This is a genomic window from Halobellus sp. MBLA0158 (assembly GCF_041477585.1).
In the GTDB taxonomy this organism is placed as follows: domain Archaea; phylum Halobacteriota; class Halobacteria; order Halobacteriales; family Haloferacaceae; genus Haloquadratum; species Haloquadratum rubicundus.
Genome location: NZ_JBGNYA010000001.1, coordinates 555807 through 612165 on the forward strand (window position 1 = coordinate 555807; position 56359 = coordinate 612165).

The 56359-nt window shown below is 68.9% G+C and carries 52 protein-coding genes, 2 tRNA genes and 1 other RNA gene (1 of these 55 running past the window's edge); 26 read left to right on the forward strand and 29 right to left on the reverse strand.

Annotated elements, in window-relative coordinates; translation table 11 throughout:
• The first annotated feature begins 238 nt into the window (after positions 1 to 238).
• The 3 genes from OS889_RS02820 to OS889_RS02830 all read left to right on the forward strand — a co-directional run bounded on the left by OS889_RS02820 (position 239) and on the right by OS889_RS02830 (position 4381).
• Positions 239 to 1789 (forward strand): high affinity choline transporter 1, encoded by a 1551-nt coding sequence (locus OS889_RS02820; protein WP_372387085.1) that lies wholly within the window; start codon positions 239 to 241, stop codon positions 1787 to 1789.
• Between the two features lie 161 nt (positions 1790 to 1950).
• Positions 1951 to 2997: an AbrB/MazE/SpoVT family DNA-binding domain-containing protein gene (locus tag OS889_RS02825; protein WP_372387087.1), complete on the forward strand. Its 1047-nt coding sequence runs from the start codon at positions 1951 to 1953 to the stop codon at positions 2995 to 2997.
• Positions 2998 to 3268: 271 nt separating this feature from the next.
• The gene (locus OS889_RS02830; RefSeq protein ID WP_372387089.1) at positions 3269 to 4381 is read left to right on the forward strand and encodes an agmatinase family protein; all 1113 of its coding nucleotides are present in this window, start codon (positions 3269 to 3271) and stop codon (positions 4379 to 4381) included.
• A gap of 57 nt (positions 4382 to 4438) precedes the next feature.
• Here the strand turns inward: OS889_RS02830 and OS889_RS02835 are convergent, their stop codons facing one another.
• From OS889_RS02835 to rnpB, 4 genes are all read right to left on the reverse strand, one after another.
• A complete protein-coding gene (locus tag OS889_RS02835; RefSeq protein WP_372387091.1) occupies positions 4439 to 5671 on the reverse strand; it encodes an MBL fold metallo-hydrolase in 1233 nt (410 codons plus the stop codon).
• Between the two features lie 52 nt (positions 5672 to 5723).
• Positions 5724 to 6053, reverse strand: coding sequence for a WNWW family protein (locus tag OS889_RS02840; RefSeq protein WP_504923071.1), 330 nt, complete (start codon positions 6051 to 6053; stop codon positions 5724 to 5726).
• Between the two features lie 50 nt (positions 6054 to 6103).
• Positions 6104 to 7225 (reverse strand): matrixin, encoded by a 1122-nt coding sequence (locus OS889_RS02845; RefSeq protein WP_372387092.1) that lies wholly within the window; start codon positions 7223 to 7225, stop codon positions 6104 to 6106.
• 113 nt (positions 7226 to 7338) lie between these two features.
• Positions 7339 to 7721: RNase P RNA component (gene rnpB / locus OS889_RS02850), an RNA gene on the reverse strand.
• Positions 7722 to 7927: 206 nt separating this feature from the next.
• On the opposite strand from rnpB, the gene OS889_RS02855 reads away from it, so the two are divergent.
• Entirely contained in the window at positions 7928 to 8530 is a 603-nt protein-coding gene (locus tag OS889_RS02855; RefSeq protein ID WP_372387094.1) for a TIGR00296 family protein, read from the forward strand.
• A gap of 168 nt (positions 8531 to 8698) precedes the next feature.
• Here the strand turns inward: OS889_RS02855 and OS889_RS02860 are convergent, their stop codons facing one another.
• The 3 genes from OS889_RS02860 to OS889_RS02870 form a co-directional block, all read right to left on the reverse strand.
• On the reverse strand, positions 8699 to 9334 hold the full coding sequence (locus OS889_RS02860) for a histidine phosphatase family protein (RefSeq protein ID WP_372387096.1): 636 nt from the start codon (positions 9332 to 9334) through the stop codon (positions 8699 to 8701).
• A 105-nt stretch (positions 9335 to 9439) separates the two neighbouring features.
• Positions 9440 to 10594, reverse strand: a complete 1155-nt coding sequence (locus tag OS889_RS02865; protein WP_372387098.1) for a nicotinate phosphoribosyltransferase — start codon at positions 10592 to 10594, stop codon at positions 9440 to 9442.
• 97 nt (positions 10595 to 10691) lie between these two features.
• Positions 10692 to 12152 (reverse strand): Hvo_1808 family surface protein, encoded by a 1461-nt coding sequence (locus OS889_RS02870; protein WP_372387100.1) that lies wholly within the window; start codon positions 12150 to 12152, stop codon positions 10692 to 10694.
• Positions 12153 to 12264: 112 nt separating this feature from the next.
• Between OS889_RS02870 and OS889_RS02875 the strand changes: the two genes are divergently transcribed.
• Complete coding sequence (locus tag OS889_RS02875; protein ID WP_372387101.1) at positions 12265 to 12843, forward strand: cysteine hydrolase family protein; 579 nt, start codon at positions 12265 to 12267, stop codon at positions 12841 to 12843.
• 15 nt (positions 12844 to 12858) lie between these two features.
• Here OS889_RS02875 and OS889_RS02880 read toward each other — a convergent pair whose 3' ends face one another.
• Complete coding sequence (locus OS889_RS02880) at positions 12859 to 13800, reverse strand: DUF8155 domain-containing protein (RefSeq protein ID WP_372387103.1); 942 nt, start codon at positions 13798 to 13800, stop codon at positions 12859 to 12861.
• Between the two features lie 131 nt (positions 13801 to 13931).
• On the opposite strand from OS889_RS02880, the gene OS889_RS02885 reads away from it, so the two are divergent.
• Positions 13932 to 14696: a lipoate--protein ligase family protein gene (locus OS889_RS02885; protein ID WP_372387105.1), complete on the forward strand. Its 765-nt coding sequence runs from the start codon at positions 13932 to 13934 to the stop codon at positions 14694 to 14696.
• 24 nt (positions 14697 to 14720) lie between these two features.
• Positions 14721 to 16019, forward strand: a complete 1299-nt coding sequence (locus OS889_RS02890; protein WP_372387106.1) for a dihydroorotase — start codon at positions 14721 to 14723, stop codon at positions 16017 to 16019.
• A 206-nt stretch (positions 16020 to 16225) separates the two neighbouring features.
• Here the strand turns inward: OS889_RS02890 and OS889_RS02895 are convergent, their stop codons facing one another.
• Positions 16226 to 16996 carry a carbon-nitrogen family hydrolase gene (locus OS889_RS02895; RefSeq protein WP_372387108.1) on the reverse strand — a complete coding sequence of 257 codons (771 nt, stop codon included), beginning with the start codon at positions 16994 to 16996 and terminating at the stop codon, positions 16226 to 16228.
• Positions 16997 to 17127: 131 nt separating this feature from the next.
• Between OS889_RS02895 and OS889_RS02900 the strand changes: the two genes are divergently transcribed.
• Positions 17128 to 18552: an FAD-dependent oxidoreductase gene (locus OS889_RS02900; protein ID WP_372387109.1), complete on the forward strand. Its 1425-nt coding sequence runs from the start codon at positions 17128 to 17130 to the stop codon at positions 18550 to 18552.
• A 416-nt stretch (positions 18553 to 18968) separates the two neighbouring features.
• On the opposite strand, the gene OS889_RS02905 is transcribed toward OS889_RS02900, so the two are convergent.
• A tRNA-Lys gene (locus OS889_RS02905) sits at positions 18969 to 19042 on the reverse strand.
• A 196-nt stretch (positions 19043 to 19238) separates the two neighbouring features.
• On the opposite strand from OS889_RS02905, the gene OS889_RS02910 reads away from it, so the two are divergent.
• Positions 19239 to 21467 carry a PAS domain S-box protein gene (locus OS889_RS02910; RefSeq protein WP_372387111.1) on the forward strand — a complete coding sequence of 743 codons (2229 nt, stop codon included), beginning with the start codon at positions 19239 to 19241 and terminating at the stop codon, positions 21465 to 21467.
• A gap of 17 nt (positions 21468 to 21484) precedes the next feature.
• On the opposite strand, the gene OS889_RS02915 is transcribed toward OS889_RS02910, so the two are convergent.
• From OS889_RS02915 to OS889_RS02925, 3 genes are all read right to left on the reverse strand, one after another.
• On the reverse strand, positions 21485 to 22171 hold the full coding sequence (locus tag OS889_RS02915; RefSeq protein WP_372387113.1) for a DUF7119 family protein: 687 nt from the start codon (positions 22169 to 22171) through the stop codon (positions 21485 to 21487).
• Between the two features lie 153 nt (positions 22172 to 22324).
• Entirely contained in the window at positions 22325 to 22471 is a 147-nt protein-coding gene (locus tag OS889_RS02920) for a DUF8595 family protein (RefSeq protein ID WP_372387114.1), read from the reverse strand.
• On the reverse strand, positions 22468 to 22602 hold the full coding sequence (locus OS889_RS02925) for a hypothetical protein (protein WP_372387116.1): 135 nt from the start codon (positions 22600 to 22602) through the stop codon (positions 22468 to 22470). The genes OS889_RS02920 and OS889_RS02925 overlap by 4 nt, the downstream gene beginning before the upstream one ends.
• A gap of 218 nt (positions 22603 to 22820) precedes the next feature.
• On the opposite strand from OS889_RS02925, the gene OS889_RS02930 reads away from it, so the two are divergent.
• The 3 genes from OS889_RS02930 (at position 22821) to OS889_RS02940 (ending at position 25410) form a co-directional block, all read left to right on the forward strand.
• Complete coding sequence (locus OS889_RS02930; RefSeq protein ID WP_372387118.1) at positions 22821 to 23132, forward strand: DUF8134 family protein; 312 nt, start codon at positions 22821 to 22823, stop codon at positions 23130 to 23132.
• 98 nt (positions 23133 to 23230) lie between these two features.
• Positions 23231 to 24979 carry a nitrite/sulfite reductase gene (locus OS889_RS02935; RefSeq protein ID WP_372387120.1) on the forward strand — a complete coding sequence of 583 codons (1749 nt, stop codon included), beginning with the start codon at positions 23231 to 23233 and terminating at the stop codon, positions 24977 to 24979.
• A 125-nt stretch (positions 24980 to 25104) separates the two neighbouring features.
• Complete coding sequence (locus OS889_RS02940) at positions 25105 to 25410, forward strand: DUF6360 family protein (RefSeq protein ID WP_372387122.1); 306 nt, start codon at positions 25105 to 25107, stop codon at positions 25408 to 25410.
• Positions 25411 to 25437: 27 nt separating this feature from the next.
• On the opposite strand, the gene OS889_RS02945 is transcribed toward OS889_RS02940, so the two are convergent.
• Complete coding sequence (locus OS889_RS02945; protein WP_372387124.1) at positions 25438 to 27273, reverse strand: SLC13 family permease; 1836 nt, start codon at positions 27271 to 27273, stop codon at positions 25438 to 25440.
• 114 nt (positions 27274 to 27387) lie between these two features.
• On the opposite strand from OS889_RS02945, the gene OS889_RS02950 reads away from it, so the two are divergent.
• The gene (locus OS889_RS02950) at positions 27388 to 28107 is read left to right on the forward strand and encodes a DUF4396 domain-containing protein (protein WP_372387126.1); all 720 of its coding nucleotides are present in this window, start codon (positions 27388 to 27390) and stop codon (positions 28105 to 28107) included.
• A gap of 130 nt (positions 28108 to 28237) precedes the next feature.
• Positions 28238 to 28666 (forward strand): SHOCT domain-containing protein, encoded by a 429-nt coding sequence (locus tag OS889_RS02955; RefSeq protein WP_372387128.1) that lies wholly within the window; start codon positions 28238 to 28240, stop codon positions 28664 to 28666.
• Positions 28667 to 28703: 37 nt separating this feature from the next.
• On the opposite strand, the gene OS889_RS02960 is transcribed toward OS889_RS02955, so the two are convergent.
• Positions 28704 to 28904, reverse strand: coding sequence for a heavy-metal-associated domain-containing protein (locus OS889_RS02960; protein ID WP_372387129.1), 201 nt, complete (start codon positions 28902 to 28904; stop codon positions 28704 to 28706).
• A gap of 129 nt (positions 28905 to 29033) precedes the next feature.
• Here OS889_RS02960 and OS889_RS02965 point away from each other — a divergent pair, with 129 nt between their 5' ends.
• The 3 genes from OS889_RS02965 to OS889_RS02975 all read left to right on the forward strand — a co-directional run bounded on the left by OS889_RS02965 (position 29034) and on the right by OS889_RS02975 (position 33397).
• Positions 29034 to 29627 (forward strand): AsnC family transcriptional regulator, encoded by a 594-nt coding sequence (locus OS889_RS02965; protein WP_372387131.1) that lies wholly within the window; start codon positions 29034 to 29036, stop codon positions 29625 to 29627.
• Between the two features lie 92 nt (positions 29628 to 29719).
• Positions 29720 to 32413: a heavy metal translocating P-type ATPase gene (locus tag OS889_RS02970; protein WP_372387133.1), complete on the forward strand. Its 2694-nt coding sequence runs from the start codon at positions 29720 to 29722 to the stop codon at positions 32411 to 32413.
• 78 nt (positions 32414 to 32491) lie between these two features.
• Positions 32492 to 33397: an acyltransferase gene (locus OS889_RS02975; RefSeq protein ID WP_372387135.1), complete on the forward strand. Its 906-nt coding sequence runs from the start codon at positions 32492 to 32494 to the stop codon at positions 33395 to 33397.
• A 24-nt stretch (positions 33398 to 33421) separates the two neighbouring features.
• Here OS889_RS02975 and OS889_RS02980 read toward each other — a convergent pair whose 3' ends face one another.
• The 3 genes from OS889_RS02980 to OS889_RS02990 form a co-directional block, all read right to left on the reverse strand.
• Positions 33422 to 34570 (reverse strand): ATP-binding protein, encoded by a 1149-nt coding sequence (locus OS889_RS02980; protein WP_372387136.1) that lies wholly within the window; start codon positions 34568 to 34570, stop codon positions 33422 to 33424.
• A gap of 365 nt (positions 34571 to 34935) precedes the next feature.
• Positions 34936 to 35006: transfer RNA gene (locus tag OS889_RS02985), tRNA-Gly, on the reverse strand.
• 58 nt (positions 35007 to 35064) lie between these two features.
• Positions 35065 to 35628 (reverse strand): response regulator, encoded by a 564-nt coding sequence (locus OS889_RS02990; RefSeq protein ID WP_372387137.1) that lies wholly within the window; start codon positions 35626 to 35628, stop codon positions 35065 to 35067.
• 155 nt (positions 35629 to 35783) lie between these two features.
• Here OS889_RS02990 and OS889_RS02995 point away from each other — a divergent pair, with 155 nt between their 5' ends.
• On the forward strand, positions 35784 to 36647 hold the full coding sequence (locus tag OS889_RS02995) for a DUF7504 family protein (protein ID WP_372387139.1): 864 nt from the start codon (positions 35784 to 35786) through the stop codon (positions 36645 to 36647).
• Between the two features lie 33 nt (positions 36648 to 36680).
• On the opposite strand, the gene OS889_RS03000 is transcribed toward OS889_RS02995, so the two are convergent.
• Positions 36681 to 38261, reverse strand: a complete 1581-nt coding sequence (locus OS889_RS03000; RefSeq protein WP_372387141.1) for a hypothetical protein — start codon at positions 38259 to 38261, stop codon at positions 36681 to 36683.
• 126 nt (positions 38262 to 38387) lie between these two features.
• Here OS889_RS03000 and OS889_RS03005 point away from each other — a divergent pair, with 126 nt between their 5' ends.
• Complete coding sequence (locus tag OS889_RS03005) at positions 38388 to 39410, forward strand: DUF5305 domain-containing protein (RefSeq protein ID WP_372387143.1); 1023 nt, start codon at positions 38388 to 38390, stop codon at positions 39408 to 39410.
• 49 nt (positions 39411 to 39459) lie between these two features.
• Here the strand turns inward: OS889_RS03005 and OS889_RS03010 are convergent, their stop codons facing one another.
• Both OS889_RS03010 and OS889_RS03015 read right to left on the reverse strand, forming a co-directional pair.
• Entirely contained in the window at positions 39460 to 40608 is a 1149-nt protein-coding gene (locus tag OS889_RS03010; RefSeq protein WP_372387145.1) for a signal peptidase I, read from the reverse strand.
• Between the two features lie 54 nt (positions 40609 to 40662).
• Complete coding sequence (locus tag OS889_RS03015; protein WP_372387147.1) at positions 40663 to 41019, reverse strand: response regulator; 357 nt, start codon at positions 41017 to 41019, stop codon at positions 40663 to 40665.
• A gap of 340 nt (positions 41020 to 41359) precedes the next feature.
• Between OS889_RS03015 and OS889_RS03020 the strand changes: the two genes are divergently transcribed.
• The 4 genes from OS889_RS03020 (at position 41360) to OS889_RS03035 (ending at position 44133) form a co-directional block, all read left to right on the forward strand.
• Complete coding sequence (locus OS889_RS03020; RefSeq protein ID WP_372387148.1) at positions 41360 to 41980, forward strand: hypothetical protein; 621 nt, start codon at positions 41360 to 41362, stop codon at positions 41978 to 41980.
• Positions 41981 to 42020: 40 nt separating this feature from the next.
• Positions 42021 to 42773 carry a hypothetical protein gene (locus OS889_RS03025; RefSeq protein ID WP_372387149.1) on the forward strand — a complete coding sequence of 251 codons (753 nt, stop codon included), beginning with the start codon at positions 42021 to 42023 and terminating at the stop codon, positions 42771 to 42773.
• 61 nt (positions 42774 to 42834) lie between these two features.
• A complete protein-coding gene (locus OS889_RS03030; protein ID WP_372387151.1) occupies positions 42835 to 43452 on the forward strand; it encodes a hypothetical protein in 618 nt (205 codons plus the stop codon).
• A gap of 87 nt (positions 43453 to 43539) precedes the next feature.
• Positions 43540 to 44133 (forward strand): DUF7344 domain-containing protein, encoded by a 594-nt coding sequence (locus OS889_RS03035; RefSeq protein WP_372387153.1) that lies wholly within the window; start codon positions 43540 to 43542, stop codon positions 44131 to 44133.
• A 46-nt stretch (positions 44134 to 44179) separates the two neighbouring features.
• On the opposite strand, the gene OS889_RS03040 is transcribed toward OS889_RS03035, so the two are convergent.
• The 3 genes from OS889_RS03040 to OS889_RS03050 form a co-directional block, all read right to left on the reverse strand.
• Entirely contained in the window at positions 44180 to 45748 is a 1569-nt protein-coding gene (locus OS889_RS03040) for a DUF4097 family beta strand repeat-containing protein (protein ID WP_372387155.1), read from the reverse strand.
• A 90-nt stretch (positions 45749 to 45838) separates the two neighbouring features.
• Entirely contained in the window at positions 45839 to 46636 is a 798-nt protein-coding gene (gene panB, locus OS889_RS03045) for a 3-methyl-2-oxobutanoate hydroxymethyltransferase (protein WP_372387157.1), read from the reverse strand.
• A 33-nt stretch (positions 46637 to 46669) separates the two neighbouring features.
• Positions 46670 to 47647, reverse strand: a complete 978-nt coding sequence (locus OS889_RS03050) for a ketopantoate reductase family protein (RefSeq protein WP_372387158.1) — start codon at positions 47645 to 47647, stop codon at positions 46670 to 46672.
• A 139-nt stretch (positions 47648 to 47786) separates the two neighbouring features.
• Between OS889_RS03050 and OS889_RS03055 the strand changes: the two genes are divergently transcribed.
• Positions 47787 to 48620, forward strand: coding sequence for an NAD+ synthase (locus tag OS889_RS03055; RefSeq protein WP_372387160.1), 834 nt, complete (start codon positions 47787 to 47789; stop codon positions 48618 to 48620).
• A gap of 82 nt (positions 48621 to 48702) precedes the next feature.
• The gene (locus OS889_RS03060; RefSeq protein WP_372387161.1) at positions 48703 to 48948 is read left to right on the forward strand and encodes a DUF7533 family protein; all 246 of its coding nucleotides are present in this window, start codon (positions 48703 to 48705) and stop codon (positions 48946 to 48948) included.
• A 13-nt stretch (positions 48949 to 48961) separates the two neighbouring features.
• Here OS889_RS03060 and OS889_RS03065 read toward each other — a convergent pair whose 3' ends face one another.
• From OS889_RS03065 to OS889_RS03085, 5 genes are all read right to left on the reverse strand, one after another.
• On the reverse strand, positions 48962 to 50155 hold the full coding sequence (locus tag OS889_RS03065; RefSeq protein ID WP_372387163.1) for a M24 family metallopeptidase: 1194 nt from the start codon (positions 50153 to 50155) through the stop codon (positions 48962 to 48964).
• 9 nt (positions 50156 to 50164) lie between these two features.
• Positions 50165 to 52021, reverse strand: coding sequence for a UvrD-helicase domain-containing protein (locus tag OS889_RS03070; RefSeq protein ID WP_372387165.1), 1857 nt, complete (start codon positions 52019 to 52021; stop codon positions 50165 to 50167).
• A gap of 87 nt (positions 52022 to 52108) precedes the next feature.
• On the reverse strand, positions 52109 to 52291 hold the full coding sequence (locus tag OS889_RS03075) for an HVO_0416 family zinc finger protein (protein WP_372387167.1): 183 nt from the start codon (positions 52289 to 52291) through the stop codon (positions 52109 to 52111).
• A 168-nt stretch (positions 52292 to 52459) separates the two neighbouring features.
• Positions 52460 to 54019: a carboxypeptidase M32 gene (locus OS889_RS03080; RefSeq protein ID WP_372387169.1), complete on the reverse strand. Its 1560-nt coding sequence runs from the start codon at positions 54017 to 54019 to the stop codon at positions 52460 to 52462.
• A gap of 96 nt (positions 54020 to 54115) precedes the next feature.
• Entirely contained in the window at positions 54116 to 55249 is a 1134-nt protein-coding gene (locus OS889_RS03085; protein WP_372387171.1) for a M20 family metallopeptidase, read from the reverse strand.
• A 121-nt stretch (positions 55250 to 55370) separates the two neighbouring features.
• On the opposite strand from OS889_RS03085, the gene OS889_RS03090 reads away from it, so the two are divergent.
• Positions 55371 to 56359, forward strand: partial view of a zinc-dependent alcohol dehydrogenase family protein gene (locus OS889_RS03090; RefSeq protein WP_372387173.1) — the 5' portion only. Its footprint extends 28 nt past the window's final position; only the first 989 of its 1017 coding nucleotides appear in the window; it begins with the start codon at positions 55371 to 55373; its stop codon lies off the right edge, out of view.

A 56359-nucleotide genomic window follows, 5' to 3' on the forward strand; every position in this document is an offset into this window, starting at 1 on the left:
TCTCGTCTTACAATCCCGCCGAAACGGCCGTACATATTGTATAAACACGTACCCGCAGAATGGTACAGTTTGTACGTGCAAGGCTTCCTTACGACTAACTATACAAATACAGGAAAGATCTTTTTAATCATCTTCAAGCTTCCACTGATGACGGTAATATGAGCGCAAACGACTGCAAATCGATCGAAATAACGAACAATACGAAACCTACTGGCGCGTCGGTTCGGGGGGTGTGCCAGTGAGCGTCATCGTCTACGGGCTGGCGGCGATCATCGTCCTGATGATGGTCATCGGGCTCTACGTCGCCCGGAAGGTCAAGGGCGACAGCATCAACTACATCGTCGCCGGTCGGGGGCTCATCCTTCCGTTGGCCGCCGCGACGCTTATGGCGCAATCGCTGGACTCGAACGCCACACTCGGGAACACGGACCTCGTCGCGGCCGCCGGCTTCTGGGCCGGCGCGGCGCTGCCGGTCGGCCTGGCGCTGTGTCTCACCCTCACCGGGCTCTTCTTCGCCAAGCCGATGAACCGGATGAACCTCACGACGCTCCCGGACTTCTTCCGCCGGAAGTACGGCCGGTCGTCCGAGATCGTCGCCAGCCTGATTATGTCCGTCGCGTACGCGTTCCTCCTCGCGGGGAACCTCGTCGCCGGCGGCTATCTCTTCCAGATCTTCGTCGGCACGAGCTTCGAGCTCGGCGTGTTCATCATCGCGGGGCTCGTGCTCGCGTACACCGTCGCCGGCGGGCTGTTCGCCGTGGCCTACACCGACGTGTTGCAGGCGCTCGTCGCCTTCGTCGGGTCGATGGCGCTCATCGTCTTCGTCGCGACCCAGTACGGCATCACCATCCCGAGCGGGATGGGGCCCACGAACCTCGGGCAGCTCACCGACCCGAGCCAGGGCGCCTACATCAACCTCGCGACCATCGTCGCGCTCGGCCTGGGCGACATCGTCGCCATCGACTTCATGGAGCGGGTGTTCGCGGCCGACAGCCCCGAGACCGCACAGAAGGCCTGCTTCGTCGGGGCCGCGGGCACGCTGATCATCGGCATCCCGTTCTCGATGGTGGCGCTATCGGCGAACTCCATCCTGGCGGCGCTGGGCGTCCAGTCCGGTAGCCAAGCGGTGCTGTACACGCTGCTGCAGAACGCGGTCCCGCCGTGGCTGGCGGCGCTCGTCCTCGCGGGCATCGTCGCCGCCTCCTTCTCGACGAGCGACGGGGCCATCCTCGGCACCTCGGCGGTCATCGCCCGGAACGTCGGCGACATCCGCGTGAACGAGCAACCGAGCAACGCGGTCGCGGCCGACGGCGGCACCGAGGAGGGCTTCTTCGGCACCGAGAGCGACAAACTGCTCACGGTCACCCGCCTGATGTCCGTCCCGATCACGCTGCTCGGCATCTTCTTCGCCATCCAGGTATCGGCCACCGGGATGCTGCTGGTGCTCGCGTTCGACATTATGCTGGCGGGCGCGTTCGTCCCGCTTCTGTTCGGCCTCTACTGGTCGGAGATGGCGAACACGCCCGCCGCGCTCGCCTCGATGCTCGCGGGGTCGGCGACGCGCCTGCTGCTGTTCGTGCTCGTGCCGACGACCTACGCCTACGAGAACACGCTCCTGTACATCCCCAACGACATCTTCACCTCGGCCTTCGACGGCCTGCCGACGTTCATCGCCGCGGGCGTGAGCCTCGTCGTCTTCGTCGCCGTCGCCTACGCGACGCGCAACACCCACGACGCGCGCACGCTCTCGATCCACGAGCAGGGGCAGGGCCAGTACGCCGACGACTGACGCAAATATTTCCACGTTCGTATTCATTTTGCGACCGTCAGAAAATATTCGAACATATCAAAGAGCATTTATCGCTACTCCGTAAATCATAGGCCGAAATAAATGCGAACATCTGGGTCTCGATCTCGGACATACCGCGAGCGCCGTCGGGAGGATCCGCCGTGAGCTCGGACGACCTCAGGATGAAGCGGAAGATCCAGAAACTGGGATCTTCCACGCTCGCGGTGACGCTCCCGGCGGAGTGGGCGCGCGAGCAGGGCCTCGAAAAGGGCGACGAACTCGTCGTCCAGCGCGACGAGAGCAGCGGGTCGCTGCTTGTGGTCCCGGACACGCCCGCCGAGACGGAGGCGACGGCGACGATCGACGTCGCGTCGCTCGACCCGGAGTCCGTCCGACGGGCCATCCTCGCGCAGTACGTCCTCGGCCGGCAGCTCATCGAGGTCGAGAGCGACGGGCCGATCGGGCCGCCGATCTTCGAGGCCATCACCGAGACCGAGCGCCGGCTGATGGGCCTGGGCGTCGTCGAGGAGGGGATCGACACGGTCGCGATCCGCTGTTCGGTCGACCCCGGCGACTTCGAGCTCCCGACGCTGATGGACCGGCTGTGGCGCACGGAGGCGACGATGCGGTCGGAGGCCGTCGAGGCGCTCCTCTCGTCGGACACCGACCTCGCAGAGCGAGCCATCGGCCGCCAGCGCCAGGTCGAGAAGCTGTTCTACCTCTTTCTCCGCCTGGTGTTCACGACCTACCGCAACCCCCGCCTCAACGAGTCGGTCGGCCTGGAGACCGGCTTCCCCCTGATCGGCTACCGGTCCGTCGCCCAGGACGTCGTGCTGATGGCGGGCGCGGCCCGCGACCTGGCCGACGACGTCATCGATGCCGGCGGCGTCGCCCTCGACGCGGAGACCCAGGAGCTGCTGACGGAGGTCGCGACCGCGCTCGAAGACGCCGCGACCGCGACCCGCCAGGCGGTCACGAACCCGACGACGACCGCGACGAGCGAGGGCCGCGAGGCGCTCGCGACGTTCGCGTCACACGCCGACCGAGCCCAGGAACACCTCGAATCGGCCCGGCCCGAACCCCTGCTCGCGCTCCAGCGAATCCTGCTCGCGCTCCGCCGGAGCGCCGACCACGCCGAAGACAGCCTCGACGTGGCGACGCACTTCGCCTTCCACTCGACCGGCGCCGTCGAGACGAACGGCGTCTGAGCGCCGGTAGGCGGCCGTCCCTCGGTTCTCTTCTCCATCCCCCAGCACCGTCGCCTTCCACTTGTGACGCGGGCCTTCCCTTACCTTCGACACCTCCTCGCGAATATAAGGTCTCAAAGGTCACATCGAGAGTACATACCCGCACAAGCCTGTGTGAGGTGCTTGGATATATTCCAAGAAACGCTTTTCTAAGTAAACGAACCACGCTTATTTGTCGTGAATTAGCCGACGTACGTTCGGCTATTTCGGCGACTACGACCGATCCACTACAATGACAGAGGACAGATCCGGCCGCGACATCTACGGCGAAGCGTACGAGGAAGCGAACGAACCCATCTTCAGCGGCATCCCGACGTTCCTGAAGCTCCCCCAGGTCGACCGCGACAGCCTGGCGGACGAGGACGTCGACATCGGCATCCTGGGCGCGCCGCTGGACACGGCCACGACGATCCGGCCGGGCACCCGCTACGGCCCCCGCGCGGTCCGCGCGGCGTCGACGGTGCCCTCGCCGCCGTACCAGCACTTCAACATCGAGACCGGCGTCGACCCCTTCGACACCTTCAGCGTCGCCGACACCGGCGACGCGGCGGTCTCGCCCGGCGACACGCGCCAGAGCCAGCTCAACATCGAGGACGCCGTCTACGAGATCTCCGAACAGGCGACGCCGATCGTCATCGGCGGCGACCACTCCATCTCCTATCCCGACATCAAGGGCTGGGCGGAGGCCAACGGCTACGACGACATCGGCCTGATCCACTTCGACTGCCACGCCGACACCGGCGACGAGGGCCTCACCGGCTTCGAGTACGACCACGGCGCCTGGGTCAAGCGCGTCTACGACGACGACCTGATGGCCGGCGAGAACTACACGCTCATCGGCCCGCGCGGCTTCTGGCCCGGCCCCGACACCTACGAGGAGATGCGCGAGGCCGGAATGAAGTGGTACACCGCGATGGAGGTCGGCAATATGGACCTCGACGACATCGTCGCCGACGCCGTCGAGCGCGCGACCGACGGCACAGACGCCGTCTGGGTCTCCTTCGACGTCGACGTGATGGAGCCCGCCTACGCGCCCGGCACCGGCGAGCCCGAACCGGGCGGCCTCATCCCGCGCGAGGCGATCTATATGGTCCGCGAGGTCGTCAAGGCGCTCGATCCCGACGACTTCGGCTTCGACGTCGTCGAGGTCTCGCCCGCCTACGACGCCAGCGACACCAACTCCTACAACGGCGGCATCACGAGCGGCTTCGCCAACCGCCTCATCATCGAGGTGATGGGAAGTATGGCCCTCGCGGAGAAGGGCCTCGACGAGGGCTCGCCGATCAAGCCGAAGGAGCCTCTCGGACCGAGCGGGAGCGCCGCGACGCCCGCCGACGACGACTGACCGCCGACTGCGGCAGCGACTCGCCGCTCCGGAACCCACCGACCCGTTTCGCGCCGCTCAGAGCTCCACCGTCTCGCCGACCGCCGGCGCCGACGCCCGGTATCCCTCCCCGTTCAGTTCCTCGGCGAAGGCCTCACAGCGATCGCCGTGATTGACGAAGACCGGCACGTCGCGGTACTCGGAGAGCAGTTCCAAGAGGCCCTCGCGGTCGGCGTGCGCGGAGAAGTCGTACCACTCCACCTGGGCGCTGATCGGCATCACCCGCCCGTCGATCTCGGCGCGGCCCCGCTCTAGGAGGTCGCGTCCGGGCGTCCCCTCGACCTGGTAGCCCGTCAGCGCGATCTTGTTCGTCGGGTTCGCCCTGATCGCCGGGACGTAGGTCATCGCCGGCCCGCCCGAGAGCATCCCGCTCGTGGTCACGATCACGGTGTTCTGGTCGGCGATGCGCTTCCGCTGGCCGTCGCGTCCGTCGACGAACCGGGCGTTCGACTTCGCGCGCCGGAGCGCGTCGGCGTCCCGGACGAACTCGGGGTGTCGCCGCAGCATCTCGGTCACGCCCTTGCCCATCCCGTCGACGTAGCAGTCGATGTCGTTGGCCTCGCAGACGAGCAGTATCTCCTGGGTCCGGCCGATGGCGAACGCCGGGACGACGACGGTGCCGCCCTCCCAGACGGTCGTCCGGAGGCTCTCTGCGAACCGCCGTTCGATCGCTGCGCGGGCCTCGTGTTCGACGTCCGAGTACGTGCTCTCACAGATCACGGCGTCCGCCTCGGGGCGGGCGGTCGACGCCGACACGAGCCGCTGGTCGTCGGTGTGGAAGTCGGCGGTGTACAGCAGGCGCGCGTCGCCGTCGTCGACGAGCACGTGGGCGCTCCCGGGGATGTGGCCCGCGTCGAACAGCGTCACCTCGTGGCCCGCGGCCTCGAAGGACTCCCCGTAGCCGTGGGTCTCCGAGACCTGCGTGACGCGCCGGAGCTCCTCCTCGGTGAACGGGCAGTCGTAGGTCCCGCCGTGGAGCCTGAGCGTGTCGCGGGCGAGCGTCAGCGCGAGCTCCCGGGTGGGCGGCGTCCAGTGGATCGGCGGTCGGCGGTCGCCGGACAACAGCGAGGGGATCGCGCCGACGTGATCGAGGTGGCCGTGGGAGGCGACGACCGCCTCCGGCTCGGGCGTCTCGACGGGGAACTGCGGCGGATTCCCGGTCAGGGTTCCGTAGTCCAAGAGCAGCGAGTCGTTCACGAGGATGGCGCTCCGGCCCACCTCGCGGGCGCCGCCGAGAAACCGAACGTCCATCGCGTCCCGCTACCGACTCCGTCCGCTTGGGTCCGTCGCTTTCGCGTCAGTTCTATTCCTCGTTCGGCACCGCCCGGACCTCGAACTCGCGGTAGCCGCCGTAGGCGGTGTCGAGCGCGCCCAGCCACCAGTTCCAGCGGTCGGCCACGCTGGAGTCCTCGGGCGCGTCGTCGAGGTTGCGGACGATGGCCTCGATCGTGAGCGGTTCGCCCCGGTCCTCGGCGACGACGCCCGCGTCCGCGAGGTCGCGGGCCTGTCTGGCGACGACGCGGTACTCCGCGTCGGTGCCGTCGAAGGCGTCTTCGAGCGCTTCCGCCAGTTCGTCGGCCTCGAAGCGGGCCATCTCCAGCGTCGGGGTCTCGGAGTCGCCGTTTTCGGTCATAGCTCGGCCTACGTGATCGACAGAAAAGAATCCGCCGACGCGCGTCCCGATCAGGTCCACCACTCGCTCCGGCGCTCGTCGTAGTCGGCGTCCCGGAACGGCGGCGGCTTGTCCGCGTCCTCCTCGGCGCCGAAGCCGTACGCCAGCCAGTAGCCCGTGTGCCACGCCACGGCGTCGGTGTCGAGGTCGACGAGCGAGACCCGGAGCTGCGAGTAGGTCTCGATCGCGCCGTCGCCGTCGGGGTCCCAGCCTCGGGTCTCCCCGCAGGACGCCGCGCCCGACCCGCACGGCGAGGTCCCGGCCGATCGGACGACGATCTCGGCGTCGCTGGCGTTGTCGACGCGCGTGAAGGTGATGTTGGTCGGCATTCCCGGCGCGTCGTCCTCGTAGTACTCCAGCGCGTGGCGGACCTGCTCGCGGGCGCCCGCGGGGTCGGACGCGTTCGCGACGTCGACGTAAACGGTGAAGTCGGCGTCGTCCCACGGGAAGGCGCGCTCTGTCGCGTTCGGCCGTTCCTCGGTGTAGAGCACCGACCGACTGGCCATGATCTCCTGCGGCGCGTCGTCGTGCCGGAGCCCGAGGGTGTGACCGAGTTCGTGCTCGATGATCCGCACCGTGGAGTCGTCCGAGAAGCCGGTGCGGACGTAGACGGTCTCGGGCCGCGTGATCTGCCGGCGGTCCTCGATCAGCGGCGCACAGCCGGCGGCGTCGTCGGCGCCCTCACAGACCGGGACCGTGTCGACGAATTCGACGATCAGGTCCGGGTTCGACGCGTCCGGCCGGACCGCGTAGTCGACGGGGAATCCGGCGAAGCGCTCGGCGCTGGCCTCCCAGTAGGCGGTTGCCTCCTCGACCAGCGGCGTCCACTCCCGGCCGGTGCCCGCGGTGTCGCGGACCGAGACCACGATCGGCTCGTCGCCCCACGGACTCCGCCGGTCGGCGACGGCCGTCGGCGTCGCGGTCGGCGTCCCCGAGGGCGTCGTCGCCGTCGGCTCGGCGGTCCTCGCGGTCGATCCGGTCGTCGTCGGGGACGCTCCGACGGTCGTCGTCGTTGCGGGCTCGCTCTCTGGCTCCGTCGCCGGCAACTCCGCGACCGGGCTCGCACAGCCCGCGAGCACGACGAGGAGCGCGAGGCCCGCCGCGACCGCGACCCCGGACGACCGGTTCGGCATACGCTCGGAGAGGGCCGTCGCGGCAAAGAAGGTTCGGTACCGACCGACGGAAGCGGGGTGGGGTGCCGAAACCGACGCCCCTATCGCCGGCGCCGCCGCTCTCGGGCGTGAGCGGCTGAGAGGAGTAAGCCCCCTTCTGTTCGGCTCGGCATTCGGCTGAGCGTCAGCGCCCTGTCCGGACTACCTTGTCGGCGCTGACTTGCACCGGTGAGGATTCGCCGTTCCATCCGTTCTCGGCCGTCTGCGGCCTCGCGGCCGCGGGCCCTCCGCGGGTCAGCTCCCCTTCCTTGCGGTCGGGTTCGCGCGTTCGCGTCTCCGCGAACGCCGCCGACGGCGAGGCCGTCGACGCGCGTCATCGGTCGGGCCGAGGGGTCTCGTTTCTGTTCCAGAGCCAGCCGTCTCCGACTCCGGGCTTGCGCCCGGTCACCCGTCCGGACGGTGGGGGGACTTTCCTCATCGGTCCGGTCGGACCGACGGGGGCCGAGCTCTCTCTGCCGATCGGATCTTGGGCGGAGATCCGGATAAGCCGTTCGGTCCCCCGGTTTCGTCGGTCGAACGCGTCGGCGGCGGGACGCGAGAAAATGAACTCGGTCGTCAGTAAGTCCGGGCATCGATCCAAACCCCGCCGAACCGACGCTCACAGCCGTATACGTCCGAGATAGAAGGGAAGCGTTCAAGTCGGGCGAGCGCCTCCACAACTGTATGTCCGAGGCGCAGACCGTTCGTCTCTCCTACGACGACGGGGCGAGGGCGGTCGAGCTAGCGCGTGAATCGGTCGAATCGTACGTTCTCCACGGACAGCGCGAACAGCCGGGCAGTATGCGGGACGCCTTCTACGCCCGCACCGGCGCGTTCGTCCGCATCCGGTCCACGCGCGGCCGCGGTCGCCTCCGGGGATGTGCCGGCGCGTACCGCGGCAACGACCAACTGGGCCACGCGATCGTCGACGCCGCGATCCAGGCCGCCTCCGGCGACTCCTGCGGCTCGGAGATCGAACAGCCCGAACTGTCGAACCTCACCATCTCCGTCTGCGTCGTCTGCGACTACACCCAGACCGACCGACCGCTCGACGACGTCGACCTGGGGACACACGGCGTCGTCGTAGACAAGGACGGCAACCACGGCTGGCTCTATCCGACGATCCCGATCGAGAACGGCTGGAACGAAGAACAGTTCCTCACCCACGCCTGCCGGAAGGCGGGCCTCTCCCCGCTCGCCTGGCAGGACGACGACACCACGGTCACGCTTTTCGACGGTCAGGTCTTCCGCGAGCGCGCCGACGGCGGCAGCGTCGAAGAACTGTAAGCGACGGCGCCGACGCCAGCGACGCTGACTCTGACGGCCGACACGCGACCCTCGACAGCCGAGTAGAGACGACCGTCCGCCGGATCGCGGCGTCGATACGACTACCACCGGGCCCCCGTCCGCCGGATCGCGGCGTCGATACGACTACCACCGGGCCCCCGGCCGCCGCTACAGGTGCGACGTGTCGCCGGAGAAGTCGAGCCGCCACTCGCCCGCCTCCGTCCCCTCCTCACCGCCGACCTGTTCGACCCGCGTGAGCCCGCACAGCGGCGCGTCGACGCCGTCCGTCGAGCCGACGAGCCCGTCGACCACGCCGCCGATGGTGAGGCCGTGGCCGACCACGAGGACGGTCCCCGGCTCGTCGGCGACGATCCGACGGACCGTCTCCCCGACCCGCGCCGTCGCCGCCGCGCCCGTCTCCGGGAACGTCGGCCGGACGTACGGCTCGCGGTCGGCCCGGATCGTGTCGAACCGCGCGGTCAGTTCGTCGACGGGGAGCGTCTCCGGCTCGGCGTCGAACCACTCCGGGTTCCGGTGTTCGCCGAGTCCCGGTTCGAGCCGTCCCTCCCGTCTGATCTCCCGGCAGATCTCGTCTGCGGTCTCGACCGTCCGCAGAAACGGCGAGGCGTAGACGGCGTCGAACGGCGGCCCCGACTCCGCGAGCCGGCGGCCGACGCGCCAGGCCGCCCAGCGCCCCAGTTCCGTCAGCGGCGGGTCGTGGAGCCGCTCGGCGTGCGCTTCCCAGTCGGGGTCGACGGTGTCCTGCCGTTCGCCGTGCCTGACCGCCCAGACGACGTCCGCCATACGCGCACTACGCGGTCGCGACGCATAGCTTCCGCGCCGGGGCGGATCGCTGTCAGCGGCGGGGCGGTGGGTCGACGGATCGGCGTTCGAGACGGGAATGGGCCGCTACTCCGCGCCGTACGCACACAGGTCCGCGTCCCGCGCCGCCCGCTCGGCCGCCGCGTCGATGTCGAACGCGACGTCCTCGACGACCTCGCCGTCGCGGAGCAGCGGCTGGAGGAGCACCTCGCCGTCGTCGGGGCCGTCGCGGTCGCGCAGGCCGACGTGGTGGCCGCCGTCGGCCGTCCGGTAGACCTCCTTCGCGCCGGTGAGCTTGCCGCGTTTGGCCGCCGGCTCGCCGTCGACCTCGACGATGTCGAGCGCGAAGTCGACGGGGTCGGCGTTGGAGACGTAGCCGCCGACGCCGAAGCCGTCGGCGACGTCCCGGAGCTCGCGGAGTTCCTCGGGCCCCAGTCCGCCCGAAACGAAGACCCCGACGTCCTCGTGGCCGTGGGCGTCGAGCGTCCAGCGGACCTCCTTGATGATGTGCTGGAAGTCCCCGCGGCGCGAGCCGGTGGTGTCGAGGCGGACGCTGTCGAGGCGGTCGCCGAGGGCTTCGGCGGCCCGCAGCGCCTCGTCGGTCTCGTCGGAGTAGGTGTCACACAGCGCGACCCGCGGCACGTCCTCGCCGACGGCCTCGTCGAAAGCCGTCCAGGCCTCCTCCTGGTTCCCCCGGCCGAAACAGATCACGAGCGCGTGCGGCATCGTCCCGCCGGCCTCCTTCCCCAGCACGTCCCCCGCGGCGACGTGCGAGAAGCCGTCGAGGCCCGCGACCAGCGCGCTCCGCTCGATCATCGCCGCCACGGAGGGGTGGACGTGGCGCGCGCCGAACGAGAGCACGAGCGAGTCGGGCGCGGCCCGCCGGACGTCGAGCGCGGCGGTCGCGACCCCCGAGGCGTGCGAGAGGAAGCCCAGGATCGACGTCTCCAGCCGCGCGAACTCCAGGTAGTCGCCCTCGATCCGCATCACCGGCCCGCCGTCGAAGAGCCGCCCCGACGGGATCGCGTCGACGTCGACGTCCCGCCCTTCGAGCAGCGCCGCGACGTCCTTCACGCCCGCCAGGAGCTCGTAGTCGCCGTCGGGGAACTGATCGGCGGTGATCTCCGCGACGACGCGGGGGTTCCGCCCGGCGTGCCGGAGCGTCGTCTCCGTCCGGTCGAAGTACGCGTCGGTCGCCCTGCCCTCCCGGATCGCGTCGGGCCCGACGATGTCGAAGTCCATACGCGGGGTTCGACCGGCGCGCTGAAAAATTCACTCGTTCGTCCGCCGAATCCGAAGGGGATTCCTCTTCAACGACGCGGACGCTCGGCCGCCGCTGCTACGACGACTGAGACGACTGGGGCCGGATGTCGTCGAGGTCCGACACCGTCGGGCCGTTGACGATCGTCACGCGCGTGCCCGACCGCGTCACGCGGAAGGCGTCCGCGTAACTGCCCTCGGGGACGACGTACGTGTTCTCGGCGCGCTGTTCGGCGTCGTGGGCGTCGAGGATGGCCTGGTACGCCCGCCGGAACTCTCTGGCGTCCTGCGCTGTGTCCCACTCGGTCACCCAGACGTAGCCGAACTCCTCGCCGTCGCCGACTTCCTTCTGGTAGGGGAACAGCCGGTCGTTGGCCCACCCCGCCGACGGCTCGGCGTCGTAGTTGTAGGTGTCGTAGGGGCCGTCGGCGTTCCCGAGCGTCCGCGTGTCGATCGTCTCGGCGTCGGCGGTCCGGGCCTGGTACCAGAACATCACGTACATCGACGCCTCGCCGACGGTGTCGGAGCCGTCTTCGCCCTGCTCGGGGAACGTCTCCCAGCCGTTCCGCGCGCGGTCGCGGTAGGTGATCGGCGTCGGCGTCTCCGAAGTGCGGTGGATGATCTGCTCGGAGGAGACCGGCGGCTCGCGGAAGCGCTCCTCGACGGCGCCCCAGCCCTCGGTGCTGACGAGGTCGTGGACGTAGACCGGGCCGTCGGAGTAGGGCTGGAAGATCGTCAGGAAGATGCCGAGGTTCGACGGGCCGGCGCCTCCGCCGCCCCCGCTGCCGCCGCTGGGGGCGGGCGTCGGGACGCACTCCCACGCGCCGCCGCACCGCTCGACGTACCGCTGTTCGATGTAGCTCGCGTCGCCCTCGACGAGCCCGTCGGTCGCGAGCTGGGCGTCCTGGGTCTCGCCCCCGTACTTCGACTTGGTGAGGTCGTAGTGCTGGTCCTGGAGCGCGTGGACGAGCTCGTGGATCAGGGTCGTGTTGCTGATCGTCGGCGACTCGGGCGTTCCGGTGATCACCTTGATCTCGTCGTCCGTGGGCGAGTAGAAGCCGGCGACGGCCGCGCTCCGGGTGCTGCTGATCGCCGATCCGCTCCCCTGGGACTCGCCGACGACGAACAGCGCCTCCCAGATCTGGTCGTTCCACTGGCTGTACTCGCTCGGCCCCGCAGACGAGTCGCCGCCGGACGAGCGGTTGCGGTACTCCGCCCTGGAGATGACAGACACCGGGACGCGTTGCTCGAACTCGCGCCCGCGGAGGTACTCGACGCGGGCCATCGCCCGGCCGACGTACGCCCGGAGTTCGTCGTCCGAGAGCCCGTCGGACTGGTCGACGTCGATCGACTCGTTGTGCCAGTAGCCGTCCTCCCAGCCGAGCGGGTCGCCGGCCGGGTCGTCGAAGTCGTCGTTCGGGACGCCGACCTCACCGCCGGGGCCGCCCGCCGGATCGGACTCCATCGCCGGCGCGGCGCAGCCGGCGAGCACGAGCAACAGGGCGACCGCCGGAACGACGAGACCGCGTCTCCGCCTCATTGGCGGGGAATGGGTCCACGCGGGGAAGTGCCTTTCTGCCGGGCGTCGCCGGCGTCCGTCGACCGCTGTGGGAGAACGCATTTGCCGCTGTGTCGGCGACGTTCGAACACCGATGCCTACGTTCGACGCCGAACGCACGGCCCTGGTCGTCGTGGATATGCAGAACGGCTTCTGCCACCCCGAGGGGAGCCTCTACGCGCCCGGGAGCGAGGCGGTCGTCGACGACGTCGCCGCGCTCGTCGCGGACGCCCGCGACGCGGGCGCGCAGGTCGTCTACACGCGCGACGTCCACCCGCCCGAGCAGTTCGCGGACGCGCACTACTACGACGAGTTCGAGCAGTGGGGCGAACACGTCCTCGAAGGGTCGTGGGACGCCGAGCTCGTCGACGACCTCGACGTGCGCGAGTCCGACCACGTCGTCGAGAAGCACACCTACGACGCCTTCCACCAGACCGAACTCGACGGGTGGCTCTCGGCCCGCGGGATCGACGACCTCGTGTTCTGCGGGACGCTCGCGAACGTCTGCGTGCTCCACACCGCCGGGAGCGCGGGCCTCCGGGACTACCGGCCAGTCCTCGTCGAGGACGCGATCGGCGCGATCGAAGCCGACCACCGCGAGTACGCACTCGACCACGCCGACTGGCTGTTCGGCGAGGTCACAGCGCGCGAGGAAGTCACATTCGAGGAGTAGCGCGGCGCCGCCGTCTCACCCCAGTCGGATCGGATCGTCGCTGTCGCGGATCGACACGCGGACCCGCTCGCCGACCGCGAACGTCCGGTCCGGACAGACGAGCTTCGCGCCGAACTCCGGGTCGATCCCGGCGAACAGCGACAGCCCGGTGATGCGCTCGCCGTTCGCGAGGACGTCGACGTCGCGCCAGGCGACCGTGCGGCCCACGCAGTCACCGACCGAGTGACCGAGGAACGACACCGCACCGTCGGCGCCTCTGCTCTCACCATCGCCGAGTGGGCCGCTTCCGAGCGCCCCGCCGCCGGCGTAGTGGGCGAAGCCGCCGTCGAGGGCGACTTCCTCCTTTCCGGCTCCCGCGTTCGCAACCCCGCCGATCCCGACGAACCGCTCGCCCGGCGCGGGATGGGCCGGCGCGTCGAGGAGGGCGTACGTCTCGCCGACTTCGGTCACCCGGCCGGTGCCATCCCACGACAGCGGCTCGACGTCGGCGGCGACGTCGATCGGCAGCGACCCGCCGGCGCGGTGGAGGTTCTGGTCACTCCGCCGGAATCCGAGGTGGACGTGGTTTCCGACCCACGGCGCGAAGAAGCCCGAGCGGATCATCGGCCCGAGCGAGTCGCCGACGGCGACGCGGTCGCCGGCCTCGACCGTCGGGCGGACGTGGAGGATCCGGGCCACCAGCCCGTCCGCGGATCGGTCGTCGCCTCCGGTTCCGAAACCGAGCCCGCTCTCCTCGCTGTCGACCGCGACGAGGATCAGGAACTCCTCGTCGGCGGCGTAGGACTTCGGCGGCGCGCGGACGGTCCGCGTCTCGACGACCTCGCCCGCGACCGGCGAGCGGGCGTCGTTTCCCTCAGGATAGAGGTCGATCGCACACCCCGAGTCGTGCGCCGGGTACGGCGAATTGTACAGCGAGAAGCGGCGATAGCGACGGAGCGTCGACGCCGGGAGTGACACGGACGCGTCGCTCGCCGATGCGTCCTCGCCCCCACCGCCATCTCGGCGCGCACTTCTCGTCACCGGGACTCACCGACCATACCGGACCGGCGGACCGAGAGCGCTTAGGCTCGTCGGCACGTGGTCCGAACGTGATCGAACGCGTCCGACCCGACGCCGATCGAGTCCGCGTCGTCCGCGGCTGCGCGCCCACGCTCGACGCCGATCGGTCGGTCCTCGACGATGTGGTCGCCCGCGCCGCCGACAGCGACGCGCCGGCGCTGCGGGTCTGGACGCCGCACCGACAGCTCGCGTTCGGCCGTCGGGACGCGCGCTCGGACGGCTACGAACGCGCTCGCGAGGTTGCCGAACGCCGCGGCTACCCGCCGATCGAGCGGTCGGTCGGCGGCCGGGCCGTCGCCTACACCGGGACGACGGTCGCCTTCGCGGCCGTGATTCCCGCCGAGGATCCCCGGCAGGGACTCGAAGACCGCTACGAGGCCGCGACGGCGGCGGTCGTGCGCTCCCTGCGGACGATCGGCGTGCCCGCGCGGCGCGGCGAGCCCGAGGCGTCGTTCTGCCCGGGCGACTACTCCGTGCAGGGCCACGGGAAGATCGCCGGCCTCGCACAGCGGATCGGTCGCGACGCGGCGCGCGTCTCCGGCGTCGTCGTCGCCGATAGCCACGCGGAGATCGCCGCCGTTCTCGCAGAGGTGTACGACGCGCTCGACGTCCCGTTCGATCCCGACTCGGTGGGGAGCGTGGCGCGAAGCGGCGGCCCGGCCGCCTCTGGGACCGTCATCGACGCGCTCGTCGACGCGTTCTGCGGCTCGCTCGCGCGCGAATCAGTCGACGTCGACTCGGTACGGGACGGTTCGACCAGTCGCGACCTCGACGAGCCGAACCGCCGGGCTTAGGTCGCCTGCGGCTGACGCCCGCGTATGTCGACGCTCTTTCGCGACGCGCGGCTCGCCGACGGGCGGGTCCGCGACGTCCGCACCGAATCGGGTCGGATCGCCGAGGTGGCCGCGTCGATCGACGCCGACGCGGACCGCGTCGTCGACGCCGACGGCCGACTGCTCCTGCCGGGCGCCATCGACGCCCACGTCCACTTCCGCGAGCCGGGCCACGGCCACAAAGAGACCTGGACGACCGGCTCGCAGAGCGCGGCCGCCGGCGGCGTGACGACCGTCGTCGACCAGCCGAACACGACGCCGCCGACCGTCTCCGGCGCGGCGTTCGACGAGAAGGCGTCGCTCGCTGAGGCCTCGGTCGTCGACTACGGAATCAACGGCGGCGTCACGCCCGACTGGGACCCCGAATCGCTGTTCGACCGCCCGCTGTTCGCGCTCGGCGAGGTCTTCCTGGCGGACTCGACGGGCGATATGGGCATCGAGGCCGACCGCTTCGCCGACGCGGTCGAGCGCGCGGCCGCCCGCGACGTGGTCGTCACTGTCCACGCCGAGGACGCGGATCTGTTCGACGACTCCGCCCGCGACCGCGACGCGGGCGGAGTCGGCCGCGACGCCGACGCCGACGTCTGGAGTCAGTTCAGATCTCCGGAGGCCGAGGCGGCCGCTGTCGAGCGCGCGGTCGAGGTCGGCGCCGAGACGGGCGGCGAGATCCACATCGCCCACACGAGCACGCCCGAGGGCGTCGACGCCGCGGTCGCGGGCGGCGCGACGTGCGAGGTGACGCCGCACCACCTCTTCCTCTCGCGCGAGGACGCGACCGAACTGGGCACCTACGGCCGGATGAACCCGCCACTCCGCGGCGAGGAGCGGCGCGCCGGGCTCTGGGACCGCCTCGTCGACGGCGACGTCGACATCGTCGCGACCGACCACGCGCCGCACACCGTCGAGGAGAAGGAAGCCGGCCTGTGGGACGCGCCGAGCGGCGTCCCCGGCGTCGAGACGATGCTGCCGCTGCTCCTCGAACGCGCGCGGCGGGACGAGATCTCCTACGAGCGCGTCCGCGACGTCACCGCCGCGAACGTCGCCGACGCCTTCGACCTCCCGAACAAGGGTCGGGTCCGCGAGGGATGCGACGCTGACCTCGTCCTCGTCGACCCCGAGAACGCCCGCGAGATCCGCGGCGACGACCTCCACTCGAAGTGCGGGTGGACGCCGTTCGAGGGCCGGACGGGCGTCTTCCCGGACCTCACGATGGTCCGCGGTCGCGTGGTCTTCGACGGCGACTCCGTCACCGACGAGCCGATCGGCGAGAACGTCCGGCGGTAGCGTCCTCGCGTCCGACCCCTGCGGTTCGGCTGGAGATCGGACTCTGTGGCCGTTCACTGGCGTTTTGGCGAACAGCCGACACCCGCGACCGACCCGCGCCGACGTGTCGGACAACCGCTGACCGACGCGGGGCCGTTCTCAGTTCACGGACGGCCTGGCCTCGGTATCGTATGTAAACGCTCGCGCCGCGGACCGCCGGCCGCGACTCACAGCCGCCGGTCGTCGAGCGCGGGGAACGACTCCCGTACCTCCTGAATCTCGTCGCGATCGATCGTCGCGTGCGCCGCTCCGGGTTCGCGGCCGGCGTTGGCGCGCTCGACGCCCCAGGGATCGACGACGACGCTCTCGCCCGCGAGGTCGACGTCCCGGACCGATCCGGCGAGGTTCGCCGCGACGAGGAGCGACTGATTCTCCACCGCGCGCGTCCGGGCGAAGAGGTGCCAGTGATCGCGCCGCTCGCTCGGCCACGCCGACGTGACGAGGAGGGTTTCGACGCCTTCGTCGACGAGCGACCGGTAGAGCGCCGGAAACCGGAGATCGTAGCAGGTCGTCAGCCCGAGCGTGCCGAGGTCGGTGTCGACGGCGCAGGCCTCCTCGCCGGGCGTGAGCCGACGCGCTTCCTCGGACTCGTAGCCGAAGAGGTGCATCTTGCGATAGGTCGCGAGGAGATCACCGCCGGGACCGAACAGCACCGAGGTGTTGTACAGGTCGTCGCCTTCGCGCTCGACGATGCTCCCGCCGTGGAGGTGGATCGAGCACTCGTCCGCGAGGTCGGCGAGGCGCTCGGTGGTGGGCCCCGGAACCGGCTCGGCCGCGTCGTCGTAGGCGTCGAAGGCGAAGTAGCCCACCGGCCACATCTCCGGGAGGACTACGAAGTCCGCGCCGCGTTCGGCGGCGTCACGGATCCGCGCCGTGGCCCGGGCTCGGTTCCCCTCGGGATCGTTCCGCGCCGGGAGCTGGACGGCCGCGACGTGCATATTCGACCTTCGAGCCCCGGGCGTGTAAAAGCGGACGGCGGGCGACACGCGCGACCGGTCGCCCGCTCGGCCGTGCGCGAGTCGAACCGACCGGCGAAAGCTATCTACCGTCGGCCGGCGCAGGTGGCGGTATGACGGACCCCTTCGTCGTGATCGGCGGCGACGCCGCCGGTCTCTCGGCCGCGAGCAAGTGCCTGCGCGAGGACCCCGAGCGCGACGTCGTCGTCTTCGAGAAGGGTCGGTGGATCTCCTACGCCCACTGCGGCACCCCCTACTTCGTGAAGGGCGAGGTCGACCGCCTCGAAGACCTCCTCTCTCTGTCGCCCGAGGAGGCCGACGAGCGCGGCATCGACCTCCGGCGCGGCCACGAGGTCGTCGCGATCGACACCGACGCGCGGACCGTCACGGTCGAATCCGGTTCGGAGACCTTCGAGCAGGCCTACGGCGACCTCCTCGTCGCTACCGGGGCCCGCGCGGTCGACGATCCGATCGAGGGCGCGGCGCTCGACGGCGTCTTCACGCTCCACGGCCTCGACGACGCGGCGGCGATCCGAGCCTTCCTGACGCCGCCCGAGGAGTTCGATATCGCGGACCTCGGCGGCGGCGACGCCCTCGACGCGTCGGCGATCGAGCGCTACGGCGAGCTGGCTCCCCCCGAGACGGTCGCGGTCGTCGGCGCGGGCTACGTCGGCGTCGAGATGGCCGAGGCGTTCGACGCCTGGGACCTCGACGTCCACGTCTTCCAGCGCTCCGAGCGACCCGTTCCGGGCTTCGGCGACGCCGTCGGCGACGCGGTCGCGGAGGCGCTCCGGGACGCGGACGTCACGACCCACTTCGGCGAGGAGGTCGTCCGGCTCCGCGGCGACGACGCGGTCGAGTCGGTGGTCTGTGATACCGGCTCGGAACTCGACGTCGACGCCGCGCTCGTCGGCATCGGCATCCGGCCCAATACCGAACTGATCGAGGGTACGCCGATCGAACGCGGGGAGTCGGGCGCGATCGCCACCGACGCCTACGGTCGGACGTCGGTTGAGGACGTCTACGCCGCGGGTGACGTCGCCGAGATGCCTCACGCCGTCACCGACGCGCCGACCTGGGATCCGCTCGGCCTTCCCGCGAACCGCGCCGGCCGAGCCATCGGCGCCACGGTCGGCGGCGACCCCACGCCGGTCGGCGCCGTCGCCGACACGGCGATGGTGAAGGCCTTCGACCTGGAGTGCGGCCGGACCGGGATTTTGGATCCGGACCGCGCCCGCGAGGCCGGCTTCGATCCCGTCTCGGAGACGATCACCGCCGGGTCGCGCTCGGGCTACTACCCCGGCGCCGCGGAGACGACCGTCACGCTCGTCGCCGACCGCGACTCCGGTCGCTTGCTCGGCGGCAGCATCGCCGGCACCGATCGCGCGGCCGTCCGCATCGACACCGTCGCGACGGCGCTCGGCGCGGAACTGACCGTCGCGGAACTCGAACGCCAGGACCTCGGTTACGCGCCGCCGTTCAGTCCCGTCTGGGATCCCGTGCTCGTCGCCGCGAAGGTGCTGAACGGGAACCTCTGACGCCCCCTCACCTTCCTGCTCGGGCGCGTGCTGTCGCGCGCTCCGTCGCGCGGCACACGCACGCGAGGGATGACGAGCGAGCGCCGCGAGCGAGGAATCGGCTGGGGAGGACGTGGCGGTCGGGCGGGACTGGAAAGGGCCGTCCGGATACTCGCACCGCTCCTCACGTCGTTTGGAGCCGACTCGACGGGCCGGGAGGGACTTGAACTACGGTCGCTGCTCGCTCCGCTCGCGACGCTCCCTAGTTCACGTCTCCCGACGAACTCGAACCACGGCTCGCTCCGCTCGCCGGGTTCTCACGGGCCGGGAGGGACTTGAACCAAGCCCGGACGTGCTCGCTCCGCTGTGCTCGCCCGGTCCGGTTCAATTCCTCCGGATACTCGCGTCGCTCCTCACTTCGTTCGGAGCCGACTCGACGGGCCGGGAGGGACTTGAACCCCCGACCGTCTGGTTAAAAGCCAGACGCTCTGCCGAACTGAGCTACCGGCCCGCAGGGTGGGGTAACTGACGGGCCGTGATAAGCGTTTGCTCTCGCACGGCGTCGGGCGATCCGGCCGTCTACCCGCGAGAAGAACATATATTCGTCCCCCCACAGAACGTTCTGGGTACGGCGTGATTCATTGGACTCGTGCGGCGGGCGGATCCGGAACGCAGCCGCGGGGCACCGGCCCCGCCCAGAGGTGTCGATGACCGCGGGCGCTTTCTCCCCGACTGTCCTCGTCGACGGCGACGACGCGCTTCTCGCGACGGTGCGGTCGGCCGTCGCGGACCGGACCCCCGCGGTCCGCGTCGTCGGACCGGATTCGACCCAGCACCGCTCGGCCGACTGCATCGTCGCCCGCACGGCTCCCGCGTCAGTCGAGGGCGACGTAACGCGCGGCGGACCCGATGTCGTCCTCTATCCCCGGACCCCCGACGACGACCTGGCCCGCCGTGCGGCTGGCGCGGCGGGCGTCCGCTACCTCCCGGCGTCGATCGACACCGACGGCGCCGACCTGCTCGCCGATGCGATCGACGCGTTCGTCTCCGTGCGGGAGCGCGGCGGCGACCCCGACGCCGCGGACGAGGCGTCTGCCGCTGACGCTACCGGCCTCATCGAAGAAGCGACCGCTCTCGCCGGGGTCGGCGGCTGGGCGTACGATCCCGACGCGGAGACGGTCACCTGGACCGCGGAGACCTACCGCCTGCACGGCGTTCCCGAGTCCTTCGAGCCGACACCCGAGCGGGCGGTCTCGTTCTACCACCCGGACGACCGCGACGCCGTCCGCGCCGACATCGAGCGCGCGGTCTCGGGCGAACCGTTCGACGCCACCTACCGACTCCGGCGGGCCGACGGCGAACTCCGGTGGGTCAGATCGAAGGCGGCGCCCGTCGTCGAGGACGGCTCGGTCGTGGCCGTCCGCGGCGCGTTCCAGGACGTCACGGAGCGCGAAAAGCGCGAGAACACCGTCCGGCGGTTCAAGCGGGCCATCGAGGCGGCCGGACACGCCATCTTCATCACCGACAGGAGCGGCGAGATCGAGTACGTCAACCCCGCCTTCGAGGAGGTGACGGGCTACCGCTCCGAGGAGGCGATCGGCCGCGACCCCTCGATCCTCAAATCGGGGCAGATGGACCGGACCTACTACTCGGACCTCTGGAGCACGATCCTCTCGGGCGAGGTCTGGTCGGAGCCGATCGTGAACGCGCGCAAGTCCGGCGAGCACTACCACGCCTCCGAGACGATCGCGCCGATCACCGGCGTCGACGGGACCATCGAGGGGTTCGTCGCGATCCAGACCGACGTCACAGAACAGGTCCGAACCCGCGAGCGGCTCGAGACGTTCGAGGAGATCGTCAACCGCCTCGACGACCCGATTATGCTCCAGAACCGCGACGGCACGTTCCGCGTCCTCAACGACGCCGTGGCGGAGTACGCCGACCGCTCGAAGGCGGAACTGATCGACGCCGACGAGTTCGCGTTTATGGACGACGTCACCGCCCGGCGGATCCAACGGGAGAAGGGGGCCGTGCTCGACTCCGAGTCGACGATCACCTACGAGGTCACGCCGACGTTCCCGACGAAGGGCACCCGGTCGGTCATCACGACGCGGTACCCGCACTACGACGGCGACGGCAACGTCGACGGGACGGTCGCTATCTGCCGGGACGTCACGGAGCGGGCCGAACGCGAGCACCAGCTCCGGGTGCTCGATCGCATCCTCCGACACAACCTCTACAACAAGATGAACCTCGTCCTCGGCCACGCGGAACTGCTCGAAGAGCGGACCGAGGGCCGAATCTGCGAGTCCGCGCGGAAGATCCGGGAGACGGGCGACGCCCTGGTCGAACTCGCGGACAAGGAGCGCCGGATCGTCGACCTCCTCACAGACGAGTCCGAGCGGCAGCGGCTCGCCCTCCGGCCGATCATCACGGAGGTTGTCGGGGAGCTCCGCGCGGCCCATCCGGACCGGGAGATCGCGCTCGACTGCGCGGAGCCGTTCGAGGTCTGTACGATCCCCGAACTCCGCGATGCCCTCGCCGAACTCCTGCGGAACGCCGTGGTCCACACCGAGCCGGACGCCGACGTCGCCGTCAGAGTCGAACGCGCGGACGGACGCGTCGTCGTGACCGTCGCCGACACGGGGCCCGGGATCCCCGAGATGGAACAACAGGCCGCCCACAGCCCCGGGGACATCACGCCGCTGTTCCACGGCTCCGGGCTGGGCCTCCAGTTCGTCTACCACGTCGTCCAGCGCTCCGGCGGGACGCTCCGGTTCGGCGCCCGCGACGTCGGCTCCCTGCTCGATGCGGACGCGATCGGGGCGAGCGTCTCGCTGTCGCTCGTTCCGCAGCCGAACGAGGAGCCGAACGAGGACGCCCGCGACTCGGCGGACGGCACTGACGCCGACGCCAACGTCGACGCGGCGAGCTGACCGCGCCGGCGGGCGGCTCACTCGGGCGAGACCGATTCCTCGGCGAAGTAGGCCTCCAGGGCCTCGCCGACCAGCTCGCCCGGCTCGCGGTTCTCGATCGAGGCCCGGCGGCGGAGCTCGCGGTAGATCTCCAGGGGGAGCGACAGCTCGACCCGGCCGAGTTCGATCCCCCGCTCTGCGAGCGCGTCGGCGGCGCTCGTGGTCCCGTCGACCTCGCTGGCGATCCGGCGGACCTCGCGGACCGTGAGGTCGGCGTCGACGACGGCCCACGCCAGGTCGAAGCGATCGACGCCGGAGACGCGCGCGATGTGCTTGGCGGCCGTCGGGGCGATGTCGCCGCGGGCGACGTGCCGGCGGATCGCCTGCGGGAGGTCGTGGACGCGCGCCCACTTGCGGACGAACGAGACGGAGACGTCGCCGCCGGCGCGCTCGACCGCCTCCTTGTAGGAGCCGACGCCCCGCACGAGCGCCGCGCACGCGGCCGCGCCGCGGAGCATATACACGTTGTCGGCGGCGCCGACGGTGTTCTCCGAGAAGGCGCGAACCGTCTCGGCGGCCTCAGCGACGCTTTCGGGGTCGTCGGGGTCGAAGCCGACCGCCTCCTCGGCGCGCTCGCCGGTGACGGCGGGGTCCGCGCGGACGACCGGCTGGCCGATGGGCTCTTCGCGGTCGGCTGGCGGGCGTCCGGGGGCGTCGTCGGGCATCGTCTGTCCTACGTAGCGAGTCCGGCACTAAAAGGCTCTTCCCGTCGTGCGCCCGGCGCGGCGATCACGCCGCAGAAACCCTCGCCCCGTCGGAGACGAGCCGGCCGGGTCGCGTGCGCCTCGGGGACGTCTCCGCCGAGCGCGTTCGGGGGATTACTCCTCGCGGCCTTCGGAGAGGTGCTCCCAGATTTCGGTACACCCGGCGCCGTCCGAGAGGTCGTCGAGATGGCTGTGCTCCGGTTCGGCTTCGGCGTCGGTCTCGTCCGCGTCTGTCTCGTCGAATTCCATCGTCGGGCTCATCGCTGGTACCTCGCAGTAGTCAGTGTCACCGCATCATAGAGTTCCGGAGCGACGTCCGCGGGGGCGTGCTGTCGCGCCCCGCCGGCGTCGGTGGTCGGCGTTCGGTCATCGATCTGGACTGACTCACTCATCGAATTCCCATATGGAGCCGACCCACATAAGGGGCGCTTCCGGTGTAAATCGCACCCCCACTCCCGGATACCAGAAATTCGTTCCGGAACCTATGACACGTCAGAACGGCGAAAACCGCACCACTGCGTCACGATAGGGCATCCTCTCCACCGTCGGCGACAGCGTCGCCCTTTGTGACCGCCGTCAGAGTCGGGGTCATAGAGCACATAGCGGGGGTGTGACCACTCGACTTCGCATCCTCGACGACGGGGCCTGGCTCTCCGTCGACGACAGCCGGCGGGTGAGCGTGAGCGAACTCTGGCGCCTTCGGAGCGACGATTTCTGCGATTGCGACCTCGCGGACCTGGTCGTCGAGAACTTCCAGGAGATCGGCGTCGACGGCTCCACCGTCGAGGTCCGCGTCTACGGCCAGTGCATCGCCTGCGGCACCAAATCCACGACCGGCTGGATCCCCGTGGGCCGGATCGTCGACGGCGAATACGTCGATCTGGACCGGGAGAGCGTCCTGCGCGCCCGTCCGGACGCGTGACCGACGATACCGGCAACATTCTCCGCAGAGCGGGAGCAGCGGGAAGGGTTGACGAAAAGGAGTATGCTTTGAAGGTGGGTGTGTTGTAACCGATAACGATGCCATCGGACGTCGAGAAATGGAAATCCGAAGTCTACGGTAACGAGATACGAGAGCACCTGTTCAGGTTCGCCGAGGAGGGCTTCGACGCCATCCCGGACGACGAGCGCGACGCGTGGTTCGAGCGCTTCAAGTGGTGGGGTCTGTACCACCAGCGGAACGGCCAGGAAGGCTACTTCATGATGCGGATCGGGACGCCGAACGGCGTGCTCGAACCGGGCCAACTGAAGGTCGTCGGCGAGATCGCCGACGAATACGCGAGAGGCCCGGGCACGAACCCGATCTTCGGCGACGCCTACGCCGACTGGACGACGCGGCAGTCGATCCAGCTCCACTGGATCGAACTCTCCGACGTCCCCGAGATCTTCGAGAAGCTCGAAGCGAACGGTCTCTCGACCCAGCAGGCGTGTGGCGACTCCTGGCGGAACATCGTCGGCAACCCCGTCGCCGGCAAGGACGGCCAGGAGGTCATCGACGCCTGGCCCGTCATCCGCGAGCTCAACGAGACGTTCAAGGGCAACGACGACCACTCGAACCTCCCGCGGAAGTGGAAGGTCTCGGTGACGGGCTCGGCCGACGGCTCCGGCCAGGGCGACATCAACGACCTCGCCTTCGAGCCCGCCTACAAGGAGATCGACGGCGAGGACGTCGTCGGCTTCAACGTCCGCGTCGGCGGCGGCCTCGCGCGCAACGAGCCGCGCTTCGCCCGCGACATCGACGTGTGGGTCCGCCCCGAGAACGTCTCGGACGTCGCCGGCGGCCTCTCGGCGCTCTTCCGCGACAACGGCGACCGCGAGGACCGCTACAACGCCCGCATCAAGTTCCTCGTCGACGAGTGGGGCCCCGAGAAGGTCCGCGAGACGCTCCAGGAGGAGTACGTCGACTTCGAGCTCCACACCGCCGGCCGCGACGTCCGCGAGGAGTACACCTACAACACCGGCGAGGGCGAGCGCAACGACCTCGTCGGCGTCCACGAGCAGAAGGACGGCAAGTACTTCGTCGGCCTGAACGTCCTCGTCGGTCGGATGGGCGCCGAGGACGTCCTCGAACTCGCCGACCTCGCCGAGGAGTACGGCTCCGGCGAGGTCCGCCTCTCCCAGCGGCAGAACGTCATCGTCACCGACGTCCCCGAGGAGAACCTCGACGCGTTCCTCGAAGAGGACCTGCTGGAGCACTACTCGCCGGACCCCTCGCCGTTCATGCGCGGCTCGATCGCGTGTACCGGCACCGAGTTCTGTTCGCTCTCGATCGTCGAGACCAAAAATCGACAAGTGCGCTACGCGCGCTGGCTGAAGGAGAACGTCGACCTCCCCGAGGACGTCGACGAGTTCCACATCCACCTCTCGGGCTGTACCGCCTCCTGCGCCCAGCCGCAGATCGCCGACGTTAGCCTCCGCGGGATGAAGACGCGGAAGGACGGCGAGGCGGTCGAGGCGCTCGACGTCGGCCTCGGCGGCGGCCTCGGCGACGAGCCGCAGTTCGCACGCTGGGTCACCCAGCGCGTCCCCGTCGACGAGGTCCCCGGCGCGCTCGCGAACCTCATCGAGTCGTTCGCCGACGAGCGCGAGGAGGGCGAGTCCTTCCGCGCGTTCGTCGCCCGCCACGACGACGAGGAACTCGACGAGCTCGTCGAGCCCGAGGAGACGGACTACGAGGACCCGATGATGCACAACACGAAGATGACGTGGTACCCCTACGCCGAGGAGGACGGGATGGACGCCGCTCCGCCCGCCCCGGCCGACGACTGATCCGGGTGGCGTAGCCGGCTCCCGATCCCGATCCCGATCCCGGCCTCGGCTTCGACTCCGACGCCCCACCCTCGACGTCCGACCGGAGCGGTACCCACTTCCCGCCCGGCCCCCTTTTCGCGCCTATGCCCAACCGCCTGCTCAAAGTCAACGCCTACACGACGCTCGACCTCGTCGACGCCGCGGCCCGCGGCCACGACTTCGAAGACGAGGCCGTCGCGGTGCTGAACGTCACCTCGCCGCGCGAGGACCCCGACCACGTGAAGTTCCAACTGGAACTGGACAACTCCCAGCTGGAGTCGGTCCCGGCCCACGCCGACGAGGTGACGCTCTCGCCGGATCAGGCCCGGACGATCGCGGACGCGCTCAATTCCCACGCCGACAAGGTCGAGGCGAACCTCGCAGACGAGGGCGACGGGGACGACGCGTAAGTCCCGTCTTCTTCCGAGCCGTCGCTCTCAGAGCCCCCAGATCCCGGCGATCCCCACCGTTCCTACGACCGCGAGGAGCACCTGTAACGGCCCGCCGACGCGGAGGAAGTCCGCGAACTCGTAGCCGCCCGGGCCGTAGACCATCAGATTCGTCTGGTAGCCCACGGGCGTCGCGAACGACGTCGCGGCCGCGAACGCCGCCGCGAGCAGGAACGAGAACTCGTTCGCGCCGAGCCGCGCGGCCGCGTCGACCGCGACCGGGATCGCGAGCACGACGGTTGCGACGGGAGTGATGACGCTGGCGAGCGCCCCGACCGCGAGGTAGAGCACGAACAGCACGGCGAGCAGGGGGAGCACGCCGCCGGCCGCGACGAGGAGTTCCGCGAGGAGCGCCGCGCCGCCGGTCTCGGTGAGCGCCAGTCCGAGCGGGATGACGCCCGCGAGCAGGAAGACGACGTTCCAGGAGACCGCGTCGTAGGCGTCGGCGGTGGTGAGACAGCCCGTGACGACCATCGCGACCACGCCCGCGAGCGCGGCGATCACTATCGGGAGGAGATCGAGCGCCGCGACGGCGACGACCGCGAAGAGGATCCCGACCGCGACTGGCGTCTTCGGCGAGACCGGCGGGAGCGCGTCGTCTCCGCCCGCGCGGTCCTCGCGCGGTTCGTCCACGACGACGAGATCGCCGGTGTCCCGGAAGTACTGGACCGACGCCGGAGTCGTGCGGAGCAAGAGCAGGTCGCCGGCCTGGAGCGTCTGCGATCCCAGGTCGGTCCGCGTCAGGGTCCCCTCCCGGCGAATCGCGAGCACGGTCGTCCGGTGGTACTCGCGGAAGCCCGTCTCGGCGACGGCCTCGCCGACGTAGCGGGAGCCCTCGGGGACGATCGCGCGCGCCAGCCGCCCCTCCGTCGCCGTCGACTCGAAGGTGTCCTCGGTGACCGACTCGCGGACGAGGTGGCTCACGCCGGCCGCCTCGCGGAAGCGGTTCACTGCCTGGAGCGACCCGTGGACGACGATGGTGTCGCCGGCCTCGATCGGCGTGTCGGCGTGCGGGCCGGCGAACGCCTCGCCATCCCGGCGGAGTTGCAGGAGGCGGATTTCGGGATGCTCGGCGTCGAACGCCTCGACCGAGGCGCCGACCGCCGTCGACTCCGGGCGGACGCGGACGAGCGCGAGGTGGTCGTCGAGGTCGAACTCCGAGATGGGATCGCTGTCGACGGGGATCCGCGCGGGCGTGAGCCGCCGGCCGACGGTCAGGAGGTAGGCGCCGCCGACGAGCACGAGCGGGAGGCCCAGTTTGGTGAACTCGAACATCCCGATCCCGTCTCGACCCGCGACGAGCCGGCGGGCGAGGTCGCTCGCGAGGACGTTCGTCGAGGTGCCGACGAGCGTGAGCGTCCCGCCGAGGATCGCCGCGTAGGAGAGCGGCAAGAGGAGCTTCGAGGGGCTGGTGTTCGACCGCTCGGCCAGGTCCGTGATCATCGGGATGAACACGGCGACCACCGGCGTGTTGTTGATGACGCCCGCGATGGGGCTCGTCGTCCCGACCGTCGCCACGAGCGCGCGGAACTCGTCGCCGCCGGTGAACGCCGCGAGCTCGACCCCCAGGCGCCTGATCACGCCCGTCTCCTGGATTCCGGCGCTCAGCATATACATCGCGATGATCGTGACCGTCGCGGGGTTGGCGAAGCCCGAGATCGCCGCGCGCGGGCCGACGCCGGTCCACGGCTCGAAGACGACGAGCGCGGCGACGACGGCGATCGCGGTCACGTCGTTCGGGACGATCTCGGTGACGAACGCGACGAGCGCGGCGACGACGAGCGCGAACACGACGACCACGCCGGGGATCCCGAGCGGCGGCATACGACTGCGCCTCACCCGGCGGGGAGATATACGTTTCGTGGCGGCCGCGTCCGTCCGCGCGGCGCTCGTCCGGGACCGCCACCCACTTCGGGCTCGGCGGCCTCCTCGAAGCGAATGCTCGCTGCTCCCCTCGCCGGACTGGCCGACGCGCTCGCTCCGTTCCGCGCCGCGGTCGTGCCGGCGCTCTCGGACCCGACCGTGCTGGCCGCGTGGGCGGTCCTCGTCGCGCTCGCGCTCGGCGCGCTCCTGTGGGACCTGCGGACGCGAAACGCCGCGATCCCGTCGCTGATGAAGGGCGTCTGGACGCTCGTCGTCCTCTATGCGGGGCCGTTCGGGCTCGCGGTCTACTGGCGGAGCGGCCGCTCGGAGATGGCTCGCGACTCGCTGTGGCGCCGCGGCGCGCGCTCGACGGCCCACTGCTTTTCGGGCTGCGGCGCGGGCGAGGTCACCGGCGTCGTCGTCCTCGTGGGCCTGCTCACGATCGAGAGCACGCTCGCGACGACGCTCGGCACGTTCGCGCTCGCGTACCTGTTCGGCTACGCCCTCACCGTCGGCCCGCTCCTCCAGGACGGCGAGAGCCTCGGGACCGCCGTCCGCGACGCGCTCTACACGGAGACGCCGAGCATCACCGTGATGGAGGTCGTCGCCATCGGGACCGACGTGCTCCTCGCGGGCGAGGCCACGATCGGCACCGCGCTGTTCTGGGGCGCGCTGATCTTCTCGCTGTCGCTCGGGTTCGCCGCGGCCTACCCGATCAATGTCGCGCTCATTGCTGTCGGCATCAAGGAGGGAATGGGCGACCCGACGGCGATGGACGGCGCGAGCGCGATCTGATACGAATCTTTGAAAGTGAATTCTACAACATCTATACCTTCGAAACGAAACTGAATTAGCTATCAAAACCTCATAGTCGAAGTGGTAATCGTGGTAAGTGTGGAGTGCGTACAATATCACGGTGAGACCGATGACACAACAGTACTCCACGCGGTGGCTCGTCGGCGGCGTCGTCGCCCTGGCCGCGCTGGTGTTTCTCGCGCCGCTCCTGGTCGGTGGCGGCGCGATGGGCTGGGGCGGAATGGGCGCCGGAATGACCGGCGGAATGGGTAGCGGAACGTGGGGCCCGATGCACGGCGGCTGGATGATGGACGGTGCGACGGCGGGAGCGGGTGGCTGGTGGTGGCTCCTGCTCGCCGCGCTGTGGCGACTCCTCGTGCTCGCGGCCCTCGTCGGCGGCGGGTACCTCCTGTACCGCGCCGTCGTCGGCGACGGCGTCGGCGATGTCGACGGCACGGGCGCCGACCCGGCCATCCGCGAACTGCGGACGGCCTACGCCCGCGGCGACCTCTCCGACGAGGAGTACGAGCGCCGCCGCGAACGCCTCGAAAACGAGTGATCAGACGCTCACGGCGGCCGTCTCGGCCCTTCGGCCGCTACGCCGACGCCTCGTAGCCGGCGTCGTCGACGGCCGCGACGAGGGAATCGACGTCGGCGTCGCCCTCGACCGTGGCCGACTCGGCGTCTCGGTCGGCCGTCGCGGACTCGACGCCCGCGACCGACTCCAAGGCCTCCTCGACGGTCTGTTCGCAGTGGCCGCAGCTCATCCCTTCGACGGTGATCGTACGCGTCGTCATCGCCTCTCGCTAGGGGCTGCCCGTCTATGCCGATTTTCGTTTTCGTGGTTCGGATTCTCCCCCGGGGTTCGCTTTGGAAACGAAAGGCAGGCGGGAAACTGACTTACGACCTCGGGGTTAATTCCCGGTATGTCCACGCTCGACGAGATCGACGTGCGGATCCTCGAACTCCTGGTGGAAGACGCGCGACGGCCGTACAGCGACATCGCCGAGCGGGTCGACCTCTCGCCGCCCGCCGTCTCCGATCGGGTGGAGCGCCTGCGCGAATCCGGCGTCATCCGGCGGTTCACCGTCGACGTCGACCGCTCGCAGCTCCGCGCCGGCGTGCCCGTGCTCGTGACGCTCGAACTCCCCGCCGACGCCGTCGACGACGTCCGCGACGACGTCCTGGAGGCCGAGCCGGTCGAGCACGTCTTCGTCACCGCCGAGGGCGACGTGGTGTTCCACGGCCGCCTGCGCGCCGACGCCGTCCGCGAGCAGCTCGACCGGCTCGTCGACCTCTCGCGCGTCGACGACTACGCGGTGACCGTCGTCGGCGACGTCGAGTGGAGCCCGGCGGTCGGCGGCGCGGAGTTCGCGCTGTCGTGTGCGGAGTGCGGCAACACCGTCACGAGCGAGGGCCGCAGCGAGCGGTTCGGCGGCGAGCGCTACCACTTCTGTTGTCCCTCCTGTCTGGCGCAGTTCCGCGAGCGGTACGAGCGGTTCGAGGCCGACGCCGCGTAGCTCGGCACTTTCGATTCGAAAGTTCGGGACCGCTGCGAGTACGGATCCGAAAGGGGAAATCGGCGTAAGAGAGGGACCCGTACACTAGGACAATGAGTACACGAACCGACCACATCGACGTGATGGGGATGTCCTGTGCCAACTGCTCGCAGACGGTGCAGGGCGCCGTGGAGGCCCTCGACGGCGTCGAGGAGGCCGCGGTCAACTTCGCGACCGACGAGGCCGCCGTCACCTACGATCCCGAGGAGGCGTCGCTGTCGGCGATCTACGACGCGATTGCCGAGGCCGGCTACGATCCCGTCTCGGAGACGGTCTCGATCGCCATCACGGACCTGTCCTGTGCGAACTGCGCGGAGACGAACCAACGGGCGCTGGAGTCGACGCCGGGCGTCCTCTCGGCGGACGTGAACTTCGCGACCGACGAGGCGTCCGTGACCTACAACCCCGCCGACGCCTCGCTCGACGACCTCTACGACGCCATCGCGTCGGCGGGCTACTCGCCGGTGCGAGAGCGCGGTGAGGGAGGCCCCGACGGGGACTCGGGCGAGTCCGACTCCGGCGGCGACGCCCGCGACGCCGCCCGCAAGGCCGAGATCCGGCGGCAGAAGCGCCTCACGCTCTTCGGGGCCGCGCTCTCGCTGCCGCTCTTGGCGATGCTCGCCGCGCACCTCTTCGCGCCCGACCTCCTCCCCGAGACGGTCCCCGGGACGGGCCTGCCGTTCGGCTGGGTCGCGTTCGCGCTCGCGACGCCCGTGCAGGTCGTCCTCGGGCGGGAGTTCTACGAGAACAGCTACACCGCCCTGGTGCGGAACCGCACGGCCAATATGGACGTGCTGATCGCGCTCGGCTCGACGACGGCGTACCTCTACTCGGTGATCGCGCTCGTCGGGATCCTCCCGAACGCGGGGCTGTACTTCGATACGGCCGCGCTCATCCTCGTGTTCATCACGCTCGGGAACTACCTCGAAGCGCGCTCGAAGGGCCAGGCCTCCGAGGCGCTGCGCTCCCTGCTTGAGATGGAGGCCGACACGGCCACGCTGGTCGAAGACGGCGAGGAGCGCGAGGTGCCCTTGGACGAGGTGGAAGTCGGCGACCGGATGAAGGTCCGGCCGGGCGAGAAGATCCCGACCGACGGCGTCGTCGTCGACGGCGAGTCCGCGGTCGACGAGTCGATGGTGACCGGCGAGTCCGTGCCCGTCTCGAAGGCGCCGGGCGACGAGGTCGTCGGCTCGACGGTGAATCAGAACGGCGTCCTCGTGGTCGAGGCCACGAAGGTCGGCGCCGACACCGCGATCCAGCAGATCGTCCAGACCGTCAAGGAGGCCCAGTCGCGCCAGCCGGAGATCCAGAACCTCGCCGACCGGATCTCGGCGTACTTCGTGCCCGCGGTCATCGCGAACGCGCTCTTCTGGGCCGCCGTCTGGGCGCTCTTCCCGGCCCAGCTCGCGGGCGTCGTCGAGGCGCTCCCGCTGTGGGGCGTCGTCGCCGGCGGCCCGGCCGTCGCGGGCGGCACCGTCTCGACGCTCGAATTCGCCGTCCTGGTGTTCGCCTCCGCCGTGCTCATCGCCTGTCCCTGCGCGCTCGGACTCGCGACGCCCGCGGCGACGATGGTCGGGACCTCTATCGGCGCGCAGAACGGCGTGCTGTTCAAGGGCGGCGACATCTTAGAGCGCGTCCGCGACGTCGACACGGTCGTCTTCGACAAGACCGGGACGCTGACCGAGGGCGAGATGGCGCTGACAGACGTCGTCCCCGTCGAGCGGGCGGCCGACGGCGGGCAACTCCGCGAGCGCGACGCGACGGACGCCGGCGACGAGGCCGAGACCGAGCGCTCCGACGCCGAGACCGACCTCCTGCGCCTCGCGGCCGCGGTCGAACAGCACAGCGAGCACCCGCTGGCTCGCGCCATCGTCGAGGGCGCCGAAGAACGCGGCATCGACCTCCCGGAGGCGACGGACTTCGAGAACGTCCCCGGGCAGGGCGTCCGCGCGACGGTCGACGGGGACACGATCCTGGTCGGTAACCGCCGGCTGCTCGAAGCCGCCGGGATCGATCCGACGCCGGCCGAAGACGCGATGGCGCGGCTCGAATCCGAGGGCAAGACCGCGATGCTCGTCGGGCGGGTCTCCAGCGACGGCGACGAGGAGGCCGATGCGGCCAGCGACGCTGACGCCGGCGAAGTCCTCGGCGTCGTCGCCGACGCCGACACCGTGAAGCCGAGCGCGGCCGACGCCGTGGCCGCCCTCCGCGAACGCGGCGTCGACGTCCATATGATCACCGGCGACAACGAGCGGACCGCGCGCGCCGTCGCCGAGGAAGTCGGCATCGATCCCGCGAACGTCCGCGCGGGGGTCCTCCCCGAGGAGAAGGCCGACGCCGTGGAGTCGATCCAGTCCGACGGGCGGAAGGCGATGATGGTCGGCGACGGCGTCAACGACGCGCCCGCGCTGGCGGCCGCCTTCGTCGGCACCGCGATCGGCTCCGGAACCGACGTCGCCATCGAGGCCGCCGACGTGACGCTGATGCGCGACGACCCGACCGACGTGGTGAAGGCCATCCGGATCTCCGCGGGGACGCTCGCGAAGATCAAGCAGAACCTCTTCTGGGCGCTCGGCTACAACACCGCGATGATCCCCCTCGCCTCCCTTGGGCTCCTCCAGCCCATCCTCGCGGCGGGCGCGATGGCGCTGTCGTCGGTGTCGGTGCTGACAAACAGCCTGCTCTTCCGGCGCTACACGCCGGACCACGACTACCGACTCCTCGGATTCCTCCGGGGCGGGAACTGATCGGACTCCTCCGATCCGGTCGGTCGATTCCTGCGCACATCCGAACGGATTTGCCGTCGGAGTCCGAACCCGGCGTCGATGACCAAAGTCAACGTCTCCCTCCCTGCGGAGGCGGAAGCCAACGTCCAGGCCTTCATCGACGAGGTCGACGAGCGACTCGCCTCCGACGAGGACACCTGCCGCGTCGTCACCGAGACGCTCGTCGACCTCCACGGGGACAGAGAGGCGTACGACCGCTGGCAGGCCGGCGAGGAGATCTCGCCCGCAGAGCGCGTTCGGCTCCAGGGCTATGACCCCTGCAACGCGACGCTGGAATCGGAGTACTACGCCGAGAAGGACGACGACCGATTCCAGCGCTCGAAGTACCTTCAGTGGCTCTGGCGGCAGTTCGACGCGACGCCGATGGCCGACAACGTCGCCTTCGCGCTCCGGTTCCGGCAGATGCTCGCCGAGCACCTCTTCGAGGAGTGCGGCGACGACTGCCGCTTCTTCAAGGGCATCACCTTCACCTACGGGCACAACATCTCCGTCGGCGACAACGTCGTCATCCACGACGACGTCCACCTCGACGACCGCGGGAAGCTGACGATCGGCGACCGCGCGTCGATCTCGGACGACGTCCACCTCTACAGCCACGACCACGACACCGTCGACCAGACGCGGGTCGCGAACTACCACACGATCGTCGGCGACGACGCCCGCGTCACCTACGACGCGATGGTCCGCGCGGGCCGTCGCGTCGGCGAGAACGCCATCGTCGGCGCGCGCTCGGTCGTCCAGGGCGACGTCCCCGACCACCACATCGCCGCGGGCATCCCCGCCAAGAGCCTGAAAGTGAAGGACGGCTGGGAGTCGGCAGCCGATCCCGTCGAGGATCGATTACCGAACCGACAGGAGGAACGACGGATCGACTACGACCTGCCCGAGGACCTCGACGCCTTCGACGAGTTCCAGCGGGACCTGACGCCGCCGGACCGCTCCTGAGGCTCCGACGCCGCCGGCTTGCCCCTACTCCGACGACTCCCGCCCGTCGTCCCCGGGCGGTCCTTCAGAGGCACCGGCGCTCGGCCGCAACGCGTCGCCGTCTCCGGCGGCGTCGGCCCGCGGGAGGGTCACCACGAACGTCGTCCCGGTGGGCTCGTTGTCCTCGACGCGGATGTCGCCGCCGTAGCCGTCCACGAGCGTCCGCACGAGCGACAGTCCGCCGCCGTCGCCGTCCGGCGGCGACTCGAAGAGCGCCTCCTTCTCCGCGTCTGGAATCCCCGACCCGTTGTCGCTGACCCGCAGCGTGACAGCCGCGGCTTCCGCCTCGACGGCGACCTCGATCTCGGGCTCGTCGGCGTCGTTGTGCTCGGCGGCGTTCTCGAGGAGGTTGTCCACGACCGACCGCAGCCCGGCGTTCGCGGTGACGGGCGCCCGATCCGGCAGGTCGGTCACGACCGGGACATCGAACGCGTTCTCGGTCTGTGTGGCCATCTCCGCGGCCATCGAGGCCAGATCGACCGTGTCGAGGTCGGGTTCGCCGATCAGCGTGTTCGTGATCGCCCGCGTGGTCTCGATCCGGGTGAGCGCCTCCGCGGACTTCTCTTCGATGACCGCGGAGGAGTCGGGGCCGCGGGCCGGGTCGCCGCTTTCGTCGTCGGCGAGGAGTTCGGCGTGGCCGCGGATCACGTTCAGGTCGTTGCGGAGGTCGTGCCGGATGAGGCTGTTGACGAAGGTCAGCGCGTCGGTGACGGTCCGCGCCCGGCGGGCGTCCCGCAGCGCCCGGACGTTGTAGTACCCGGCGACGACGCCGGCCAGCGCCCCGGCCTCGGCCGCGATCAACAGCGGGAAGACGGGCTCGGCAGGGATCCGTCCCTCGAAGAGCCGAACGACGAAGGTCGCACCGATCGCCGCGACGAACAGCGCGCTCCCGCCGACACACCACTGAGCGATCCGGCGGTGGTCCGCGGCCGAGAGCCCCCGCTTGGAGAGCCAGTACCCGACGTACGCGAGTGCGAGCGCGGGCACGCTGTCCAGCACGAACGCGGCGACCGGACCGCCCACGCTGCGCAGGGCTCTGGCCTCTTGCCTGTAGTGGACGAGCGCGACCAGGAACAACGCCGCGCCGTACCCGACAATGAGCCACGGATATGGGTCCCGACCTCTCCGATCCATACCCACACATCGACGGTGCCAGTGATGAGTATTGTGCCGGACGAACCCGCCGACTGCGACTCGGTGGATTCCGTTCTCGAAGCGGGGTTTCGTTTCCTCGGCCATTCACTACACCAGCGCCCGATATCCACCGACCTCGACGGTCGAACGTCGATCCTCTCTCCTAATGGTCCTGACAGGAGTGGTGAATAGCCATACCGCGATAGGGAAGTAGGTGCTCAGCGTAACGTCGATGGTCCATTTGGTTTATTTCATAACTTATTTGCCGTAAAATATCTCGTTAGCGCCCTTATGCGCCGGCCGGGAGTCCCGCGAGTGAACGGAGTGAGTGAGGGGGACGTCGGCCGGCAAACGACCGCGGGGAGTGCGCCGGCCGGGAATTGAACCCGGGCTAGTGGCTTGGGAAGCCACTGTCCTACCACTGGACCACCGGCGCGCAGTTGAAACAGAGCCACAGCCTCGACTTAAGGATGACGGAACGCCGAATCGCCGTCTCACGCGTCCAGCCGGTAGAAGAGCGCCTCGAAGTCGTCGCCGCTCAGCTCTTCCATATGCGACTCCGACTCCGCTCTGAGCTCTTGGATTTCGGCCTCCAGGCTCTGGAACCGCTCGTCGGACTCCAGCTCCGACTTCGGTAGTTCGGCGAGCAGCGCCTCCCGCTGTGAGAGGCGCATAAAGAACTCCCGGAGGGTTTCCGTATACTCCGACCGGCGAAGCAGTCGGTCGATGACGTCCCCGAGTTGGCTCTCCTCGACGGGCTTTGTGATGTAGGCGTCGAAGCCCATCTCCAGGATGTCGAAGTCGGGATCGACGGCCGTGATCATCGCGATGGCGCACTCCGGGAACTCCGCGCGGACCTTCTGGAGCACCTCGTCGCCCGACATCCCCGGCATCCGACGGTCCAAGAGCACCACGTCGACTGACTCGTCCACCCGTTCGATTGCGGTCTCGCCGTCGTAGGCCGTCTCGACGGCGTAGTCGTCCGCGAGCCACGCCGCGTACAGGTCGGCCAGGTCGCGCTCGTCGTCGACGATCAGAACGTTCGGACGGTCGGCCATTGTGTTGGCTCTACTACATTATGGGTCGTCGGAGAAATAAGTCTTCTTCCGGCCGCCGAGCGCTCGTGGCGTCTCCGTCTTCTGACCTATCCACGCGCCGTTCTGCGACGATTCCGGACGTCAAGATTTATAGTCCGCCTCCAGTAGTGTCCGGTATGCGAGACGACGAGGACGAGTCCCACGCGGTCGACGACGACCGCTCCTCGTCGCTTTCGGACCTCGCCGATCGGCTCGACGACGACCCCGAGGTCGACACGGACAGGGGCAGGGACGACGCCGACGAGGGCACCAAGCCGACGCTCTCGGACCTGGCCGACTCGATCAGCCGACGGCGCGGGGCCGGCGCCGACGTCGACGACGCGGACCTCGCGGAGTGGGACTTCGTCTCCGGCGACGCGGCGGACGGCGAGCCGCTGGACCCCAAGACCGAAGCCGTCCTGGAGCTGACCGGCGAAGCCGCGAACGTCCTCCTCAGCGGTCCCGGAGACGTCCCGGCCGAAGAGAGCCTCTGCTCGCGGCTGATGTCTTCTTCGGACGATGGGCCGGTCAATCTGCTCGTGATCGCGATCACCGAGACGCCGAGCGAGCGGCTCTCGGTCCTGGAGAACTACCTCTCGGGGCCGGTCGGCGAGACGGCCGTCGTCGACGTCCGGAACTACAACCGCGAGGTCAACTACGAGCAGTACGACGGCCCCGTCGACATCCGCACCGTCTCCAGTCCGCAGGACCTCCGCCGGATCGGTATCGTGACGAGCAAACTCCTCTCCAACTGGGAGGAGGCGCCCGGCGAGACGCGGCTGTGCTTTCACTCGCTGTCGGACCTGCTCCGCCTGAACGACGACCGCCAGCGGGTGTTTCGATTCCTCCACGTGCTTCGGGGTCGGGTCCGCGCCGCCGGCGCGCGCGCGCACTTCCACCTCGATCCCACCCGACACGACGACCCCGACGTCGGGACCTTCGAGTCGCTGTTCGATACGGTGTTGCAGTTCGACGAGGACGGCTCCGTCTCGCTGTTGTAGCCGAGCTTTACCTGAGGACCTGGCCGCCGGCCATTACGTGTCGCCGTCGCCGTTCTCCTCGCGCCGGAGCTCTTCGAGGTCGCCGAACGGACTGTCGCTCTGTGTCGGCTCCGCGTCGCGCTCGGACGCGTCAGACGTCGGCCCGTCGCTCGCGTCCCCCGAGTCCGCTGTCCCGCCGAACTCGAACCCGGAGCCGTCGTCCGAGCCCGTCGACGCCGTCGAGTCTGTCGTGTCCGCCGGATCGTCCGCCCGCCGTTCGTCGACCTCGCTCCCTCCGCCGAGCGCGGATCCGTCGTCGCCGAAGGGCGTCTCCAGGTCGATCGACTCCGGCGGCCGCTCGACGTCGGCGTCGCTCTTGTCGGTGCTGTCGGCCTCGCTGTGTCGACGGTCACGGCTTCGACCTCCCGGCTCCGTGCTCGCGTCCGCGTCGTCGCTCGCGGTCGACGGGGGACCTCCGGAGGCCCGATCGCCGACGGTTTCGTCCAGTTCCGGTGGGGTGTCGAGCCCGTCGGCGGGCTCTGTCGGTCCGTCCGTCGGCGGTGCGCCCGTCCCGTGGTCGTCAGAGCGACCCCGCCTCGGCTCTCGCTCCTCTCGGGTCCGCTCTCCACTCGGCAGCGGTCCCGAGCGCTCCCCCGTCGCCGACCGGCCCCCGTCGCGTCCGTCGTTCGCGGTCGTCACGACGGTGTCGGTGAAGAGCCACCACCGACTCTCGGTCTCGACGCCGGACAGCGGTGCGTCGCAGTGCGGACAGTACGGTCGAGCGAGCAGATCGAGATCGATCTCCTCCCCGCAGGCCGCACACTCGCCGGCGTGCGCGTCGTGGGCTGCGGCCTCCTGTTTGATCGACTGGAGGGCGTCCCACTCCTCGCGGAGCCGTTCGAGCTCCCGCTCCTGGCGCGACCCCGTGCTTTCGATCTCGTGTTCGAGCCCGTCAGTCCGATCGAGGAGGTACTCCAGGATCGTCCGGAGGCTGTCGAACTCCGCGTCCAGCCACGCTTCGACCTGTTCGTGTTCGTCTTCCAGCGCGGCCTGTCGATCCGTGAGGTCCGCTTCCACGGCCTCGATCCGCCCTGTGAGTGCCGTCTCTGTCGACTCCGCGCTCGCGGCCACCTCGTCGAGTTCCGACTCGACCTCGCTCAGGCGCTCCGCGAGGGCGTCGAACAGCTGATCGAGCGTCTGTCCGTGTTCGACTTCAGACTCCAGGCCGGTCTCGAGCGCTTCCAACTCCGATTCGAGGTCGTCGATCCGCTCTTCGAGGTCGGCGGCCGTCGGCGTCGCCTCCGCCCGTGAGTCGTCGTCGGCCTCGCCGTGCTCTCCGTCGGGCTGGTCGCGGCGCCGTGGCGCGGATCCGTTACTCGGTTGTCCCGTCTCGGAGCCGTCCCCGTCGGGGAATCGACCCCCGCTTCCGGGGGCCGCATCGCGTCTGCGGATCGGCGCTCCGGCCCCGCCGGAGTCGTCGAGCAGCTGGGTCATCTCGTTGAGCGTCCAGTACGACGAGACGAGCTGCTCGAAGACTTCCTCGCGCGACATTCCCTGGCTTTCGGCCTGTTGGTCGAGCCACGCCTCAAAGGACGTGCTCGCGGAGTCGTCGCCACCAGGGAATTCGTCGGACATTCAAGGCGCTCCTGACGCATATAACCACAGCGACGACAAAAGTTTTGTTGCGAAAGCGGTAATCCGGCGATATGGCTCCGCTCGGCTGTCGCGTAATCCCTGTCTGTCCCCCTCCCTTCCCCACCGATGGCGTTTGAACACCGAGCCAAGCTGTTCGTCAGCGAGAACGTCCGCCTCATCGCGGGAGTGCTGCTCGTTCTGGGCCTCCTCTGTTTCGCCGGCGCGGGCTACGTGTTCGTCACGCCGACGACCCAGACGCTGACAGAACAGACCGACCAGCAGACCTTCAGCACGCGCGTCGACGAGAGCGCGCTCGTGACCCAGGCGACCCCGCTGTACGACGAGGGCGAACGGATCGAGAACCGCTCTGTGTACTTCACGGGGATCTCGCCCGAACTCACCTTCGCGATGAACACGAGCGTCCCCGCCGACCAGCAGGTGGAGGTCCACCAGCAGCTGTCGCTGGAGCTCGTCGGCCTTCGGGGCGACCAGCCATTCTACCGCTCGGAGCGGTCGATCGTGGATACGACCCGGCAGGTCCAGGACGGCCGGGTCTCGACGACGGCCACGGTGAACGTCTCCGACGTCTCCCAAGAGCTCGCGGTGCTCGTCGAGGAGGTCGGCAACGCCGGGCAGTTCCAGCTCCGGCTCCAGATGAACGTCACCTACAGCACCGACGCGTACCAGGGGTCGTTGCAGTCGACGGTCCCCTTCGTCATCTCGGGGAACTCCTACTACGTCGACGGGGCGCTCTCGGCCGAGCGCACGGAGTCGACGACGGTCACCCGGGAGATCACCCAACCGCCGAGCCCCGTGGAGTACGGCGCGCTCGCGGTCCTCGGGCTCCTGATGGTCGGCGCCGCGGCCGCGGTCACGCGGGTCGAAGACCGGGTGGATCCCGAGGAGCTGCGGACGCGCATCGCCCACGACCAACACCAGGAGTGGATCTCCCGCGGGCAGTTCCCCACCGACTCCGAGAAGCAGTACATCTCGATCCTCACCCTCGAAGACCTCGTCGACGTCGCGATCGACACGAACCGCCGGGTCATCCACGACCCGCAGATCGACGCCTACGCGGTGATCGACAGCTCCGAGATCTACTACTACGCGCTGGAGGACGTCGAAGCCGGCGAGTGGCTGGAGATCTGAGTCGGCGGCGAAATCCCTCTCGGTATCGACAGCCGATCCCGGTGTCTTCTCAGAGGAACCGCCGCTTGAGCTGCTGGACGAACGTGACGTTCCGCTTTTCGGAGCGCATCCGGATCGGGCCGATGCCGACCGCGATGAGCCCGCTCGCGACCGTGCCCAGCGTCAGGACGAGGTCGATCGCGGCGACGGCGGCGAGCGGATGCACGGCGTGCAGCGAGAGCAGCAGCGACCGCGGGAGGATCGGCAGGTACCGCCACTGTGAGATGCTCCGCGTGTACGCGCCCGTCTCCTCGGGCGCCAAAATCAGCAGCTGCGTCGTCTGCTCGGAGCGCCCGTTCACGACGAATGCCGACCGCGAGACCCTGACGCCGTCGCTCTGCGGTTCGAGCACCGTGAGGACGGGCACGTAGCCGTCGTTGGTGACGGTGTACTCCACGGAGTTTTGTCCCCCGACGGGGAGCACGAGCGGGTCGTCGTTCGGCGACTCCGAACTGACGATGTCGAAGGAGGTCGTCCCCGAGGGCAACACCATACTGGCGGTCGCCGGCGCCGTGACGATGAGGACGAGCACGAGCAGGAACGTCGAGGTCTTGATGTAGTTCCCGCGGCGCCTGTTCCGCCCGCCGGTCGACCGGTCGCTCGTCACCGCGTCGACGACGAAGCCGACGGCGATGATGGCGACGCCGACCCACACGAGCGACTGCGCCGACCCGCCCCCGCCCAAGAGCGCCCCGATCCCGGTCGCCGCCATCGCCCCGGTGGCGAACTCCTGGACGGTGACGACGGCGACGCCGAGGTTTCGGAGCACGACCGCCTGACCGTTGACCTGGAGCGCCTTCGCGACGATCTGGTCCCGCGAGACGGGCGGTTCGGCCCCGGACTGGTCGGTGAAGGGGTTGGCGTCGCCCTTGGTGATGTAGCCCTCCTCCGTCTCCCTGACGATCCGGTGGGTCGTGAGCCCGCCGCCGTGGAGTTCCTCGGCCTGGAACGTGACCACGTCGCCGGATTCGATCGGCCCCGCGACCGCCATCGGGACCGCGACGAAGCCGTCGCCGGGGTTCATCGTGGGCGCCATACTGCCGGTCTCGACGTAGCCCAAGAGCACGGGCTGGCCGGCCGCCTGGCCGAACAGCATCGCGCCGACGGCCGCAAAGAGCAGCAGCAAGACCGCGTACTCCAGGACTTTCGAGACCTTCACGCGCGCCGATAGGAAGCCGATCGGTATAACGCTTGATCCGCGACGCCGCCGACGCTACGGCGCGGCGGACTCGACGGCCTCCAAGAGCTCGTCCTGGTTGTAGGGCTTGACCAGGTACACGTCGGCGCCCGCCTCAAGCGCGCGCTCGCGCACGTCCGCGTCGGCGGCGACGGTGCTGACGACCACGCCGACGCCCCGATCGATCTCCTTGATCGCTTCGGTGGCCTCGATGCCGGTCCCCTCGTGGAGATTGAGGTCCATCACGACGACGTCGGCCCCGTTCTCGCGGACCGCCTCGACCGCCCCGTCCGCCGTCGTGACGATGTCGACGACGTCGTGGACGCCGCGGAGATACCGCTCGATGAGGGTTGCTTGCATACCGATGTCTTCGGCGATCAGGACGTCTGCCATCTCGGTGGGGGCTCCTCGCCGACCGCGTGGTGCTCCAAGCCGACGCGTCTCGGTCCGGAGGCGTGCTACGAATCGCTAACACACCGCACGCAATTATCGGGGATAACGACCCGCTGGACTTGAAACTATCCCCTCGGTCATCGTTCGCTGTTTCCATCCGGCCCACATACCGGACCACAAATCGCCATAAATCGACGATTAAGCGCCGTTTCGACGGTTACAAGCCGGCCTTTCGATTCGCACGCTCGGCTTGAATCTGCTTCAAGCGACGGAATACAAAGTGGGTGTAGTGGTAAGGGATAGGTAGAGGCGCGGCCCCCGCGCCAAGGAGCACACAACTATGGCACTCAGCAGACGCAACATACTGATCGGACTCGGAGCATTGGTCGGCGGCGGCGGCGCGCTCGTCGGTACGGGCGCGTTCACTACCGTTAGTGCGGAGCGGTCCGTAGACGTAAGTACAGCAGGAGATGCGGACGCGTTCTTACAGATTGAAGACGACAGTTCGTACGTCCAGGGTGGTGACAATGATGCCCTGCAAATCAATCTCGATGCAGATGGAGGCAACACGGACGCGGATTCGGGATTCAATGATGAGGCTGTCACAGAGCTCGCGGGAGTGATTCGGATCACGAATAACGCTGCCGACGAGAGTACGGCTACGATCGGTCTGTCAACAGAGGCAGCCGACAGTGCGAGTGCAAGCGGGAGTGTGACTGTCACAGTTGATGATGGAGATTCTGGAAATAGTAATGTTGCTGATATAGAAGTACTCGTTTCCAACAATGCCGGCGATTTCGATGGCTCTACTACAGATCTCGCTGTTGGCGAGACAGCATATTTGGATGTCCGTGTGGATACTCGCGATGACAGTATTAGTGGGGTTGACGCAAACGAAATCACTATTGTCGCAAACGAATCAACTGCCGATCAGGGCGTGACGGATACGCCTACATCGTAATCATTCCCCAAGCTTATACAACACAAATTTCAAATCAAATATGAAACGCAGACAAGTCATCACGGCATTCGGCACGCTCGCAATCGGCACTGGGACAGCGCTTGGGACGGGCGCATTTGACGCGACATCGACCAGCAGTAGTTCAGCGATGTCAATCGTCACACAGAATCAAGACGCAGATATTGAGATTGTTCCTGGTGATGGTGCGCCCTCGACCACCGGAAGCACTAGCGGGAATATAAAAAGAGGCACATTCAACTCGGTACCAAATGTGGATCAAATGCCAATAGCGGCAGTTAGTGGCACTGGACCGGGTATGGTTCAATTACAGGTGTATACCACCACTGACAATAGTGGCAGCGACCCGACATTTAGTGATATTATTGAAGTCAATAATCTTGATAATGTCGCCTATAATGTAGGATTCGTGTTCAGTGGTATCTCGAACGTTAGTGGAGATGACATCGAGGAAATATATCAATTTAGGTATGATTCTGGCAATGGCAGCCGAACTGTGTCTGAAGAAATTCAACCGGATTCCAATGGTGATTTCAGCAATAAAAGCTTCAGCAGCATCAACCCAATAGTCATTAATACGGGTGGATCTGCGCAGGTCTCTTTGGACTATGACGCCCAGTTCGTTCCTGACGAATATGATCTTGAACCCGGTAACTTCAGCAATAATTCTGCGGAGGGACCGTTTGATTCGGACGGGGACTTTGATGAAGTCGCTGAGTCAACTCAATTTGTTAATGAAGTTACCGCTGTAGCTAACGAAACAACGGTACAATAGAGTTTTCAACGTCGGATACGCTCGGCATTTAAGCGTAATCCGGACCTAATTCCTCTAGATAATGCTTACCCGCCGTCAACTCATCGCTGGCCTTGGAAGTGCTGCGATCAGCGGCGGCATTGTCAGTTCGACGGCAGCGTTCACTGCAACTTCATCCAACTCTACTGCCTCCTTCACCGTCGTAGCCCCGAATTATATCGAACTCCGAGCTGTCAACGACCCTCCGATCCACGTCGAAACAAACGACGACGGCATTGTCACGAAACTCACGCCCGGCAACGACACTGGCCTCAACGAATACGCCATCACACGCTTCGAGGATATTGTCGAAGTACACAACGTCAGCAGCGTAGCGCTCTCGGGATTGTACTTCGATTTCGTGGTCGAAAGTGAAAGCGACACGCTCAGTTCGAGTGATGCCACGGAGATCGAAGAAACACTATCGGTCACGGCCGGATCCGAAACCCTGACGACGACCGGTGAGTCCGGCGACGATCTCTTGGCGGTGAGCGATGCCGAGTCCGCTGCTGACGGCATACTTTCGTCGGGCGAGGAGTCCGTCCCCTTCGGCGTTCAGGTCGATCTCATTCCCGACAGCGGCGAAAGTTCCCTCTCGGATCTCCCGGACCCGAACGATTTCTCGGCGACGCTCCGCGTGATCGTCGAGACAGAGGAGTAGTCGGACTGCTGGACGAAGTTAGTTATCGTCCACCCGAGATTCGGGGACAGATTATATGTAGGCATTGCTAAAATTGAACGGTAGTCGATGGGACAACGCAGCGCAGAGGAGTTGGCCGAAGGGGAAGTCGATACTGGCCTCAGCGACGAGTCCGACGACGAGACTGAACTGCAGCGCGACGAGATCTTCGATCTGATGAGCAATCACCGCCGTCGGTACGCCATCCACTACTGCAAGCAGGCCGACGGCCCCGTCGCCCTCTCGGACCTCGCCGAACAGGTCGCCGCCTGGGAACACGACAAGGATGTCGCAGAGGTCACTTCCGCCGAGCGCAAGACGACCTACACCTCGCTGCAGCAGACACACCTCCCGCGGCTCGATCGTGCGGGTGTCGTCGACTTCGACGGCAGCGAGATCGAACTCAGCGACCGCATCGAGCGCCTGGATATCTACCTGGATATCGTCCCCGCGAACTCGGTGTCGTGGGGGATGTATTACCTCGGGCTGTCGGCGTTCTCGCTCGTGGTGCTCGCGGCGCTGTGGGTCGATTTCCTCCCGACCGACGGAATCCCCGTGTTAGCGTACCCCGCGGTCCTCATCGCGATGTTCGCGGTCTCTGCGGGATACCACGCCTACGTGAATCACAAGTACCGCTTCGAGAACCTCGAACGGCCGCCGTGAGGGCGAACCGGGACGACGAACGTCGAACGCCGACCGGTCCTGATTCTCAGCCCGCCTGAACGCTCCCCTGCGCGGGCGTCCCGTTCACCGTGATGCCGCTGGGGCTGTAGACGACCGTCGAATCCCGGTCCTGCATTACTGCTCCGTCGATCGCGAGCGTCGCCGACGCCTGATTGAGCGTGAGCGACGCCTCGCCGTTCTTGGACCTGATCTCGGCGTTGTCGAGGGTCATATCGCCCGACGACGTGAGCTTGATCTGCTTGTTGGTGTCGATGACCGCGCCGCTCGCGAGCAGTTCGGCGTTCGATTTGAGTTCGATCTGGCCGTTCTTGCTCTGGATCGTCGCGTCGGTGATGTCGAGCGCTCCCGATTCCGCCGTGAGCTTGATCTGCTTGTTCGTGGTGATCGACGCGCGGTCCGCGTCGATGCTCGGACTCTTGAGTTTGATCTGGCCGTTCTTGGAGTCGACCGTCGAGTCCGTGAGCGTGAGCGTGCCGGACTCGGACTCGACGTCGATCTGCTTGTTCGTGGTGATCGACGCGCCGCTCGCGTCGATCGGGTAGCCCTTGAGTTTGATCTGGCCGTTCTTGGAGTCGACGGTCGCGTCCGTGAGCGTCAGCGCGCCGGACTCGCTCGAGAGCTTCACCTGCTTGTTGGTCGTGACCGTCGACCCCGACGCGTCGACGCTGGGGCCTTTGAGTTCGACCTGCCCGTTCTTGGAGTCGACCGTCGAGTCCGTGAGCGTCAGCGCCTCGGACTCGGACTCGACTTTGATCTGCTTGTTGCTCGTGATCGTCGTCCCGCTCGCCGTGATCTCCTTTGCTTTGAGGTCGACCTGGCCGTTCTTGGTGTCGATCGTCGAGTCGCGGAACGAGACCGTGCCGTCGTCGGCCTCGATCTTGAGCTGCTTGTTGGTCTTGAGCGTCGTCTCGTCGACGACCACCGACTTCGCCTCGATGTCTACCTGGGCGTTCCTGAAGTCGATCGTCTCGCCGCCGCCGGCGATCACGAGGGCGGCGCTGTCGTTGTCGAAGGAGGCCAGGTCCTCGACGATCTGGTCGCCTTCGTTGAACGAGAGGTCCTCGTTCCCGTCGATGTAGGCGATCGCATCGCCCGGCGGCTCGCCCGGATCCGGCGGTCCGCCACCGCTCCGGCCCGGACAGTCGTACTCGACGGGGGCTTCGAGCGTCGCGCCCGTGATCGTGGCCGAGTCGCTCTCCGCCTCGATCACGTCGATGGTGAGCGTCGCCGTGCCCGCGCCGCCCTTCGGCGGGACGCACGACACCTCGATCGGCGTGGTCCCCCCCTGGGGGATCGTCACCGTCTCCGAGGGGTTCGCGACGGAGAGCGAGCCGACGCTCACGCTCGCCTCGTACTGGACGGTCGCACCGGAGTCGAGGTTGTTCTCCAGTTCGGCCACCGTGGTCGAACTCCCCGGCTGGGTCACCACGTTGTTCGTCCCGTCGATCGCGATGAACGCCTCGCTGTCGCCGGCGACGGCGACGTCGACCGGCCGGTCGCCCGCGATGGTGCTGAAGCTCCCCGTGGGCACGATGGTGAGCATCGCGCCGAGGATGACGAGCGACAGCCCGATGTACTGGAGCGACCGCTGCATCAGGATCTACGGGAAGCTACACACCGCATTGTCTTGTGTACTTCGACTGGTAGACACGTCTCGCGGCGGGAAGCCCGCTCGATCCCGCCCTCAGAGATCGAGGCCCTCGCTGTGGCTGTGGTCGTCGTCGGGGAACGTCCCCTCTACGACCGCGTCCCGGTACGCCTCGATCGCGTCGCGCATCTCGCCGCGCACGTCGCCGAAGGCTCTCGCGAACGACGGCACCGACGGCGAGAGCCCCACGGCGTCGTTGACGACGAGTACCTGCCCGTCGGTGTCGGGGCCGGCGCCGATCCCGATGACGGGAATCTCCAGGGCCTCCGTCACCGCGGCTCCGACCTCGCGGGGCACGTGCTCCATCACGAGCCCGAAGGCGCCCGCCTCCTGGTGGGCCTCCGCGAGGTCCAGAATCTCGGCGGCCTGCTCCTCGGTGGTTCCCTGGCGGGCGTACCCGCCGATGCCGTGGACGTGCTGGGGGGTCAGCCCGAGATGGGCCATCACGGGAATCCCCACCTGGGTCAGCCGCTCTGTCAGCTCGACGGTGTGCGGCCCGGACTCGATCTTGACCGCCTGCGCGCCCGCCTCCTTCAGGAGCCGGCCGGCGTTCGCGACGCTCTCGGCGGGATCGACGCCGTAGGAGAGGAACGGCAGATCCGAGATGACGAGCGCCTCGTCGACGGCGCGGGCCACGGCCGCGGTCGCCCGCGCGACGTCGTCCATCGTCACCGGGATCGTCGAGTCGTAGCCGAGCATCGCGTTCCCCAGGCTGTCGCCGACGAGCACGCTGTCGATCCCCGCCTCGTCGACGAGCTCTGCCGTCGGGGCGTCGTAGGCCGTGAGCATCGTGATCGGCTCGTCCTGTTCCCGGAGGTCCGCGACTGTGACCATACCTCATCCATTCCCGAGGAGGCCCTTGAATGGCTACGCTCCGTCGCTGTCTCCGTCGTCGTCACCGTCACCGTCGCCGTCGCCGTCGTCGGAGCTCTCCCCGTGTCCCCGTCCCGCCTCCCACGCCCGGATCAGCGTCCACAGCGTCCGGTTCGTGGGGACGTCGATCCCGGCCTCACGCGCCCGCTCGACCACGTACCCGTTGATTACGTCGATCTCGGTCCGCCGGCCACGCCGGACGTCGTGGCACATCGACGACTCGTTTTCCGCGGTCGCGTCGACGACCGCCTCGACCGCCTCGATCGTCTCCGCCTCGCCGAGGTCGACGCCGACCGCCTGAGCCGTCGCGGCGACCTCGCGGGCGATCGGCGCCACGAGGTCGGCCGCTGGCGGGGCGGCGAGCGCGCCGTTCTCGGCGCGAGCGAGCGCGGTCGTGGGGTTGATCGCGGCGTTGACCGCGAGCTTCTCCCAGAGCCGCTTCCGGATGCCGTCGGCGTCGACCCGCTCGGCGTCGATCTCCGCGGCGCGGAAGGCCTCGGCGACCTCGCCGGCGACGCCGTCGCAGTCGCGTGGCTCCCAGGGGCCGACGACGAGGTCGCCCGCGCCGTTCCACGTCACCTCGCCGGGCGCCTCCCGGACCGCGCCGTAGCTCGTCGTCCCCCCGAGGACCGGGCAGTCGAGGGCGCCTGCGAGCACGTCCTCGTTTCCCATCCCGTTCTGGAGCGAGCAGACTGCCCGGAAGTCGCCGGTCCGGAGCTCGCGGGCCGCGCTCTCGGTGTCGAAGGCCTTCACCGTCACGAGCGCGAGGTCCGCCGCGAGGCCGGTCCCGTCTGTCGTCGCGTCCGGCCGGACCGTGAACGCCTCGCGACCGGTGATCCGGAGGCCCTCCTGCCGGACCGCGTCGACGTGGGCCTCCCGGCCGACGAGGGTGACGTCGTGGTCGGGAACGCACGCCAGCAGGCCGCCGAGGAGGCTCCCGATGCTCCCCGCGCCGAAGACGACGATCTCCATATCGGGGCCACACCGCGGACCGAAAAAGCCGTTCCGCCCGCCGCTCCCGCCGCCTGCGTCCTCCGCGAAAAGTGTACACGTGTCCACAGATCCGCCGGGACGGGTGGGTATTAGTGTCTCGAGGCGGTACTCACTACCGATGACTACGGACCAAGTGGTCCTCGAAGCAGACGCACCGCTCGACCTCCGCCTCTCGGAGTCGGAACTCGAAGCGACCGCCGACCACCTCGCCTCGTTCATCGCAGACACCGTCGAGGCCGCCGGCGCCGAAGGGGCCGTCCTCGGTCTCTCGGGCGGCATCGACAGCACCACCGTCGCATACCTGGCGGCCGAGGCGCTCGGCCCGGAGAACGTCCACGGGCTCGTGATGCCGAGCGTCGCGAACACCGAGGACAACATGAGCGACGCCGAGTGGGTCGCCCAGGAGCTGGGGCTGGAGTACGACGTCGTCGAGATCCAGCCCATCGCCGAGACGTTCTTCGACGCGTTCCCGGAGGCCGCGGACGACCGGACCGCCGCGGGGAACGTCTACGTCCGCACCCGCGCCGTGCTGAACTACTTCGTCGCCAACCACGAGGGCAAGGTCGTCCTCGGGACGGGCAACCGCTCGGAGGCGCTGACGGGCTACTTCACGAAGTACGGCGACCAGGCGGTCGACTGCAACCCGATCGGGAACCTCTACAAACAGCAGGTCCGCCAGCTCGCGGCCCACCTGGGCGCGCCCGAGCGCCTGGTGACGAAGACGCCCTCCGCGGAGATGTGGACCGGCCAGACCGACGAGGAGGAGATGGGCCTCGACTACGACACCCTCGACGCCGTCCTCGCGCTCCACGTCGACGGCCCGCTCTCCGTGGCCGCGACGGTCCGGCAGCTGGACGTCACCGAAGACCAGATTGAGCGCGTCGTCGAACTCTACGAGGGGAGCGCCCACAAGCGGTCGATGCCGCCCGCGCCGGAGCCGCTGCACCGCTGATCACTCCCCTCTGCGCGTCCGTTCCGCGCCGCCCCCTGCCCGACCGCGACGCTTTTAGCCCGAGACCGACGATGCTCCGCCGATGCGACTCGGAATCTTCGGGACGCTCCAGCTGGCGGCCACGCTGATCTTCGCCGCGCCCGTCGCCGTCTTCGGCCTCTCCCGGCTCGCGGCCGGCGAGACGCTCCTCGGCACCGGCGCCGTCGTCGTCGCCGTCGGGATGGTCGTCCTCCCGCAGTACCTCACGACGCCGAGCGACCTCCCCGGCGAAGCGGCCGAGCGAGTCGTCGGCGCGGTCGTCAAAGAGCCCGAGGACGACGAGAACTGACGCCTCCTCCGCTTTACTCGTCGCGCCGAGGCGCGAACGACGGCTCGCCGTCGCCCACTTTCTCGTATCCGTCTTCCGTGACGACGACCGCCGCTCCCAGTCTGACACAGCCCTCGTCGGGATCGACGACGCTCGGCGCCACCGCCAGCACCGTTCCCGGCCGTAGCTCCGCACCGCTCGCGAACGGCCGCTCCCGCGCCGAGAGCCCGATTCCGTGGACCGTCGCGAGCGGCCCGCGCGCCGACTTCCCGCCCGGATCGAACCCGAACGCGGCCACCTCGGCGTCGGCCTCGCGGGCCACGGTCGCGGCGTCGACGCCGGGTTCGATCTCGCCGAGCGCGGCGTCGAGCGCGGCCTCGACCGCGACGTAGGCCCGCCGCTCCCAGCCGCCGTCGCTGTCGACGGCGAGCGTCCGCGCACAGGCGCCGTGGTAGCCGTGCGGCCCGCGCGGGGCGACCTCGATCCGGATCGGTTCGGCCCGCCGGATCGCGCTCTCCGGGTCCGCCGCCTCGCCGTCGGGCGTCGTCGCGCCCGCCGAGACGACCGTGTTGCCGGCGCTCCGGACCCCTCGCCGCGCGAGGTCGGCGTCGATCTCCCGCCGGAGCCGCTCGGCGGTGAGCGGTTCGTCCCGCCAGCGGAGCCCGCCGTCCGCGACGTCGGCCGCCGCCAGAATCGACTCCGCGTGTCGAACGGCCCCGATTCCCGCCCGCTGGACGGCGCGGATCGCGCCGCATTCGCTCTCGGCCTTCGTCGCTCGCGCCGCTCGGACGGCGTTCGTCGAGCGGGGTTCGTAGCCCGCGCGTTCGAGGTAGACGGCGGCATCGTGGGGAATCGTCGCCGGCGTGAGGACGGTCGCGTCCGCGTCCGAACGCGTGCCGAGCGCGTCGTCGAGGACGGCCGCGGCGCGCTCGCCGGGCGGGGCTCTGAGACTCTCGGTCGCGACGCGCCCGTCGAACTGTCGGCGGGCGCGCTCCGTGTACCCCTGGGGCGCACACAGCACCCGCTCGTCGGCGACGCGGACGAACGCGTACTCGCGCTCGGGGCCGTCGAACCCCGTCAGATATCCGAGATCGGGGTCGGCTCCGTCGCCGACCGCGACGAAGCCGACGGGGTCGTCGCTGCCGCCGCGCTCGTCCGGCTCGGCCAGCAGATCCTCCACGAAGCCGTCGTCGATCCGGGGCCGCTCGGGGAGGTCGTCTCCGGGCACGCTTCGCCGTCAGGCGTCCGGCTCGGGCGCCGGCGCCTCGCCCTCCTGGGCCGCCTCCAGTAGGTCCTCGACGGACTCGTCGCGGATCTCGTTGTGGAGGAGCACGCTCACCGGCAGCGTCGGCGCGCCGCTGACGAGGTTCTCGAGGAGGACGAGCCGCTCGCGCGCCCGCGACATCCCGACGTAGAAGACCCGGCGCTCGTTGTCGGTGAGGATCGGCACGGGGTCGGTGCTGGAGGTGAACTCCTCGACGCCCGCCACCTCCTCGTCGTCGACGGAGGCGGCCATCTGCTCGACGACCTTCTCTGTCAGGTCGGTCGCGACGAAGACGTGGTCGGCCTCGCGACCCTTCGCCGAGTGGATCGTCCCGATCCGGACGCGGTTCGGATCCATTCCCCTGTATTCGCCGTCGAAGTACGCCTCGACGGAGTTGCGCTGGAACGAGGTGACCTTCCGGAGCATGTCGCCCGCCGAGTCGGCGTCGGGCGCGAAGGGCGCGAACTCGTTGATGACGTCGGGGTCGACCGTCATCTCGGTCAGGTCCTCGACGCCCGCTTCCTCTTTCAGGTCGTCGATGCGGTCGAACAGCTCGTCGCGGTCGTTCGTCCCGAACGCCGAGTCCTGGAGCATGTCCGCGAGCCGGCGCGCCTGGAGGCCGTCCAGCGGCTCGTCCCGATCGAGGGCCTCGATGCCGCGGACGTACTGGGTCAGCCGGTCGGTCCACATCCGCTGGTCGGTGAGCGCCGAGAAGGGCATCCCCAGCGGGAGGAACTCGTCGATGAACTGGAACAGCTGGTAGCGCGCGCGGAACAGCACCATAATCGTCTCGTCGTCGTCGCCCTGCTCGATGGTGTAGCGGACGTTCCGCGCCAGGTCCAGCATCGACGGGGAGTCGATCCCCTCGACGACCCCGCCTTCCTTCCGGGGCTTCAGGTCCTTCTCCTGGCGCTTGTCGATGTGGCGGATCTCCTGATTGACGACGTTCAGGACGCGCGAGGGGAGGCGGTACGAATTCGGAAGGACCTCGTCCTCGTCGCGCTCGGCGTCCAAGAGGAGGTTCGGGTCCGCGCCCTGCCAGGCGTAGACGACCTGGTCGTCGTCGCCGGCGATGAGGACCCGCTCCATGTGCGGCTTCCACTCCTCGTAGACATCGTACTGGAGGGTGGTGATGTCCTGGAACTCGTCGATCACGAGGTAGTCGACGTGGGGGACGAGCGAGCGCTGCTTCACGCGTTCGAGCATGTCCGCGAAGCCGACGAGGCCGTGTTCGCCCTTGTAGGCGCGCCACGCGCGGATCACGTCCGGCACGTCGATCCGGTCGTCGTCGGAGGGCCACGTCGGGGTGTACTTGTTGCCCTCCTGGGCGTTCGGGTCGATCTCCGGCGGCAGCCGCACCTCGTCGACGTTCCACTGGAAGGGGACGTCGTACCAGTCGGCGACGTCTCGGCGGGTCCGCTGGAGCCACTGGCTCGTCGCGATGATCTTGTTGCCGATCGTCGTCGACCGGGCGGTCCGGCGGCCGGCGCCGCCGTACTCGTCTTCGAACTCGATGCCGTAGTCCTCGCAGAACTCCTTTTTGTCACTCTCGCCGACGACATCGTTGCGCGAGAGGTCCAGCAGCTCGTAGGCCTTCGCGTGCATCGTCGCGACGTTGCCCTTCAGCGCCCGCGGGCTCACGTCGAGCCGCTCTGCGAGTCGCTCGCGCACCTCGGCGGCCGCCGCACGGGTGTACGAGACGACGAGGATGTCGCGAATCGTGATGTCGTCCTGCTCTAGGAGTCCGTCGACTCGATCGAGCAGTGCCGTCGTCTTCCCGCTGCCGGGGCCACCGAACAGCCGGGTGACCGTCGCGTCCGAGTCGCTCATTGGACACGTTCACGCACTTGTACCTGATAAACTACCTGTTTCGAAAACGTAATTGTGGAGCCGTTCGGCGCCGCGCGAGGAACGGACTCAGGCCCGCGGATCCCACCCACAGACGCCGCAGTCGTTCGCCGCGGAGTCGTGAAGCGCACCGCACTCCGGACACTGCTTTTTGTTATACGATGTCTCCCACTCTACAGTTTCCATATCGTGACCGCGGTCGTCGAGGAACTGGTCGAACAGGGCATCGTCGGAGCTCGGTGCTGAGGCCATACACGCTATGGTATGGCGTACCAATACTTAGTTGTACTGCCGCGTTTCGCCCCGTGAGAATCAGAAAATTCCAGAGCGGATGTCGGCTTATAGTGATTACTCTCGTCTCTTAGCGCCGAACGCCGTCACCGGAGGGCGTTCGGCGGTAAACAGTGAGAGTAATCACTATCAGACCGAATCGAGGTCGTAGAGCGATCCGTACTTGTCGGTGACGTACTCGACGAAGGCGTCGGCGGTGAACGGCTCGCCGGTCGCCCGTTCGACCAGTTCGTCGGTCTCGTAGCGCGCGCCGTGGCGGTGGACGTTGTCGGTGAGCCACTCGTGGAGCGTCTCGAAGTCGCCCTCGCGGACCCCTTCGTCGAGCGCGTCCGCGCCGACGTCGTCTTCTATGGCGGCGTACAACTGCGCGGCCATCGCCGACCCGAGCGAGTACGTGGGGAAGTACCCGAAGTTGCCGTGGCTCCAGTGGATGTCCTGGAGGCAGCCCTCGGCGTCGTTCTCGGGGCGGATCCCGAGGTACTCCTCGTACTTGTCGTTCCAGACGGCCGGCACTTCCGCGACGTCGAGGTCGCCCGCGATCAGCGCGCGCTCGATCTCGAACCGGATCACGATGTGGAGGTGGTAGGTGAGTTCGTCGGCCTCGACGCGGATGAGGTTGTCCTCGTACACCTGGTTCGCCGTCTCGTAGGCCTCCCGCGGCGTCACCGACTCGGCCTGCGGGAAGTGCTCGGCGACGGTCGGCAGGAACGACTCCCAGAACGCCTGCGAGCGCCCGACGTGGTTCTCCCAGAGCCGCGACTGGGACTCGTGGACCGAGAGGTCGCGGTCCTGGCCCAGCGGCGAGCCGTAGTGCTCGTCGGGGAGCCCGAGCGTGTAGGTCGCGTGGCCGAACTCGTGGATCGTCGAGAGGAGCGACCCCAGCGGGTCGGCCTCGTCGAACCGGGTCGTCACCCGCGCGTCGAAGGTCGTCCCCGTCGAGAACGGATGCGAGGCGGTGTCGAGCCGCCCCCGGTCCCACGGGTAGCCGAGCGTCGAGAGCGCGTCCCGACAGAGCGCCTCCTGATCGTCGGCGGGGTACGTTCCCAGCGAGGTGAACGCGTCGGTCGTCAGGTCGACCTCGGAGGCCCTGATCTCCTCGATCATCGGCACGAGCGTCTCCCGGATGTCCGCGAGGATCGACTCCGCGCGCTCCAGGGAGAGACACGGCTCGAAGTCCTCGAAGAGCACCTCGTAGGCGTCGCGGTCGGGGTCGACGTGCTCGGCGTACTCCCGCTTGAGTTCGACGTGCTTCTCTAAGTACGGCGCGAACGTCTCGAAGTCGCTTTCGGCCTTCGCCTCCTCCCACGCGGACAGCGCCTCCGAGGAAGTCGTCGACATCTCCTCGACCAGCTCGGCGGGCACGGCGTCGGCGCGCTCGTACTCGCGGCGGATCTCGCGCACGACGGCCGCCCGCTCGGCGGTCAGCTCGGCCGCGTCGAGCTCGTCGAGCGCCGACCCGACCGCGTCGTCGGTCAGGAGGTCGTGGGAGACCGACGACAGCGTCGAGAGCTGCTGGGACCGCGCCGGCGTCCCGCCCTCGGGCATCATCACCTGCTGGTCCCACGAGAGGAGCCCGCCCGCCTCGCGGACGTTCGTCACGCGCCGGTACTGGTCCAGAAGCGTCTCGTAGGCGGCCGGGGGCTCGTCGCCCTCGCCGTCGCCCGCAGCGTCGGATGCGTCTGTCGCCATCGTCGAAGCCTGGGAGGCGCGCGCGTATCAAGCCGACGCCTCCGGCGACGGGCCGGGACGCCGGCGGTCGGGTGTCGACCGCTCGCGGACGCACCGCTACTCGGCCGGCCACCGCTCGGCGAGCCCCCGGTAGATCCGGTAGCACCGCGACAGGACGTCGAGGGCGACCGACTCCCCGGCGGTGTGGGCCTCGCCGGGCTCGGCGGCGCCGACGACGACGCAGTCCGTCCCGGCGTCGGCGAGCCACCCCGCGTCAGTCGCGTGGGGCTTGGTGACGTGTTCGGGCGTCGCGTCCTGTGCCGCGTCGGCGGCGGCGAGCGCCGCGTCGGCGAAGCCGGCGTCGCCGCACGCCATCGGCGGGAGGTCCTGATCCACCGTCCACTCGACGCCGTCGACGGCCTCGACGCGCTCCAGCGGCGCGCGCTCCCCGGGGACGGTGCGCTCGTCGACAGTCACGGTCGCGGACTCGGGAATGACGTTCCACGCCGACCCACCCTCGATCTCGGTGACGACGACGCTTCCGTTCACTTCCTGACCCAGCACCGTCGCCGCCGGCGCGTCGAGGTCGCGGACGACGTCGACGGCGTCGCAGGCGCGGTAGACGGCGTTTTCGCCCGCCGCGGGCTCGCTGGCGTGCGCGGCGGTCCCCCGCGCGGTGATCGTCGATCCGCGGCGGCCGCGGTGGGCGACCGCCACGTCGGTCTGGTCGTCGCCCGCGTAGTTTGTCGAGCCCTCGCCGACGACCGCGTAGTCCGGCGCGAAGCCGTCGCTGATTGCGGCGCGGGCGCCCACGCCGCCCTGCTCCTCGCCAACGAAGGAGGCGAAGACCAGTTCGGCCGCGGGCTGGGCATCGCGGAAGGCGACCATCGCGGCCGCCAGCGACCCCTTCATATCGGCCGTGCCGCGGCCGTACAGCCGGCCGTCGCGCTCGTCGACGACGTACTCGGCTTCGGCCTCGGCCTCGTCTCCCCCCGCATCCCGGGCTGAACCGTCCCGGAGTTGTGACTCGTCGGGCTCGACCACGTCGTGGTGGCCGACCAGCGCGAGCGACTCGTCTCCCCGGCCCCGCCGGGCGAAGACGTTGCCGTGATCGTCCCGCTGGACTGCGGCGTCGGTCTCCTCGCGGAGCCACGACTCGATGGCGTCGCCCGCGGCCGTCTCGTCGTCGTGGCTCGGGATCGAGACCAGCCGTCGCGTCAGCGCCTCGACCTCGCTCTCGTTCGCGCGCACACCGGAGTGTCGCCGCCATCGGTTGAAAAGGCTCGGGCTCGGGGCTTGCCGCCGGCCCGGTGAAGCGGCGAATCTGTGGCCCAACGGAGCACGAAAGTGGCGAGCGTCCGAACCGACGGCGATGCGAGCCTACGAAGTCCAGGAGACAGATCCCGACTACGAGGGCGTGGTGCAGGTCGAACGCGACCGGCCGACTCCCGGCGCCGGCGAGGCGCTCGTCCGGATCCGGGCGGCGTCGCTGAACTACCGCGACCTCGCGATCGCGGACTCCGAACTGATCTACCCCGGCACCGACCTCCCGGTCGTCCCCCTCTCGGACGGCGCGGGCGAGGTCGTCGCGGTCGGCGACGGCGTCTCTGACCTGTCGGAGGGCGACCGCGTCGCGACGCCGTTCGCGCCCGACTGGATCGACGGCCCCAGCGCGCCCGAGAAGGTCGCGCGCTCGACCGGCGGCAACGTCGACGGCGCGCTGGCGGAGTACGCGGTCTTCCCCGCCGAGAGCCTCACGACGCTCCCCGAGCACCTCTCCTACGAGCAGGGCGCGACGCTCTCCTGCGCCGGCCTGACGGCGTGGCGCGCGCTCGCGGAGGACGGCGACCTCGGCGCCGGCGAGTCGGTGCTGGCGCTCGGCACCGGCGGCGTCTCGACGTTCGCGCTCCAGTTCGCGAAGCTCCACGGGGCGGAGGTCGTCGTCACCTCCTCCAGCGACGAGAAGCTCGACCGCGCCCGCGACCTCGGCGCCGACGAGACGATCAACTACGAGGCGACGCCCGAGTGGGGGCCGGTCGTCGCCGAGGAGCTGGGCGGCGTCGACCACGTGGTCGAGGTCGGCGGCCCCAACACGCTCGAACAGTCGCTCCAGGCGGCGGCCCACGGCGGCCACGTCCACCTCATCGGCGTTCTCGCCGGCCAGGCGGGCCAGGTCGACCCCTCGCCGATCCTGGCGAAGGCGCTCGACGTCGAGGGCGTCATCGGCGTCGGGAGCCAGGCGATGTTCGAGCGGATGACCGAAGCGATGCGCGTCGCGGAGCTGGAGCCCGTCGTCGACCGCGTCTTCGACTTCGACGAAGCGAGGGAGGCCTACCGCTACGTCGAGGCCGGAAACCACCA

Coding starts and splice junctions, on each gene's coding strand:
- OS889_RS02855 (WP_372387094.1), top strand. CDS start 7,928: ATGTCCGAGGCGCAGACCGTTCGTCTCTCCTACGACGACGGGGCGAGG.
- OS889_RS02955 (WP_372387128.1), top strand. CDS start 28,238: ATGACACAACAGTACTCCACGCGGTGGCTCGTCGGCGGCGTCGTCGCC.
- OS889_RS02900 (WP_372387109.1), top strand. CDS start 17,128: ATGACGGACCCCTTCGTCGTGATCGGCGGCGACGCCGCCGGTCTCTCG.
- OS889_RS02840 (WP_504923071.1), bottom strand. CDS start 6,053: ATGACCGAAAACGGCGACTCCGAGACCCCGACGCTGGAGATGGCCCGC.
- OS889_RS03025 (WP_372387149.1), top strand. CDS start 42,021: ATGAAACGCAGACAAGTCATCACGGCATTCGGCACGCTCGCAATCGGC.
- OS889_RS03020 (WP_372387148.1), top strand. CDS start 41,360: ATGGCACTCAGCAGACGCAACATACTGATCGGACTCGGAGCATTGGTC.
- OS889_RS03005 (WP_372387143.1), top strand. CDS start 38,388: ATGGCGTTTGAACACCGAGCCAAGCTGTTCGTCAGCGAGAACGTCCGC.
- OS889_RS03055 (WP_372387160.1), top strand. CDS start 47,787: ATGACTACGGACCAAGTGGTCCTCGAAGCAGACGCACCGCTCGACCTC.
- OS889_RS03080 (WP_372387169.1), bottom strand. CDS start 54,019: ATGGCGACAGACGCATCCGACGCTGCGGGCGACGGCGAGGGCGACGAG.
- OS889_RS02865 (WP_372387098.1), bottom strand. CDS start 10,594: ATGGACTTCGACATCGTCGGGCCCGACGCGATCCGGGAGGGCAGGGCG.
- OS889_RS02960 (WP_372387129.1), bottom strand. CDS start 28,904: ATGACGACGCGTACGATCACCGTCGAAGGGATGAGCTGCGGCCACTGC.
- OS889_RS03075 (WP_372387167.1), bottom strand. CDS start 52,291: ATGGCCTCAGCACCGAGCTCCGACGATGCCCTGTTCGACCAGTTCCTC.
- OS889_RS02940 (WP_372387122.1), top strand. CDS start 25,105: ATGCCCAACCGCCTGCTCAAAGTCAACGCCTACACGACGCTCGACCTC.
- OS889_RS03050 (WP_372387158.1), bottom strand. CDS start 47,647: ATGGAGATCGTCGTCTTCGGCGCGGGGAGCATCGGGAGCCTCCTCGGC.
- OS889_RS02910 (WP_372387111.1), top strand. CDS start 19,239: ATGACCGCGGGCGCTTTCTCCCCGACTGTCCTCGTCGACGGCGACGAC.
- OS889_RS02950 (WP_372387126.1), top strand. CDS start 27,388: ATGCTCGCTGCTCCCCTCGCCGGACTGGCCGACGCGCTCGCTCCGTTC.
- OS889_RS02990 (WP_372387137.1), bottom strand. CDS start 35,628: ATGGCCGACCGTCCGAACGTTCTGATCGTCGACGACGAGCGCGACCTG.
- OS889_RS02860 (WP_372387096.1), bottom strand. CDS start 9,334: ATGGCGGACGTCGTCTGGGCGGTCAGGCACGGCGAACGGCAGGACACC.
- OS889_RS02975 (WP_372387135.1), top strand. CDS start 32,492: ATGACCAAAGTCAACGTCTCCCTCCCTGCGGAGGCGGAAGCCAACGTC.
- OS889_RS02845 (WP_372387092.1), bottom strand. CDS start 7,225: ATGCCGAACCGGTCGTCCGGGGTCGCGGTCGCGGCGGGCCTCGCGCTC.
- OS889_RS02935 (WP_372387120.1), top strand. CDS start 23,231: ATGCCATCGGACGTCGAGAAATGGAAATCCGAAGTCTACGGTAACGAG.
- OS889_RS03070 (WP_372387165.1), bottom strand. CDS start 52,021: ATGAGCGACTCGGACGCGACGGTCACCCGGCTGTTCGGTGGCCCCGGC.
- OS889_RS02945 (WP_372387124.1), bottom strand. CDS start 27,273: ATGCCGCCGCTCGGGATCCCCGGCGTGGTCGTCGTGTTCGCGCTCGTC.
- OS889_RS02835 (WP_372387091.1), bottom strand. CDS start 5,671: ATGGACGTTCGGTTTCTCGGCGGCGCCCGCGAGGTGGGCCGGAGCGCC.
- OS889_RS02965 (WP_372387131.1), top strand. CDS start 29,034: ATGTCCACGCTCGACGAGATCGACGTGCGGATCCTCGAACTCCTGGTG.
- OS889_RS02890 (WP_372387106.1), top strand. CDS start 14,721: ATGTCGACGCTCTTTCGCGACGCGCGGCTCGCCGACGGGCGGGTCCGC.
- OS889_RS03000 (WP_372387141.1), bottom strand. CDS start 38,261: ATGTCCGACGAATTCCCTGGTGGCGACGACTCCGCGAGCACGTCCTTT.
- OS889_RS03060 (WP_372387161.1), top strand. CDS start 48,703: ATGCGACTCGGAATCTTCGGGACGCTCCAGCTGGCGGCCACGCTGATC.
- OS889_RS03035 (WP_372387153.1), top strand. CDS start 43,540: ATGGGACAACGCAGCGCAGAGGAGTTGGCCGAAGGGGAAGTCGATACT.
- OS889_RS02830 (WP_372387089.1), top strand. CDS start 3,269: ATGACAGAGGACAGATCCGGCCGCGACATCTACGGCGAAGCGTACGAG.
- OS889_RS02915 (WP_372387113.1), bottom strand. CDS start 22,171: ATGCCCGACGACGCCCCCGGACGCCCGCCAGCCGACCGCGAAGAGCCC.
- OS889_RS02980 (WP_372387136.1), bottom strand. CDS start 34,570: ATGGATCGGAGAGGTCGGGACCCATATCCGTGGCTCATTGTCGGGTAC.
- OS889_RS03040 (WP_372387155.1), bottom strand. CDS start 45,748: ATGCAGCGGTCGCTCCAGTACATCGGGCTGTCGCTCGTCATCCTCGGC.
- OS889_RS02925 (WP_372387116.1), bottom strand. CDS start 22,602: ATGAGTGAGTCAGTCCAGATCGATGACCGAACGCCGACCACCGACGCC.
- OS889_RS02870 (WP_372387100.1), bottom strand. CDS start 12,152: ATGAGGCGGAGACGCGGTCTCGTCGTTCCGGCGGTCGCCCTGTTGCTC.
- panB (WP_372387157.1), bottom strand. CDS start 46,636: ATGGTCACAGTCGCGGACCTCCGGGAACAGGACGAGCCGATCACGATG.
- OS889_RS02970 (WP_372387133.1), top strand. CDS start 29,720: ATGAGTACACGAACCGACCACATCGACGTGATGGGGATGTCCTGTGCC.
- OS889_RS02995 (WP_372387139.1), top strand. CDS start 35,784: ATGCGAGACGACGAGGACGAGTCCCACGCGGTCGACGACGACCGCTCC.
- OS889_RS03030 (WP_372387151.1), top strand. CDS start 42,835: ATGCTTACCCGCCGTCAACTCATCGCTGGCCTTGGAAGTGCTGCGATC.
- OS889_RS02895 (WP_372387108.1), bottom strand. CDS start 16,996: ATGCACGTCGCGGCCGTCCAGCTCCCGGCGCGGAACGATCCCGAGGGG.
- OS889_RS02920 (WP_372387114.1), bottom strand. CDS start 22,471: ATGAGCCCGACGATGGAATTCGACGAGACAGACGCGGACGAGACCGAC.
- OS889_RS02875 (WP_372387101.1), top strand. CDS start 12,265: ATGCCTACGTTCGACGCCGAACGCACGGCCCTGGTCGTCGTGGATATG.
- OS889_RS03015 (WP_372387147.1), bottom strand. CDS start 41,019: ATGGCAGACGTCCTGATCGCCGAAGACATCGGTATGCAAGCAACCCTC.